The 56,106-nt window shown below is 72.0% G+C and carries 54 protein-coding genes (2 of these 54 only partly in view); 29 read left to right on the top strand and 25 right to left on the bottom strand.

What is annotated here, in order from left to right:
- On the bottom strand, positions 1-777 hold the 5' portion of the coding sequence (gene tal, locus DTL70_RS06490) for a transaldolase (RefSeq protein ID WP_114020881.1). The gene continues 342 nt to the left of window position 1, outside the view; only the first 777 of its 1,119 coding nucleotides appear in the window; it begins with the start codon at positions 775-777; the stop codon falls past the left edge of the window.
- 121 nt (positions 778-898) lie between these two features.
- The gene (gene tkt / locus DTL70_RS06485) at positions 899-2,974 is read right to left on the bottom strand and encodes a transketolase (RefSeq protein ID WP_114020880.1); all 2,076 of its coding nucleotides are present in this window, start codon (positions 2,972-2,974) and stop codon (positions 899-901) included.
- Positions 2,975-3,448: 474 nt separating this feature from the next.
- Between tkt and DTL70_RS06480 the strand changes: the two genes are divergently transcribed.
- Positions 3,449-4,408, top strand: coding sequence for a heme o synthase (locus tag DTL70_RS06480; RefSeq protein WP_114020879.1), 960 nt, complete (start codon positions 3,449-3,451; stop codon positions 4,406-4,408).
- Between the two features lie 248 nt (positions 4,409-4,656).
- On the opposite strand, the gene DTL70_RS06475 is transcribed toward DTL70_RS06480, so the two are convergent.
- The 4 genes from DTL70_RS06475 to DTL70_RS06460 all read right to left on the bottom strand — a co-directional run bounded on the left by DTL70_RS06475 (position 4,657) and on the right by DTL70_RS06460 (position 8,140).
- Positions 4,657-4,974, bottom strand: a complete 318-nt coding sequence (locus DTL70_RS06475) for a hypothetical protein (RefSeq protein ID WP_114020878.1) — start codon at positions 4,972-4,974, stop codon at positions 4,657-4,659.
- A gap of 105 nt (positions 4,975-5,079) precedes the next feature.
- A complete protein-coding gene (locus tag DTL70_RS06470) occupies positions 5,080-6,261 on the bottom strand; it encodes a COX15/CtaA family protein (protein WP_114020877.1) in 1,182 nt (393 codons plus the stop codon).
- A gap of 87 nt (positions 6,262-6,348) precedes the next feature.
- Positions 6,349-7,128 (bottom strand): ABC transporter permease, encoded by a 780-nt coding sequence (locus tag DTL70_RS06465; RefSeq protein WP_114020876.1) that lies wholly within the window; start codon positions 7,126-7,128, stop codon positions 6,349-6,351.
- A gap of 85 nt (positions 7,129-7,213) precedes the next feature.
- On the bottom strand, positions 7,214-8,140 hold the full coding sequence (locus DTL70_RS06460) for an ABC transporter ATP-binding protein (RefSeq protein WP_114020875.1): 927 nt from the start codon (positions 8,138-8,140) through the stop codon (positions 7,214-7,216).
- Between the two features lie 173 nt (positions 8,141-8,313).
- Between DTL70_RS06460 and DTL70_RS06455 the strand changes: the two genes are divergently transcribed.
- The 13 genes from DTL70_RS06455 to DTL70_RS06395 all read left to right on the top strand — a co-directional run bounded on the left by DTL70_RS06455 (position 8,314) and on the right by DTL70_RS06395 (position 18,706).
- Positions 8,314-9,270 carry a helix-turn-helix transcriptional regulator gene (locus tag DTL70_RS06455; RefSeq protein WP_114020874.1) on the top strand — a complete coding sequence of 319 codons (957 nt, stop codon included), beginning with the start codon at positions 8,314-8,316 and terminating at the stop codon, positions 9,268-9,270.
- The gene (gene sufB, locus DTL70_RS06450; RefSeq protein ID WP_114020873.1) at positions 9,267-10,688 is read left to right on the top strand and encodes a Fe-S cluster assembly protein SufB; all 1,422 of its coding nucleotides are present in this window, start codon (positions 9,267-9,269) and stop codon (positions 10,686-10,688) included. The genes DTL70_RS06455 and sufB overlap by 4 nt, the downstream gene beginning before the upstream one ends.
- A gap of 138 nt (positions 10,689-10,826) precedes the next feature.
- A complete protein-coding gene (gene sufD / locus DTL70_RS06445; RefSeq protein WP_114020872.1) occupies positions 10,827-12,008 on the top strand; it encodes a Fe-S cluster assembly protein SufD in 1,182 nt (393 codons plus the stop codon).
- Positions 12,005-12,343, top strand: a complete 339-nt coding sequence (locus DTL70_RS06440; RefSeq protein ID WP_114017016.1) for a non-heme iron oxygenase ferredoxin subunit — start codon at positions 12,005-12,007, stop codon at positions 12,341-12,343. Before sufD ends, DTL70_RS06440 begins: the two co-directional genes overlap by 4 nt.
- Before the next feature lie 7 nt (positions 12,344-12,350).
- Positions 12,351-13,124 (top strand): Fe-S cluster assembly ATPase SufC, encoded by a 774-nt coding sequence (gene sufC, locus DTL70_RS06435; RefSeq protein WP_114020871.1) that lies wholly within the window; start codon positions 12,351-12,353, stop codon positions 13,122-13,124.
- A complete protein-coding gene (locus tag DTL70_RS06430; protein WP_114020870.1) occupies positions 13,121-14,377 on the top strand; it encodes a cysteine desulfurase in 1,257 nt (418 codons plus the stop codon). Before sufC ends, DTL70_RS06430 begins: the two co-directional genes overlap by 4 nt.
- A 9-nt stretch (positions 14,378-14,386) precedes the next feature.
- Complete coding sequence (gene sufU / locus DTL70_RS06425; RefSeq protein WP_114020869.1) at positions 14,387-14,893, top strand: Fe-S cluster assembly sulfur transfer protein SufU; 507 nt, start codon at positions 14,387-14,389, stop codon at positions 14,891-14,893.
- Positions 14,890-15,219, top strand: coding sequence for a metal-sulfur cluster assembly factor (locus DTL70_RS06420; RefSeq protein ID WP_027736579.1), 330 nt, complete (start codon positions 14,890-14,892; stop codon positions 15,217-15,219). The genes sufU and DTL70_RS06420 overlap by 4 nt, the downstream gene beginning before the upstream one ends.
- A gap of 72 nt (positions 15,220-15,291) precedes the next feature.
- On the top strand, positions 15,292-15,666 hold the full coding sequence (locus DTL70_RS06415; RefSeq protein WP_114020868.1) for a VOC family protein: 375 nt from the start codon (positions 15,292-15,294) through the stop codon (positions 15,664-15,666).
- 70 nt (positions 15,667-15,736) lie between these two features.
- On the top strand, positions 15,737-16,057 hold the full coding sequence (locus tag DTL70_RS06410; protein WP_114020867.1) for a DMT family transporter: 321 nt from the start codon (positions 15,737-15,739) through the stop codon (positions 16,055-16,057).
- Entirely contained in the window at positions 16,057-16,614 is a 558-nt protein-coding gene (locus DTL70_RS06405; RefSeq protein ID WP_181860811.1) for a TetR/AcrR family transcriptional regulator, read from the top strand. Before DTL70_RS06410 ends, DTL70_RS06405 begins: the two co-directional genes overlap by 1 nt.
- Before the next feature lie 54 nt (positions 16,615-16,668).
- Complete coding sequence (gene dapD / locus DTL70_RS06400) at positions 16,669-17,658, top strand: 2,3,4,5-tetrahydropyridine-2,6-dicarboxylate N-succinyltransferase (protein WP_114020865.1); 990 nt, start codon at positions 16,669-16,671, stop codon at positions 17,656-17,658.
- A gap of 67 nt (positions 17,659-17,725) precedes the next feature.
- On the top strand, positions 17,726-18,706 hold the full coding sequence (locus DTL70_RS06395) for an EI24 domain-containing protein (protein WP_114020864.1): 981 nt from the start codon (positions 17,726-17,728) through the stop codon (positions 18,704-18,706).
- Positions 18,707-18,775: 69 nt separating this feature from the next.
- Here the strand turns inward: DTL70_RS06395 and DTL70_RS06390 are convergent, their stop codons facing one another.
- Positions 18,776-20,620 carry an endonuclease/exonuclease/phosphatase family protein gene (locus DTL70_RS06390; protein ID WP_114020934.1) on the bottom strand — a complete coding sequence of 615 codons (1,845 nt, stop codon included), beginning with the start codon at positions 20,618-20,620 and terminating at the stop codon, positions 18,776-18,778.
- A 384-nt stretch (positions 20,621-21,004) separates the two neighbouring features.
- Between DTL70_RS06390 and DTL70_RS06385 the strand changes: the two genes are divergently transcribed.
- The 3 genes from DTL70_RS06385 to DTL70_RS06375 all read left to right on the top strand — a co-directional run bounded on the left by DTL70_RS06385 (position 21,005) and on the right by DTL70_RS06375 (position 26,141).
- Positions 21,005-22,594: a hypothetical protein gene (locus tag DTL70_RS06385; protein ID WP_114020933.1), complete on the top strand. Its 1,590-nt coding sequence runs from the start codon at positions 21,005-21,007 to the stop codon at positions 22,592-22,594.
- Positions 22,595-23,130: 536 nt separating this feature from the next.
- Positions 23,131-24,405, top strand: coding sequence for a YeeE/YedE family protein (locus DTL70_RS06380; RefSeq protein WP_114020863.1), 1,275 nt, complete (start codon positions 23,131-23,133; stop codon positions 24,403-24,405).
- Between the two features lie 203 nt (positions 24,406-24,608).
- On the top strand, positions 24,609-26,141 hold the full coding sequence (locus DTL70_RS06375) for an MFS transporter (RefSeq protein ID WP_114020932.1): 1,533 nt from the start codon (positions 24,609-24,611) through the stop codon (positions 26,139-26,141).
- Here the strand turns inward: DTL70_RS06375 and DTL70_RS06370 are convergent.
- Complete coding sequence (locus DTL70_RS06370) at positions 26,125-26,715, bottom strand: DUF1648 domain-containing protein (RefSeq protein WP_114020862.1); 591 nt, start codon at positions 26,713-26,715, stop codon at positions 26,125-26,127. The genes DTL70_RS06375 and DTL70_RS06370 overlap by 17 nt on opposite strands.
- 55 nt (positions 26,716-26,770) lie before the next feature.
- Entirely contained in the window at positions 26,771-26,986 is a 216-nt protein-coding gene (locus DTL70_RS06365) for a hypothetical protein (protein ID WP_114020931.1), read from the bottom strand.
- A gap of 72 nt (positions 26,987-27,058) precedes the next feature.
- Here DTL70_RS06365 and DTL70_RS06360 point away from each other — a divergent pair, with 72 nt between their 5' ends.
- From DTL70_RS06360 to DTL70_RS06345, 4 genes are all read left to right on the top strand, one after another.
- Positions 27,059-27,718, top strand: coding sequence for a class I SAM-dependent methyltransferase (locus DTL70_RS06360; protein ID WP_114020861.1), 660 nt, complete (start codon positions 27,059-27,061; stop codon positions 27,716-27,718).
- Between the two features lie 256 nt (positions 27,719-27,974).
- On the top strand, positions 27,975-28,811 hold the full coding sequence (locus DTL70_RS06355; RefSeq protein WP_181860808.1) for an SCO4651 family lipoprotein: 837 nt from the start codon (positions 27,975-27,977) through the stop codon (positions 28,809-28,811).
- A gap of 172 nt (positions 28,812-28,983) precedes the next feature.
- Positions 28,984-29,352: a hypothetical protein gene (locus tag DTL70_RS06350; RefSeq protein WP_114020859.1), complete on the top strand. Its 369-nt coding sequence runs from the start codon at positions 28,984-28,986 to the stop codon at positions 29,350-29,352.
- A gap of 123 nt (positions 29,353-29,475) precedes the next feature.
- Entirely contained in the window at positions 29,476-29,880 is a 405-nt protein-coding gene (locus tag DTL70_RS06345) for a DUF2267 domain-containing protein (RefSeq protein ID WP_114020858.1), read from the top strand.
- 22 nt (positions 29,881-29,902) lie between these two features.
- Here the strand turns inward: DTL70_RS06345 and DTL70_RS06340 are convergent, their stop codons facing one another.
- Complete coding sequence (locus DTL70_RS06340; RefSeq protein WP_114020857.1) at positions 29,903-30,505, bottom strand: TetR/AcrR family transcriptional regulator; 603 nt, start codon at positions 30,503-30,505, stop codon at positions 29,903-29,905.
- 189 nt (positions 30,506-30,694) lie between these two features.
- Here DTL70_RS06340 and DTL70_RS06335 point away from each other — a divergent pair, with 189 nt between their 5' ends.
- A complete protein-coding gene (locus DTL70_RS06335; protein ID WP_147266737.1) occupies positions 30,695-31,933 on the top strand; it encodes a TerD family protein in 1,239 nt (412 codons plus the stop codon).
- Positions 31,934-32,059: 126 nt separating this feature from the next.
- Here the strand turns inward: DTL70_RS06335 and DTL70_RS06330 are convergent, their stop codons facing one another.
- The 5 genes from DTL70_RS06330 to DTL70_RS06315 all read right to left on the bottom strand — a co-directional run bounded on the left by DTL70_RS06330 (position 32,060) and on the right by DTL70_RS06315 (position 36,670).
- Positions 32,060-32,503 (bottom strand): SSI family serine proteinase inhibitor, encoded by a 444-nt coding sequence (locus DTL70_RS06330; RefSeq protein ID WP_245979057.1) that lies wholly within the window; start codon positions 32,501-32,503, stop codon positions 32,060-32,062.
- Between the two features lie 229 nt (positions 32,504-32,732).
- Positions 32,733-32,810 carry a hypothetical protein gene (locus DTL70_RS35225; RefSeq protein ID WP_469818005.1) on the bottom strand — a complete coding sequence of 26 codons (78 nt, stop codon included), beginning with the start codon at positions 32,808-32,810 and terminating at the stop codon, positions 32,733-32,735.
- Between the two features lie 135 nt (positions 32,811-32,945).
- Positions 32,946-33,224 (bottom strand): GlsB/YeaQ/YmgE family stress response membrane protein, encoded by a 279-nt coding sequence (locus DTL70_RS06325; protein WP_245979066.1) that lies wholly within the window; start codon positions 33,222-33,224, stop codon positions 32,946-32,948.
- A 267-nt stretch (positions 33,225-33,491) separates the two neighbouring features.
- On the bottom strand, positions 33,492-34,964 hold the full coding sequence (locus DTL70_RS06320) for a penicillin-binding transpeptidase domain-containing protein (protein WP_114020854.1): 1,473 nt from the start codon (positions 34,962-34,964) through the stop codon (positions 33,492-33,494).
- A gap of 281 nt (positions 34,965-35,245) precedes the next feature.
- Positions 35,246-36,670, bottom strand: a complete 1,425-nt coding sequence (locus tag DTL70_RS06315; RefSeq protein WP_181860807.1) for an MFS transporter — start codon at positions 36,668-36,670, stop codon at positions 35,246-35,248.
- Positions 36,671-36,881: 211 nt separating this feature from the next.
- Here DTL70_RS06315 and DTL70_RS06310 point away from each other — a divergent pair, with 211 nt between their 5' ends.
- Positions 36,882-37,715: a YihY/virulence factor BrkB family protein gene (locus tag DTL70_RS06310; protein WP_114020929.1), complete on the top strand. Its 834-nt coding sequence runs from the start codon at positions 36,882-36,884 to the stop codon at positions 37,713-37,715.
- 160 nt (positions 37,716-37,875) lie between these two features.
- Here the strand turns inward: DTL70_RS06310 and DTL70_RS06305 are convergent, their stop codons facing one another.
- From DTL70_RS06305 to DTL70_RS06290, 4 genes are all read right to left on the bottom strand, one after another.
- Positions 37,876-38,556, bottom strand: coding sequence for a response regulator transcription factor (locus tag DTL70_RS06305; protein WP_114020852.1), 681 nt, complete (start codon positions 38,554-38,556; stop codon positions 37,876-37,878).
- A complete protein-coding gene (locus DTL70_RS06300) occupies positions 38,553-39,881 on the bottom strand; it encodes a sensor histidine kinase (protein WP_114020928.1) in 1,329 nt (442 codons plus the stop codon). The genes DTL70_RS06305 and DTL70_RS06300 overlap by 4 nt, the downstream gene beginning before the upstream one ends.
- Before the next feature lie 140 nt (positions 39,882-40,021).
- Positions 40,022-40,978, bottom strand: a complete 957-nt coding sequence (locus DTL70_RS06295; protein WP_147266735.1) for a hypothetical protein — start codon at positions 40,976-40,978, stop codon at positions 40,022-40,024.
- A gap of 181 nt (positions 40,979-41,159) precedes the next feature.
- A complete protein-coding gene (locus DTL70_RS06290) occupies positions 41,160-41,930 on the bottom strand; it encodes an IclR family transcriptional regulator (protein ID WP_114020850.1) in 771 nt (256 codons plus the stop codon).
- A gap of 179 nt (positions 41,931-42,109) precedes the next feature.
- Here DTL70_RS06290 and DTL70_RS06285 point away from each other — a divergent pair, with 179 nt between their 5' ends.
- Together DTL70_RS06285 and DTL70_RS06280 are read left to right on the top strand one after the other, a co-directional pair.
- On the top strand, positions 42,110-43,648 hold the full coding sequence (locus DTL70_RS06285; RefSeq protein WP_114020849.1) for an aldehyde dehydrogenase (NADP(+)): 1,539 nt from the start codon (positions 42,110-42,112) through the stop codon (positions 43,646-43,648).
- A 73-nt stretch (positions 43,649-43,721) separates the two neighbouring features.
- Positions 43,722-44,786 (top strand): aminotransferase class V-fold PLP-dependent enzyme, encoded by a 1,065-nt coding sequence (locus DTL70_RS06280; RefSeq protein ID WP_114020848.1) that lies wholly within the window; start codon positions 43,722-43,724, stop codon positions 44,784-44,786.
- Between the two features lie 158 nt (positions 44,787-44,944).
- On the opposite strand, the gene thpD is transcribed toward DTL70_RS06280, so the two are convergent.
- From thpD to ectA, 4 genes are all read right to left on the bottom strand, one after another.
- A complete protein-coding gene (gene thpD / locus DTL70_RS06275) occupies positions 44,945-45,844 on the bottom strand; it encodes an ectoine hydroxylase (RefSeq protein WP_114020847.1) in 900 nt (299 codons plus the stop codon).
- A 138-nt stretch (positions 45,845-45,982) separates the two neighbouring features.
- Positions 45,983-46,387: an ectoine synthase gene (locus DTL70_RS06270; protein ID WP_114020846.1), complete on the bottom strand. Its 405-nt coding sequence runs from the start codon at positions 46,385-46,387 to the stop codon at positions 45,983-45,985.
- Positions 46,388-46,466: 79 nt separating this feature from the next.
- Positions 46,467-47,744, bottom strand: coding sequence for a diaminobutyrate--2-oxoglutarate transaminase (gene ectB / locus DTL70_RS06265; RefSeq protein ID WP_114020845.1), 1,278 nt, complete (start codon positions 47,742-47,744; stop codon positions 46,467-46,469).
- A 95-nt stretch (positions 47,745-47,839) separates the two neighbouring features.
- Positions 47,840-48,355: a diaminobutyrate acetyltransferase gene (ectA, locus tag DTL70_RS06260; protein WP_114016985.1), complete on the bottom strand. Its 516-nt coding sequence runs from the start codon at positions 48,353-48,355 to the stop codon at positions 47,840-47,842.
- 547 nt (positions 48,356-48,902) lie between these two features.
- Here ectA and DTL70_RS06255 point away from each other — a divergent pair.
- The 4 genes from DTL70_RS06255 to DTL70_RS06240 all read left to right on the top strand — a co-directional run bounded on the left by DTL70_RS06255 (position 48,903) and on the right by DTL70_RS06240 (position 53,023).
- Complete coding sequence (locus DTL70_RS06255) at positions 48,903-50,003, top strand: amidohydrolase family protein (RefSeq protein ID WP_114020844.1); 1,101 nt, start codon at positions 48,903-48,905, stop codon at positions 50,001-50,003.
- A gap of 61 nt (positions 50,004-50,064) precedes the next feature.
- Positions 50,065-51,753: a carboxyl transferase domain-containing protein gene (locus DTL70_RS06250; RefSeq protein WP_245979055.1), complete on the top strand. Its 1,689-nt coding sequence runs from the start codon at positions 50,065-50,067 to the stop codon at positions 51,751-51,753.
- A 203-nt stretch (positions 51,754-51,956) separates the two neighbouring features.
- Positions 51,957-52,487 carry a hypothetical protein gene (locus DTL70_RS06245; protein WP_245979053.1) on the top strand — a complete coding sequence of 177 codons (531 nt, stop codon included), beginning with the start codon at positions 51,957-51,959 and terminating at the stop codon, positions 52,485-52,487.
- A 128-nt stretch (positions 52,488-52,615) separates the two neighbouring features.
- Positions 52,616-53,023: a DnaJ family domain-containing protein gene (locus tag DTL70_RS06240; RefSeq protein ID WP_114020843.1), complete on the top strand. Its 408-nt coding sequence runs from the start codon at positions 52,616-52,618 to the stop codon at positions 53,021-53,023.
- Between the two features lie 10 nt (positions 53,024-53,033).
- Here the strand turns inward: DTL70_RS06240 and DTL70_RS06235 are convergent, their stop codons facing one another.
- Entirely contained in the window at positions 53,034-54,800 is a 1,767-nt protein-coding gene (locus DTL70_RS06235; RefSeq protein WP_181860806.1) for an MOSC domain-containing protein, read from the bottom strand.
- 169 nt (positions 54,801-54,969) lie between these two features.
- Positions 54,970-56,106, bottom strand: partial view of an alpha/beta fold hydrolase gene (locus DTL70_RS06230; protein WP_114020841.1) — the 3' portion only. The gene runs 177 nt beyond the window's last position; 1,137 of the gene's 1,314 nt are visible here — the last part of the coding sequence; its start codon lies off the right edge, out of view; its stop codon occupies positions 54,970-54,972.

Raw genomic sequence — 56,106 nt, 5'->3', positions numbered from 1 at the left:
GGCGCCGGCCTTCTCCAGGGCCTGCCAGCGATCGGAGGCGACGACCTGCTCGTACTCCCGGTAGGCCAGTCGGGCGTTGGCGATCGCCGACTTGCTCTTGAGGGCCTTGGCCTCGTCGGTGTCGAGCGCGGCGAGCCGCTTGTCGACCTCGGTGTCCACGCGGGAGACGAAGAAGGACGCCACGGAGTGGATGTCGGACAGGTCGAGGCCCAGGCTCTTGGCCTTCTCCAGGCCCGCCATGTAGGCGTCCATGACCGCCCGGTACCGCTCCAGCGAGAAGATCAGCGTGACGTTGACGCTGATGCCCTTGCCGATCGTCTCGGTGATGGCGGGGAGACCGGCCTCGGTGGCCGGAATCTTGATGAAGGTGTTGGGCCGGTCGACCAGCCAGGCCAGCTGGCGGGCCTCGGCGACCGTCGCCTTGGTGTTGTGGGCCAGACGAGGGTCGACCTCGATGGAGACCCGGCCGTCCTTGCCGCCGGTCGCGTCGTAGACCGGACGCATCACGTCGGCGCCGTCGCGGACGTCCGCCGTGGTGATCATGCGGACGGCCTCCTCGACGGAGACGCGGCGGGCGGCCAGGTCGGAGACCTGCTGCTCGTAGCCCTCGCCTGCCGAGATGGCCTTCTGGAAGATGGTCGGGTTGGTCGTCACGCCGACCACGTGGTGCTCGTCGATCAGCTCGCCGAGGTTGCCCGACGTGATGCGCTTGCGCGACAGGTCGTCCAGCCAGATCGCGACGCCTTCGTCAGTAAGGCGCTTCAGTGCGTCTGTCATGGGATTCGCATCTCCTGTGCTTGTTGGCTTTTCGTTGTGTCGGGGCCCGCCGGGTGGTCGCTCAGGTGAGCGACCACCCGGCCGGCACCTCCCGGACGGGTCCGGGGGAGTCCTCGGCGGTTCAGCGGGACGCTGCCTGCAGCGACTCCTTGGCCGCGAGCTCCACGGCGTCCGCGGTGAAGCCGAACTCCTTGAAGAGCACCTTGGCGTCGGCCGAGGCGCCGAAGTGCTCCAGCGACACGATGCGGCCCGCTTCGCCGACGTACCGGTGCCAGGTCAGCCCGACGCCCGCCTCGACGGCGACGCGCGCCTTGAGGTTGGGGGGCAGGACGCTGTCGCGGTAGGACTGCTCCTGCTCCTGGAACCACTCCAGGCACGGCATCGAGACGACCCGCGTCGGGATTCCCTGCTCCTGCAGCTGCTCGCGCGCCGTGACGGCGAGCTGCACCTCGGAGCCGGTCGCCATCAGGACGATCTGCGGGTGGCCGCCTTCCGCCTCGAACAGCACGTAGCCGCCCTTGGCGGCGGCCGGGTTCGCTTCGTAGGTCGGCACGCCCTGCCGGGTGAGTGCCAGCCCGTGCGGCGCCGGGTTGCTGCTGTGGCGGCGCATGATCTCCGCCCACGCCTCCGCGGTCTCGTTGGCGTCCGCGGGGCGGACGACGTTCAGTCCGGGGATGGCGCGCAGCGCGCTCAGGTGTTCGACCGGCTGGTGCGTGGGGCCGTCCTCGCCCAGGCCGATGGAGTCGTGCGTCCACACGTAGGTGACGGGCGCCTTCATCAGCGCGGCGAGCCGGACGGCGGGGCGCATGTAGTCGGAGAAGACCAGGAACGTACCGCCGTAGACGCGCGTGTTGCCGTGCAGCGCGATGCCGTTCATCGTCGAACCCATCGCGTGCTCGCGAATGCCCCAGTGCACCGTACGCCCGTACGGGTCGGCGCCCGGCAGCGGATTGCCCTCGGGCAGGAAGGACGTCTGCGCGAACGTCGTGTTGTTCGAGCCGGCCAGGTCGGCGGAGCCGCCCCACAGCTCGGGGATGACGGGGCCGAGCGCCTTGAGCACGCTGCCGGACGCCTTACGGGTGGCCACCGACTCGCCCGCGGGGAAGACGGGCAGCGCCTTCTCCCAGCCCTCGGGCAGCCGGCCCTCGCGGACGCGGTCGAACTCGGCGGCGCGCTGCGGGTTGGCCTCACGCCACGCGGCCATCCGCTTGTCCCACGCGGCCTGCATCTCGCGCCCGCGGTCGCTGGCCTTGCGGACGTGCGCGAAGACCTCGTCGGAGATGAAGAAGTCCTTCTCCGGGCTGAAGCCCAGCACGCGCTTGGTGGCGGCGACCTCGTCGTCGCCCAGTGCCGAGCCGTGGGCCGCCTCGGTGTTCTGTGCGTTGGGGGCCGGCCAGGCGATGATGGAGCGCATCGCGATGAAGGAGGGGCGCTCGGTCTCGGCCTGCGCCGCCTTGAGGGCCTTGTACAGCCCCTTCGGGTCGAGGTCGCCGTCCTCCTTCTGGTCGACGCGCTGCACGTGCCAGCCGTAGGCCTCGTACCGGCGCAGCGTGTCCTCGGAGAAAGCGGTCGCCGTGTCGCCCTCGATCGAGATGTGGTTGTCGTCCCACAGCACGATCAGGTTGCCCAGCCGCTGGTGGCCCGCGAGGGAGGAGGCCTCGGCGGAGACGCCCTCCTCCAGGTCGCCGTCGCTGGCGATGACCCAGATGTCGTGGTCGAACGGGGATTCGCCCGCGGCCGCCTCCGGGTCGAAGAGGCCGCGCTCGTAGCGGGCGGCCATCGCCATGCCGACCGCGTTGGAGACGCCCTGTCCCAGCGGGCCCGTCGTCGTCTCCACCCCCACGGTGTGGCCGTGCTCGGGGTGGCCGGGCGTGCGGCTGCCCCAGGTGCGGAACGACTTGAGATCGTCCATCTCCAGGCCGTAGCCGGCCAGGAAGATCTGGATGTACTGCGTGAGGCTGGAGTGCCCCGCGGAGAGGACGAAGCGGTCGCGGCCGGTCCAGTCCGGGTCGGTCGGATCGTGGCGCATCAGCTTCTGGTAGAGCAGGTACGCGACGGGTGCCAGGCTCATGGCCGTACCGGGATGGCCGTTACCGACCTTCTGCACGGCATCCATGGCCAGGACTCGAACCGTGTCCACGGCCTGCTGGTCCAGGTCGGTCCACTCAAAGTCTGTGGTGGTCGGCTTGGTGCTCACCCTGCGTCAGGGCTCCTCTCCACATGTTCGATGGCCGGTGTGTGCGCTCACCGGGCGGTGTCGAGCGTACCGTTGCCGGGACGTGCGACTTTGCGACAGGTCACTGTGTGGTCACCACCTCGTCCCCGGCCGACAATCACCAGAACGTGGGAGAGATATGTGCTATTCCCACCGATTGGCTGCCCGGGGCGCCGCGGCACCCACTCCCAGGCTGACGTCTGTTCCCCCGATTCGCCCGTCGAACACGGCTCATTCGCGCTCGGATCTGCCCGCCGCGCTGACCTCGAAAGACGCGCCGGGCCCGGGCAGCGGCGCCACAGCGGGGCCGACCGCCCACGACGAGGGCCAACACGGGCGACCCCCCATGACGGGCGAGGTATGGCAGGCGTCTAAAGTGGCGTGGTACGCGCGAGCTTGACCCGGGCCTGCACCTTTTCCTGCTGTGTGCCCGTGACGTCGGCTCGCTGGTTCCTAATGAGTCGATCAGGGGTGTCCGTGACGGCCGTCGAATCCCGTCCCGCGGGGACGCTGGAGCCCAGCGGCCACCGGCCGCTCGGCGCCCGCGTGAAGGCGTTCATCGAGCTGACCAAGCCGCGGATCATCGAGCTGCTCCTCATGACCACCATCCCGGTCATGTTCCTGGCGGCTCAGGGCGTGCCCGACCTCCAGCTCGTGGTGATCACCTGCCTCGGCGGCTATCTGTCGGCCGGCGGCGCCAACGCGCTCAACATGTACATCGACCGCGACATCGACGCGCTCATGCACCGCACCGAGCGCCGACCGCTGGTCACCGGCGTGGTCAAGCCGTGGGAGTGCCTGGTCTTCGGCATCAGCCTCGCGCTGGTCTCCACCCTGATGTTCGGCCTGCTGGTCAACTGGCTCTCGGCCGCCCTCTCGTTGGGCGCTCTCCTCTTCTACGTCGTCGTCTACACGATGCTCCTGAAGCGGCGTACGTCGCAGAACATCGTCTGGGGCGGCATCGCAGGATGCCTGCCCGTCTTCATCGGCTGGTCCGCCGTCACGAACGAGGTCAGCTGGGCCGCCGTCATCCTCTTCCTGGTGATGTTCTTCTGGACGCCGCCGCACTACTGGCCGCTGTCCATGAAGGTCAAGGAGGACTACCAGCGGGTCGGCGTGCCGATGCTGCCCGCCATCGCCAGCAACGTCACCGTCGCCACCCAGATCGTCGTCTACAGCTGGATCATGGTGCTGGTCTCCCTGCTGCTGTGGCCGCTGGGGTACGTCGGCTGGTTCTACCCCCTGGTGGCGGTACTGGCCGGCGGACTGTGGCTCTGGGAGGCGCACGCCCTGCGCGCCCGCGCCCGCGCGGGTCTGACCGGCGCCAAGCTCAAGGAGATGCGCCTCTTCCACTGGTCGATCACCTACGTGTCGCTCGTCTTCGCCGCCGTGGCCATCGACCCGTTCCTGCGCTGAGGCGTGCTCGTCCGCGCGGGGGCGCTCATCAGCTGTCCCCGCGCCCCTCCCGCCGACGCCCCACGCACGAGCGCCCGCACGCTCCACGTAACGCGAATGGCTCCCTCCCCGTCAGTCGGGAGGGAGCCATTCGCGTTAGGGCGTTCCGCGGTGGTGCGGTGGCGTGGTGGTGAGGGTCCGGGGTCCGGGCCCGACGGCACCCTGTGGACCACGGGCGGACGCGAGGGGTGCGTCCCGGAACGCCGCTCCTACCGGTTGGCGGGGCCGCCCACCTGGATACCGGCCATGCGCTCCCACTCGTAGGGGCCCGTGCGCATATGCTCGGCCATCTCGCCGTCGAAGCTCTCCTTGAGCGTGGCACCGGCCGCCTGCACGGCCTCCTCGGCCGTCTCCTTCGAGGGCGCCATCAGATCGCCCCAGGTGCCGTCCGAGCTCACCAGCGAGATGCGGAAACCCCGCTGGCCCACGTAGGCGATCTGGGCTTCTGCGCTGCCGCCGTGCCGCTTCGCGAACCCGCTGATCTGCTGGGCGAGCCGGCCCGCCCGCTTGCTGCTGTCTGCTGCCATGAGGCAGATGCTACCGGCGGGTAGCTGCGGAGGCGAGGGGGCGGGGACGACGGCCTCGGCGTGGAGCCTGGCCGCCCCCGGATGCGCCGGGGGCGGCGGGCGTCGTCAGCGGCCCGCGGACGACGCCGGCGCGCCCGCGGACGACGCCGGCGCGCCCGCGGACGACGCCGGCGCGCCCGCGGACGACGCCGGCGCGCCCGCGGGCCGCGGGGCCGCCTCGGCAGCGGGTGCAGGCTCGGCAGCGGGTGCAGGCTCGGCGGCGGATGCGGCGGATGCGGCGGATGCGGCGGATGCGGCGGATGCGGCGTTGGCGGCGGTGTCCTGGCCCGGCTCGGGCTCCGGCGCGGTGGCCGCGAGGGGTGCCCGCTCGCGCGTCGACAGCACCACCCGCAGGACGCCGATCCACACCAGCGTCGAGCCCAGCAGGTGCACGCCGACGAGCACCTCGGGGAGGTCGGTGACGTACTGCACGTATCCGATGACGCCCTGGGCGAGCAGGACGATGATCAGATTGCGTGCGGTGCTCCGCGGACCCCGGGGGGCGTCCATGACGCGGAGGCCCACGTACAGCAGCACCGCCAGCGCCACCACGATCCAGGCCAGCGCGGCGTGGCTCTGCGTCGCCAGCTCCACGGAGACCGGCATGCGCTTCACGTCGCTGCTGTCGCCCGCGTGCGGCCCGGCGCCCGTCACGACCGTGCCGGCGATCAGGAGGCAGGCGGAGAAGAAGGTCAGGACGTAGGTGAGCTTCCTGACGGGGCTGCCCACCAGCGGGCGGGGCGGTGCCTCACCCTCGCGGGTGCGCAGCCAGGTGAGTGTCGTGACCGTCAGGAGGGCCATCGCCGCCAGGAAGTGGCCGGCCACCACGAACGGGTTCAGCTTCACCCATACGGTGATGCCGCCGACGACGCCGTTGCTCATCACGACCCAGAACTGCGACCACGCGAGCCGGCTCAGCCCCTTGCGGGCGGGCTTCATCGACCGTACGGCGATGATGGTCCAGCCGACGGCGGCCGAGACCACCCACGTCATCATGCGGTTGCCGAACTCGATGGCGCCGTGAATGCCCATCGCCGAGGTGGCGGTGAGGCTGTCGTCGCTGCACTTGGGCCACGTGTCGCACCCGAGCCCCGAACCGGTGAGCCGCACGGCCCCGCCGGTCACCACGATGAGAACGCTCATCAGCAGCGCGGTGAGGGCGGCCCGCTGCACGGTACGGGGGGAGGGGGTCCAGCGTGCGGCGATGTACGCGATGGGGTTACGTACGACTTCGAGCAGATTCGGCACGCAGCCATCGTAGAGCGCCGCTTGTGCGCGCTTTCACGAGGGGGTGCCGGGCGCCGTCGTACGCCCCCGACCGGCGCGGCCGGCCGGTCACTCCCACTTGAAGAAACGCGCCGCCGCGCCCAGCCCCACCACGGCCCACACCACCAAAACCGCCAGATCGCCCCAGGGCATCCCGGCCCCCTGCCGGAGCACGTCGCGCAGCCCGTCGGAGAGAGCGGAGATCGGCAGCAGCCGAAGAGCGCTCTGCGCCGCGTCCGGGAACGTGTCCAGCGGGACGATCACGCCCCCGCCGACCAGCAGCAGGATGAAGACCAGGTTCGCCCCCGCCAGTGTCGCCTCCGCCTTGAGCGTGCCCGCCATCAACAGGCCGAGCCCGGAGAAGGCGGCCGTGCCCAGCAGGAGCAGGAGCAGCACGGTGGCCGGGTTGCCGTGCGGCGACCAGCCCAGGGCGAGCGCCACCACGCTCAGCAGCAGCACCTGGAGGGCCTCGATGACCAGGACGGAGCACGTCTTGGCCGCCATCAGCCCCCAGCGGGGCAGCGGGGAGGCGCCGAGCCTCTTCAGCACGCCGTAGCGGCGCTCGAAGCCGGTGGAGATGGCCTGCCCGGTGAAGGCGGTCGACAGGACGGCCAGGCCGAGGATGCCCGGGGCGAGGAAGTCCACCCGCGAGCCCTCGCCGGTGTCGACGATGTCGACGGCGCTGAAGAGCACCAGCAGCAGGGTCGGGATGATGACGGTCAGCAGCAGTTGCTCCCCGTTGCGCAGTTGTGTCCGCGTCTCCAGCCACGCCTGCGCGCGCACCATGCGCGGCAGCGGCGCGGCGCCCGGCTCCGGCGCGTACGTACCGGCGGCAGCCCGCCCGCTCATGAGCGCAGCTCCTTCCCCGTGAGCTCCACGCTGCGATGCCCCGGGGGACGACCCCCGGACCCCCGGCCGGTCAAAGCGTGCCGTTTCACGAGCGCAGCTCCTTCCCCGTGAGTTCCAAGAAGACGTCTTCCAGGGTTCTGCGCTCCACAGAGATGCGGTCAGGCAGCACGCCGTTCTGGGCGCACCAGGAGGTGACGGTGGCGAGCAGCTGGGGGTCGACCGTTCCGGTCAGGCGGTAGCTGCCCGGGTGCAGCTCGGCCGCTTCGGTTCCGGTGGGGAGGGCCTTGAGGAGGGAGGGGAGGTCGAGTCCCGGGCGCCCGGCGAAGCGGAGGGTGTTCTCGGCGCCGCCCTTGCACAGGACGTCGGGCGGGCCCTGGGCGATGACCTTGCCGCCGTCGACGATGGCGACCTCGTCCGAGAGCTCCTCGGCCTCTTCCATGTGGTGCGTGGTCAGCAGCACGGTGACCCCGTCGGCGCGCAGGTCGCGCACGAGGTCCCAGGTGGCGTGGCGGGCCTGCGGATCGAGTCCGGCGGTGGGCTCGTCCAGGAAGACCAGTTCGGGGCGTCCGACCAGGGCGAGGGCCAGCGCCAGGCGCTGCTGCTGGCCGCCGGACAGCCGGCGGTAGGGCGTACGGCCGCAGCTGCCCAGGCCGAGGCGTTCCATGAGCGCCGGCACGTCCAGCGGGTGGGCGTGCAGTGTCGCCATGTGGCGCAGCGTCTCCTCGGCGCGCGCGGTGGGGTAGATGCCGCCGCTCTGCAGCATGACGCCGATCCGGGGCCGCAGCTCGCTCCCCTGGGTGACGGGGTCGAGGCCGAGCACCCGGACGGTGCCGCCGTCCGGACGGCGGTAGCCCTCGCAGGTTTCGACGGTGGTGGTCTTGCCCGCGCCGTTGGGGCCCAGGAAGGCGGTGACGGTGCCGCGCTCGACGGTCAGGTCGAGTCCGTCGACGGCGGTCTTGTCGCCGTACCGCTTCACCAGCCCCGCGACCTCGAGCGCCGCTGCACTTTGCATGGACGCAGTCTAAGGAGCGGCCACGGGCGCTCTGTCCGGGGGTTTGCGGGTTAGGTACGCCTTACGTGACGCACCCCATTGTGACTGGTCACAGGCGGCGCTTGCCGGGTTCCGGCGAATTAAGCAACAATGGCGTTGTGAAAAAGAGGGACGAGGCTCGGGAGGACCGACCGATGGCCGCAGCGGCCACCGGCGAGGCCGCCGTGTCCGGCTCCTCCGCATCGCGGACGACGCCCGCGGTACGGGCGGCCGAGGCGGGCGTGCCCCCGCCGTCGGCCCGGGTCCCGCAGGACGAGCGGCCCGCCCCCGCGCCCCAGGCGGCGCAGGACGAGCAGCCCGGCACGCGGAACAAGGTCGCCCGCTCCCTTCTCGACCACGGCCCGTCCACCGCGGCGGAGGTGGCGTTGCGCCTGGAGCTGACGCAGGCGGCCGTCCGCCGGCATCTCGACGCGCTCACCGGTGAGGGCGTCGTGGAGGCCCGCGCGAAGCGGGTCTACGGCTCGCGGGGCAGGGGGCGGCCCGCCAAGGTGTTCGCCCTCACCGACTGCGGCCGGGACGCCTTCGACCAGGCGTACGACGAGCTCGCCGCCGACGCGCTGCGGTGGATCGCCCAGCAGGCGGGCGGCGGAGAGGTCGGCGAGGCGGCGATCGCCGCCTTCGCGCGGGCCCGCGTCGAGGCGCAGGCCGAGAAGTACCACGCGGCGCTCGCCGGAGTGCCCCCCGAGGACCGCGCGCGGGCGCTGGCACGCGCCCTGTCCGAGGACGGGTACGCTGCCACGGCGCGGGAGGCCCCCGCGCAGGCGGGCGAGCAGCTGTGCCAGCACCACTGCCCGGTGGCTCATACGGCCGAGCAGTTCCCCCAGCTGTGCGAGGCGGAGACGGAGGTCTTCTCCCGCCTGCTCGGCACGCACGTCCAGCGTCTGGCGACCATCGCGCACGGCGACGGGGTGTGTACGACCTTCGTCCCGGGGGCACAGCCGAAGACCGCGGCGCAGAAACCCCCGCCGCGGCCGCAGGCCCCAGCACCACCGCAGACCTCAGCACCACCCACCACCGCGATATCGCCGAAGACCCGCAAGACCAGCAGCACCGCCACCCATGCGAACGAGGCCGGGAGGAACCCCGCATGACTGCTCCTACAGAGACTGCTCACCCCGAGCTCGAGGGGCTGGGCAAGTACGAGTACGGCTGGGCCGACTCCGACGCCGCGGGCGCCACCGCCAAGCGCGGCCTCTCCGAGCATGTCGTCCGCGACATCTCGGAGAAGAAGAACGAGCCCGACTGGATGCTCAAGCTCCGCCTCAAGGGCCACAAGCTCTTCGAGAAGAAGCCGATGCCGAACTGGGGCTCGGACCTGTCGGGCATCGACTTCGACAACATCAAGTACTTCGTCCGGTCCACCGAGAAGCAGGCCCAGTCCTGGGAGGACCTGCCCGAGGACATCAAGAACACCTACGACAAGCTCGGCATCCCCGAGGCGGAGAAGCAGCGCCTGGTCGCCGGCGTCGCCGCGCAGTACGAGTCGGAGGTCGTCTACCACCAGATCCGCGAGGACCTGGAGAAGCAGGGCGTCCTCTTCCTGGACACGGACACGGCGCTGCGCGAGCACCCCGAGCTGTTCCAGGAGCACTTCGGCACCGTCATCCCGGCCGGCGACAACAAGTTCGCCGCGCTGAACACGGCGGTGTGGTCCGGCGGCTCCTTCATCTACGTCCCGCCGGGCGTCCACGTCGACATCCCGCTCCAGGCCTACTTCCGGATCAACACGGAGAACATGGGCCAGTTCGAGCGGACGCTGATCATCGTCGACGAGGACGCCTACGTGCACTACGTCGAGGGCTGCACCGCGCCGATCTACGACTCGGACTCGCTGCACTCGGCCGTCGTGGAGATCATCGTCAAGAAGGGCGGCCGCTGCCGCTACACGACGATCCAGAACTGGTCGAACAACGTCTACAACCTGGTCACCAAGCGCGCCGTGGCCTACGAGGGCGCGACCATGGAGTGGGTCGACGGCAACCTCGGCTCCAAGGTGACGATGAAGTACCCGGCGGTCTACCTCATGGGTGAGCACGCCAAGGGCGAGACGCTGTCCGTCGCCTTCGCCGGCGAGGGCCAGCACCAGGACGCGGGCGCCAAGATGGTCCACATGGCCCCGCGTACCTCCTCCAACATCGTCTCCAAGTCGGTGGCGCGCAGCGGCGGCCGCACCTCCTACCGCGGTCTCATCGAGATCGGCGAGGGCGCCGAGGGCTCCAAGTCCAACGTGCTGTGCGACGCGCTGCTGGTCGACACCATCTCGCGCTCGGACACCTACCCCTACGTCGACGTCCGCGAGGACGACGTGACGATGGGCCACGAGGCGACGGTCTCCAAGGTCAGCGACGACCAGCTCTTCTACCTGATGAGCCGCGGTCTGGCCGAGGACGAGGCCATGGCGATGATCGTGCGCGGCTTCGTCGAGCCGATCGCCAAGGAGCTGCCGATGGAGTACGCGCTGGAGCTGAACCGGCTGATCGAGCTGCAGATGGAAGGCGCGGTGGGCTAGTGCCGCCCCGGCACAGAGCCGCACGTTCCTCTCCGGCCCCTCGCGTAGCGGGCCGGACCCTCGCCGCCGCGGCCGAGCGCCGCGGCGCCCGGGGGGACTTCCTGGACTTGACCCAAGAAAGCGAGCAACACGACAGCCATGGCTGAGGCCCAGACAATCCCCGGTGGGTCCAACACCTCCGGAGCCATCGCGGTGGCCGCAGAGTCCACCACCGCCACGAGGATGAGCGCCCCGCCGTCCTTCGACGTGGCGGACTTCCCGGTGCCGCACGGCCGCGAGGAGGAGTGGCGCTTCACTCCGCTGGACCGGCTCAAGGGCCTGCACGACGGCACGGCGCAGGCGTCGGGCGGCATCAAGACGGACGTGTCCGCGCCCGACGGCGTCACCGTCGAGGCCGTCGGGCGTGACGACGAGCGCGTCGGCCGGGCCGGCAAGCCGGTGGACCGGGTGGCGGCCCAGGCGTTCTCCTCCTTCGAGAAGGCCTCCGTCATCTCGGTGCCCAAGGACGCGGTGCTGACCGAGCCTGTGCGGGTGAGCCTGCACGGCGAGGGCGGCGTGTCGTACGGGCACACGGTCTTCGACGTCGGCGCCTTCGCCGAGGCCGTCATCGTCATCGACCACACGGGTGACGCGGTGCGCTCGGCCAACGTCGAGTTCGTCCTCGGCGACGGCGCGAAGGTGACCGTGGTCTCGGTGCAGGACTGGGACGACACCGCTGTGCACTGCTCGCAGCACAACGCGCTGGTCGGCCGCGACGCGACGTTCAAGTCCGTCGTGGTCACCTTCGGCGGCGACGTGGTGCGGCTCAACCCGCGCGTGACCTACGCGGGCCCCGGCGGTGAGGCCGAGCTGTACGGGCTGTACTTCACCGACGCGGGCCAGCACCAGGAGCACCGCCTGCTGGTCGACCACGACACGCCGAACTGCCGCAGCAACGTCGCCTACAAGGGCGCGCTCCAGGGCGACGACGCGCACGCGGTGTGGATCGGTGACGTACTCATCCAGGCGGACGCCACCGGCACCGACACCTACGAGCTCAACCGGAACCTGGTGCTGACCGACGGCTCGCGCGTCGACTCGGTGCCGAACCTGGAGATCGAGACCGGCGAGATCGTGGGTGCCGGGCACGCCTCGGCGACCGGCCGCTTCGAGGACGAGCAGCTGTTCTACCTGATGGCGCGGGGCATCTCCGAGCAGGAGGCCCGCCGCCTGGTGGTGCGCGGCTTCTTCGCCGAGCTCGTCCAGCAGGTCGGCCTGCCGGACGTGGAGGAGCGGCTCCTCGCCAAGATCGAGGCCGAGCTGGAGGCGTCCGTCTCATGAGCGAGGAAGGCTTCGCACGCGTCGCCTCGCTCGGCGAGCTGGAGGAGGACACCCCGCTGCGGGTGGAGCTGGGCGGCGTCCCGGTCTCCGTCGTCCGTACCGACGGCGAGGTCTTCGCCATCAACGACATCTGCTCGCACGCGAACGTGTCGCTGTCCGAGGGTGACGTGGAGGACTGCATGATCGAGTGCTGGCTGCACGGCTCGCGCTTCGACCTGCGGACCGGCAAGCCCTCCGGTCTGCCCGCCACCCGTCCCGTGCCCGTGTACCCCGTAAAGATCGAAGGAGACGGCCCCGATGCGGCAGTGCTCGTCTCCGTCACACAGGAGTCCTGAAGCCCCCATGGCAACGCTTGAGATCAACGACCTGCACGTCTCCGTCGAGGCTGAAGACTCGACAGGTGGCCCCACCGAGATCCTGCGCGGCGTCGACCTGACAGTGAAGCAGGGTGAGACGCACGCGATCATGGGCCCCAACGGCTCCGGCAAGTCCACCCTGGCCTACTCGCTGGCCGGCCACCCCAAGTACACGATCACCGGCGGCTCGGTGAAGCTCGACGGCGAGGACGTCCTGGAGATGTCCGTCGACGAGCGCGCCCGCGCCGGTGTCTTCCTCGCCATGCAGTACCCGGTCGAGGTCCCCGGTGTCTCCGTCTCCAACTTCCTGCGCACCTCCGCCACCGCCATCCGCGGTGAGGCCCCCAAGCTGCGGACGTGGGTCAAGGAGGTCAAGGAGGCCATGGAGCGGCTCTCCATCGACCCGAAGTTCGCCGAGCGCAACGTGAACGAGGGCTTCTCCGGCGGCGAGAAGAAGCGCCACGAGATCCTCCAGCTGGAGCTGCTGAAGCCGAAGATCGCGATTCTGGACGAGACCGACTCCGGGCTCGACGTGGACGCGCTGCGCATCGTCTCCGAGGGCGTCAACCGCGTCCGCGAGTCCGGCGAGGTCGGCACCCTGCTGATCACGCACTACACCCGCATCCTCCGCTACATCAAGCCGGACCACGTGCACGTGTTCGCCAAGGGCCGGATCGCCGAGTCCGGCGGTCCCGAGCTGGCCGACAAGCTGGAGGAAGAGGGCTACGAGCAGTACGTGAAGGGTGGTGCCACTGCGTGACACAGCTCCCTGGCCTGCTGGACACCGAGGCCATCCGTAAGGACTTCCCCATCCTGGAGCGCCAGGTGCACGACGGGCACAGGCTCGTCTACCTGGACAACGCCGCGACCTCGCAGAAGCCGACCCAGGTGCTGGACGCGCTGGCCGACTACTACGAGAAGCACAACGCCAACGTCCACCGCGGCGTGCACGTGCTCGCGGAGGAGGCGACGGCGCTGTACGAGGGCGCGCGCGACAAGGTCGCCGCGTTCATCAACGCGCCCAGCCGCGACGAGGTGATCTTCACCAAGAACGCCTCGGAGTCGCTGAACCTGGTGGCGAACATGCTCGGCTGGGCCGACGAGCCCTACCGCGTGGAGCGGGACACCGAGATCGTCATCACGGAGATGGAGCACCACTCCAACATCGTCCCGTGGCAGCTGCTGTCGCAGCGTACGGGCGCGAAGCTGAAGTGGTTCGGGCTCACCGACGAGGGCCGTCTCGACCTGGCCGGGATCGAGGAGCTGATCACGGAGCAGACCAAGGTGGTCGCGCTCACGCTCGTCTCCAACATCATGGGCACCTTCAACCCCGTCGAGGACATCGTGCGGCGGGCGCAGGAGGTGGGCGCTCTGGTGGTGGTGGACGCCTCCCAGGCGGCGCCGCACATGGTGCTGGACGTGCAGGCGCTCCAGGCCGACTTCGTGGCCTTCACCGGGCACAAGATGTGCGGCCCGACCGGCATCGGTGTGCTGTGGGGCCGCCAGGAGCTGCTCAACGACCTGCCGCCCTTCCTGGGCGGCGGGGAGATGATCGAGACCGTCACGATGCACTCGTCGACGTACGCTCCGGCGCCGCACAAGTTCGAGGCGGGTACCCCGCCGGTCGCCCAGGCCGTCGGGCTGGGCGCGGCGGTGGACTACCTGTCGGCGATCGGGATGGACCGCATCCACCAGCACGAGCAGGCGCTGACCCAGTACGCGGTACGCCGGCTCGGGGAGATCCCGGACCTGCGGATCATCGGCCCCGCCACGGCCGAGGACCGCGGTGCGACGATCTCCTTCACGCTCGGTGACATCCACCCGCACGACGTGGGCCAGGTGCTGGACGAGCAGGGCATCGCCGTCCGGGTCGGGCACCACTGCGCCCGCCCGGTCTGCCTGCGCTACGGAATTCCCGCGACGACGCGAGCGTCGTTCTATCTGTACTCCACGCCCGCCGAGGTGGACGCCCTGGCGGACGGCCTGGAGCACGTACGGAACTTCTTCGCTTAGGGGCTGTCGGTGAAGCTGGACTCGATGTACCAGGAAGTGATCCTGGACCACTACAAGAACCCGCACGGGCGTGGGCTGCGCGACGGCGACGCCGAGGTGCACCACGTCAACCCGACGTGCGGCGACGAGATCACCTTGCGGGTGCGGTACGACGGCGACAGGATCGAGGACGTGTCGTACGACGGGCAGGGCTGTTCCATCAGTCAGGCCAGCGCCTCGGTGCTCAACGAGCTGCTGGTCGGCAAGGAGCTGTCCGAGGCCCGCAGCATTCAGGAGAAGTTCCTGGAGCTGATGCAGTCCAGGGGCCAGCTGGAGCCGGATGAGCACATGGAGGACCTGCTGGAGGACGCCGTGGCGTTCGCCGGGGTCTCGAAGTACCCGGCGCGGGTGAAGTGCGCGCTGTTGAGCTGGATGGCCTGGAAGGACGCGACGGCGAAGGCGTTCAGCGGGGAGGAAGCGACGGCGCAGGCACTGGGTACGACGGAAGCCGACTCGGCCAAGGAGAAGACGGCATGACCGAGATGACCACCAAGCCCGCGAGCGAGGAAGAGGTTCGCGAGGCGCTCATGGACGTCGTCGACCCCGAGCTGGGCATCGACGTCGTCAACCTCGGCCTGATCTACGGAATCCACGTCGATGACGCGAACAGCGCGACCATCGACATGACGCTCACCTCGGCGGCCTGTCCGCTGACCGACGTCATCGAGGATCAGGCGCAGTCCGCTACCGAGGGCATCGTCAACGAGCTCAAGATCAACTGGGTCTGGATGCCCCCGTGGGGCCCGGACAAGATCACTGACGACGGCCGCGAGCAGCTGCGGGCGCTGGGCTTCAACGTCTGAGCGCGCGCCGCGCGAAAACCGTTCGCGGAAAACCGTTCGAAAGGGCCATGCCTGCCGGGGGAACCTGGGGGCATGGCCCTTTCGCTGCATCATCTCGTCATCGACGCTCACGATCTCCCCGCGCTCGCCCGGTTCTGGTGCCGGGTGCTGGAGTGGCAGGTGCTCTCCGAGAAGGAGCGGGAGGTGATCATCGGCCCTTCCGCCGAGGCCGGTACCGGTATCTGCTTCATGCCCGGCACGGACGCGAAGAGCGTAAAGAACCGGCTCCACTTCGACCTCGCGCCCGACGACCAGGAGGCGGAGGTCGCCCGGCTGCTGGCGCTGGGTGCCCGGCGGCTGGACATCGGCCAGGGCGAGGGCCGCAGCTGGGTCGTGCTCCAGGATCCCGAGGGCAACGAGTTCTGCGTCCTGAAGCCGCGCCGGAACCTCATCGCGTTCGCGGACTGAGCCACGTCGCCCCCGCCCTTCACGACCCTCTTGCGTACAGCCGTACGCATCGTTGTGTACGCTCGTACGCATGGTCTATGTGACGCTCGCGGGAGCGATCCTCGCCGAGGTGCTGGGAACGACGGCGATGAAGTACAGCGACGGCTTCAGCAAGCTGGTGCCGTCGCTGATCACCGCCGCCGGATACGTGGTGGCGTTCGTGCTGCTCGCGCACACCCTCAAGACGATGTCCGTCGGCACGGCGTACGCCATCTGGTCGGGCGCCGGCACCGCGGTCATCGCCATGATCGGCATGGTCTTCATCGGCGAGTCCGTCACCGCCGCGAAGACCCTCGGCCTGCTGCTGGTGATCTGCGGGGTGGTCGTCCTGAACCTGGGAGGGACGCATTGATGGCGCGGCGGTTCGACCCCGAGCGCAGGCAGCGCATCATCGACGCGGCCATCCGCATCGTGGAACTGAAGGGGATGGCCGCGCTGAGCCATCGCACGGTCGCCGCGGAGGCGGACGTGCCGCTCGGCTCGACCACCTACCACTTCGCCAGCCTGGACGACCTGCTGCTCGCAGCGCTGGAGCAGGTCAACTGCGAGCCGCAGACCGCCATCGAGAGCTGGGGCGACGACCTGGCCGAGGACGTCCCCCTGGCGGACGGGCTGACTCGGGTGCTGGAGGAGTACGCCTCCGGCGGGCGCGGCCGCATCCGGCTGGAGTACGAGCTGTACCTGGCGGCGCTGCGCCGCCCGCTGCTCCAGCCGGTGGCCGCCGCCTGGCTGGACGACATGGTGCGGGTGCTCTCCCGGCACACCGCCGACCTGGCGACGGCCCGCGCCCTGGTCGCGCTCATCGACGGGCTGCTGCTCCAGTTCCTGCTCACCGACCGGCCCTTCGACCGGGACGAGGTGCGCGGAGCGCTCGCCAGGGTGCTCAGCGATCCGGGCAGCGGCCTGTGACCGTCACACGGACCGGTTCGTCATCCCGCGCGCACTCCGGATAGCGTTCCTGACATGACCGAAGCACCCAATCCCCGCACCACAGGGGCCGTCGCCGCCGGCCTCGCCACGGTCGCCGCCGACGGCACCGTACTGGACACCTGGTTCCCCCGCCCCGAGCTCGTCGCCGAGCCCGGACCCGCGGGCAGTGAGCGGCTGAGCGCCGAGCGCGCCGCCGAACTCCTCGGCGAGAGCGCGCCCCAGGCACTCGGCGAGGACCCCCGCCGCGGCGTCGAGATCGTGGCCGTCCGTACGGTCATCTCCTCGCTGGAGGCGAAGCCGCTGGACGCCCACGACGTCTACCTGCGGCTGCACCTGCTCAGCCACCGCCTGGTCCGGCCGCACGGACTGAGCCTGGAGGGACAGTTCGCGCACCTGGCCAACGTCGCCTGGACGAACATCGGCCCCGTCCCCGTGGAGCGGGTCGAGCAGGTGCGGCTCGCCGCCCGCGCCTCCGGCACCCACCTGGCCGTCACCAGCGTCGACAAGTTCCCGCGCATGACCGACTACGTCGTCCCCAAGGGCGTACGCATCGGCGACGCCGACCGCGTCCGCCTCGGCGCGCACCTGGCCGAGGGCACCACCGTCATGCACGAGGGCTTCTGCAACTTCAACGCGGGCACCCTGGGCACCTCCATGGTGGAGGGCCGCATCAGCGCGGGCGTCGTTCTCGGCGACGGCACCGACCTGGGCGGCGGCGCCTCGATCATGGGCACCCTCTCCGGCGGCGGCAAGCAGATCGTCTCCGTCGGTGAGCGCTGTCTGATCGGTGCCGAGGCCGGGCTCGGCATCGCGCTGGGCGACGACTGCGTCATCGAGGCGGGCCTCTACGTCACCGCGGGCACCCGGGTCACGCTGCCGGACGGCGACGTCGTCAAGGCACTGGAGCTGTCCGGTGCCGACAACCTGCTCTTCCGCCGCAACTCCGTCACCGGCACCGTCGAGGCGCTCCAGCGCAGCGGCTCGTGGGGCGGTCTCAACGAGGCGCTCCACAGTCACAACTGAGCAGCGATCGCGAAGGCCGGGTAACAGCCTTCTGGTGCGCATGCCCGTAGGCCGTAGGCTTGCGGGCATGCGCGATCTTGGGGCCGGTCTGCGGTATCTGGGGCAGGGACAGCGGTGGGTGCTCAGCCGCGGGCGGTGGTTCGGGTTCGGGCTGCTGCCCGCGCTCATCACGCTCGTGCTGTACGCGGCCGTGCTCACCGCGCTCGGCTTCTACGCCGACGACATCGCCGCCTGGGCCACGCCCTTCGCCGACGACTGGGGCTCGGTGGGGCGGATGCTGACGCGCGGCGCCTTCGCCGTCATGCTGTGGCTCGCGGTGCTCATGCTGGCCGTGGTGACGTTCGCCGCCGTCGCCCTGCTGATCGGTGACCCCTTCTACGAGAAGCTGTCGGAGAAGGTCGAGGAGAGCGAGGGCGGGCTGCCGGAGGGCGCCGTCGAGCAGCCTCTGTGGCGCGAGCTGTGGACCTCGCTCACCGACAGTCTCTTCGTGCTCTCCCGCACTCTCGTGTTCACCGTCCCGCTCTTCGCGCTCGGCTTCGTCCCGGTGCTCGGCCAGACCGTCATCCCGGTGCTCGGCTTCTGCGTCTCGGGGTTCTTCCTCGCCCTGGAGCTCACCTCGGTGGCGATGCAGCGCCGGGGCATCCCCGTGCGGGAGCGGCTGCGCATGCTGCGGGGCCGCAAGGCGCTCGCCCTCGGTTTCGGCGTCCCCCTCGCCCTCGCCTTCCTGGTGCCGCTGCTGGCCGTCCCCCTGATGCCGGGCGCCGTCGCCGGCGCGACGCTGCTGGTACGGGACCTGACGGGTACGGGCAGGGGCCCGGACGCAGGGGCGGGCGCGCCGGGGAACCGTGACGGGGCCCAGAGCCCCCAGGGACCGCCCCGACCCGCGGCACCGCACCTCCAGCAGCCGCCACAGGCCCAGCCGGGCCCCTCCGCTCAGCCGGGCCCCTCCGCTCAGGCGGGTCCCTATGCTCAGCCGGGTCCGTACGCCCAGCCGCCCGGCAACCCGTATGCCCAGCCCGGCCCGTACCCCCAGCAGCCGCCGCGCTGAGGCGGCGGCCGCACGGGAGCAGCGGCCTTACGGGTTCAGGCGCCGTACGGGTTCAGCGGACGTACGGGTTCAGCCGCGCCGGATGCGGACCACCGACGGGTCGTGGTCGCTGATCTGGTCGGCGAACTCGGCGTTGAGGTGGACGATGTCGTACTCGGGGCGGCCTGCGCCGGGACTGGTGAGCAGGTGGTCCAGCGTCTGGGAGTTGCCGTTGAAGACGTAGCCGTAGCGCTCGTCCTCGGGCAACCGGTTCATGGGGCTGGTGAGGGCGTGGCCTGAGCGCAGGGCGTCCAGCGTGGGCGAGAAGGGGAAGTCGTTGAAGTCGCCGCCCGCGACGACGACGGCGTCGCGGTCGCGTGCTCGGACGTCCCGCACGAACGCGTTCAGCAGCCTGCCCTGTTCGACCCGCTGCGGCTCAGAGTGCCGGGCGGGCGGCTGGAACCTTCCCTCCATCGGCTGGTCGCCCTCCAGGTCGCCGCCGCCCTTGGAGCTGAAGTGGTTGGCGACCACGAACACCGTGCGGCCCCGGAAGCGGAACTCGCCCGCCAGCGGCTTGCGGCTGGCCTTCCACGCCGGGTCCTGCGGTGCGATGCGTCCCGGCGAGGCGGACAGCGCGGGCTCGCCGCCCTTGCCGACCACCCGCACGGGCGTCGTCGCGTCCCCGCCGGGGCGGTCGGTGAAGGAGACCCGCTCGGGGTTGTAGAGGAAGGCGACGCGTATGTTGCCGCCGGGCTGGCCGCCGTCCGCCTGGTCGACCGGGTCTATCTGACGCCACTCGTAGGAGGGGCCGCCCGCCTTCTCGATGGCCTCGGTGAGCATCGCCAGGGTGCGGTCCGCGCCGACCGTGCCGTCGTCCTTCGGGCCCGTGTCGTCCTGCACCTCCTCGACGGTGACGATGTCGGGCGAGGAGAGGTTGGTGACCAGCCCGTCGGCGAGGCGCCGGAACTTGGCGGGCTCCGACGCGGGGGAGAGGTTCTCCACGTTGTAGGTGGCCACCGCCAGCTCGTCGGGCCGCTGCGCGCGCGTGCGCTCGCGCTCCAGATGGTGGTCGCGGTGGGAGCCGAGTGTGGTGGCGCGCAGGGTGTAGCCGCCGAACTGGTCGTAGTCGAGCGGGCCTTCGGTGGTGCCGCGCAGCTCGTCGCCGACGTTCGCCTGGGGGAAGGGGTGTTCCCGAAGCGGCAGAAGGGAGGAGACCTTCACGCGGGCGCCGTTCTGGTCGTCGTACGAGCCGTAGAGGGTGCCGCCCCGCGGTGTCGGATTCTGGCGCCGGTCGATGGTCACCCACAGGTCGTGGTAGGGGGAGGTGGGGCCGGTGACCCGGGCGTCGCGGACGGCGACGCGCATGCCCTCCAGTGCCTCGTAGCGGTCCAGCGCGTACCGGTCGGGCCGCAGGCGCAGATTCTCGATACTGTTCCCGCCGGCGTCGGGGGCGTAGGCCGCGGGCACCGAGCGCGGGGTGAGCCGGAAGGCGGCCGGCAGCTTCCCGCGGCCCGGGCGCCCCCGCTCGTGAGCCGCCTCCCAGGTGGCGTCCGTCAGTTCGGTGACCGACTGGCCGCCCGCCTCCTCGCCGCCCGGGTAGTACTCGCCGACCCGGCCCGCCACGCGCAGGCTGTCGCCGGCCGAGACGCCGGGGCTCTTCTCACCGGTGTGGACGAAGAGGCCCTCGCTGGTTGCCGGGTTCCGGTCCGGGTGCGGGTCCTGCATCCAGAAGCCGCGTGCGGACCCGAAGTCGCGCACGCCCGTGACGATTCCGGGTACCTCGGCGACCTGCCGCCCTGCCAGTGGGGAGACTCTGGTGGTGCCCTGGATGTCGTGGATACGCGGTGCAGGGGCCGCGTCGTCGCCCGGTACGGCCGCCGAGGCCGGAAGCGCGGGGAGCGTGAGCAGCGTGGCGCAGACGGCCGCGACGGTCAGCGTCGCGGCCCTGGCCGACCGCGAGGAGGCGCTGAGGGGCCCCGACGTTCGGCCCGCGGTGGCGGGGGTGCGGGACGTGGATCCGGGGGTGGTACGGAACGGCACGGAGGGCCTCCGGGTGCGTGGGGGACGTACGGGACAGGACATACGGGCCGTGGTGGGGGGGAGCGACGGCGGATCGGACTTCTCGCGTGGCATTGTCAACGCGCGTAAAGCATGGCGGGAGAACGGCGGTTGTCAAGGTCGTGACAGGTCGGCGAGCGGCCGCGCCACCCCTTCGTTGCGTGCCCGGTGCACGATTCGGGCACGGGTGGACAGAACCCGTTTACGCTGGGTCCTCGCACCGTCCGGCAACCGTAGGACTCGTAGGAGATGAACCCGCACATGACCGGTGACGACCGTCCCACCCTGCCGCCTGTACGGCTGCCCTCCGATGCCGAACTGGCACGGGACGCACTGGCCGCACCGCTGCTCGCCCGTGCCGTGGAACTCACCCGCTGGGCGCGCCGCGGCGGGCCCGAGGGGGCGGGGGTCCCGGTGGGAGCCGGCGGCGAACTCCTCTCCGAGCAACTGAAGGAGGCCGCCGCGTACCTGGGGCTCGGCGGCGAGGAGGAGGCACCGGCACTGGCGGCCGACGCCTGGAACTTCGCCGTCGACACCGGACTGCTCGTCATCGAGGAGGACCAGGAGGACCAGGAGGGCGGGGCGGACCCGGCGGCCGACGACGGGAAACCGAGCAGCGACGAACCCGTGGGCCTGGCCACGCCCGAGGCCGAACTCGGCGGCCTGACCGGCGACCCCGACGAGGCCACGCCGGCGCCCGCCGACATCCTGGAGCTGTGGCTGGGCGGATTGGAGACCGTGCTCGCCGACGCCGCGACGCCCAGCTTCGAGGAGCTGCTCGGCGGCATCGAGGGAGCGGTGGGCGAAGACGGCGAGATCAACACCGACGCCCTCGACCTCGACGCCATGGACTGGGACCCGGAGGAGGAGGGCGAAGCCCTCGACAGCGCCCTCGGCAACCTCTACCTGCTCACGGCGACCGAACCCGCCGTCGCCGCGGGCTCGATGGTGCCGCTCCCCGTGTTGGCCGCCTCCATGATCGTGCCCGAGGACATGGACGAGCCCACCGACGAGGTGCTCGAAGAGGTCTCCACGGCGATGATGCGGCTCGACGAGCAGTTCCGCATGCTGGAGCCGACAGGTCTGGTCGAGTACCGCCCGGTCGACGAGGCGCTCACCCAGGAGGCAGCCGAGGGCGAAGAGGCCGCGGCCGCCGAGGAGTTGGGCGGCGAGCTCGACGAGGAGGACGTCTCCCGCTACGGGATGGTGCGGCTGACCCCGCTGGGGCTGCACGGCGTACGGGCCCGCATGCGGGAGGCCGGTATGGAGGTGCCCGCCGTCGGCGACCTCGCAGCCGCCGGGGCCGACCGGCTGCTGGCCACCCTGCCCGTCTACACCGAGGACAACGCGCGCAGCGAGATCGAGGGGTGGTTCGCGGCGCGGGACGAGGAGGGGACGCTGGGCGCGGCCCGCGAACTCCTCGCCGCGGCCCGCGGCACCGACGAGGCCGCGCCCGTACGCAGGCTCACCTGCCAGCAGGCGCTCTCCCTGGCCGGACCGGAGGCCGAGCCCGCCCTCCGCGAGGTGCTGGAGGACCGGGAGCTGGGCGGCCTGGCCAGGGTTTGGCTCGCCGAGCGGGGGGCGGCGGACGTGCCGCAGCCCGACGAGGACATGGTCTTCTGGCTGACCGTCGACACCATCGCGGCGCAGGTCGCCACCGCGGGCGAGCCGGAGGAGCTCCGCGACCTCGTCCGCGACCTGGTGGACCAGCACGCCGGCTTCTTCGACAAGGCGTGGCGGGTCGAGCACCCGGCGACCGGGGACGTGCTGGAGACGATGGGCAGGGTGCACCCCGACAAGCACGCGGCCAAGGCGGCCAGGAAGGCCGCCTTCAAGGCCCGCTCCCGCTGAGGTTCCCTCACGGGGTGGGGGCCTGCTTGTGCTGGTGGCGCGCCTGCGCTGTGGCGTGCCTGCCCTGTGCCGCGCCGCGTTGCGGGACGCCGCGCCAGGGGATCGGCGCGGCGTCCCGCCGTGGTTGGTTGCGGCTTGCGTGCCGGGTGCGCGTGCGTGGTGGCTGGCCGCGCAGTTCCCCGCGCCCCTTCGGGCGCCACACGTCGGGCTCGTCTCATCGCGTGTCTCGGTTGGCGAGACGGGGAGCTGCGTGAGCGGCGGCTTCCTTTACTGTTGCACTCATGTTCGGACCAGCGTGCCTGTTGGCGCTCGCGCTCGCGCTCTTCGCGGCCACCGCGTGGAGCGTGGACGACGCGCTCTGTCGCCGCACCCGTCGCTGACGGCGCACGCGCAGCCCTCCGTACCCGCGCGGGTCCAGGTCGCGTCTCATACCGCGAGACGCGCGAGGTGGACGCACGGGAACGAGACGGCGTCGGCGCAGCCGTCCCTCCCGTCCCGCCCTCGCTCCCTCTCCCCGTACGCGCACGGAGACCCTTGTGACAACCGCTCCCCCCTCCGCTCGGACGGCGGCGCTGCCGGCGCCCGCGCCGACCCGGCTGCCCGCGCCTGACGCTCCCGCCGCGCCGGCCGTGCGATGGCTGCCGCTCGCCATCGCACTGCTGCTCGGCCTGGGGCTGACCGGCTACGTGTGGGCCGCGCACGGCACCAAGCCGGTCGTCCTGCTGCTCCTCGGCCTCGGCCTCGGCGTCGGCCTCTTCCACTCCCGCTTCGGCTTCACCTCGGCCTGGCGGCAGCTGATCGCCGTCGGCAACGGCACGGGCCTGCGGGCCCACGCCCTCCTGCTCGGAACGACCGCCACCCTGTTCGCCCTGCTCATCGGCACCGGAACGGGTCTGTTCGGAACGGCCCCCGCCCCCAGCGCGGGGCCGATCGGCGTGGGTCTGCTGCTGGGTGCCTTCCTCTTCGCCGTCGGCATGCAGCTCGGCGGCGCGTGCGCCTCCGGCACTCTCTTCGCCGTCGGGTCGGGGCAGAGCACCATCGTGCTGACGTTGGGCGGCTTCGTCCTCGGCTCGACGCTCGCCGCCTGGCAGTACGGACTGTGGAGCGACCTGCCCGCCGTCGACCCGGTGCTCTTCTCCGACCACCTCGGCTGGACGGGCTCCCTCGCGGTGACGCTGGTGCTGCTGGCGCTCGTGGTGCTGGTCTCGCGCCGGGTGCAGGCCCGCCGCAACCCGCCGCCCGTGGGCGTGCCGCCGTCCGCGCGCGGTGGCCTGCTCCGCGTCGTGCGCGGCTCCTGGCCGCTGGCTGCCGGAGCGCTGGTTCTCGCAGTGCTGGGCGCGGCCGTGCTGCTGGTCTCCGGTGGCGCGTGGGGTGTGACCAGCGCGTTCGCCCTGTGGGGATCCAAGATCGTGGGGGCGCTCGGCGGCTCGCCCGAGAGCTGGGCGTACTGGCGGCAGCCCGGCAACGCCGAGGCCCTGGCAGGGCCGGTGCTCGCCGACAAGACCAGCCTCACCGACATCGGCATCATGATCGGCGCCGCCGTGGCCGCAGCCGCGGGCGGCGTGTGGACCTGGCACAGGGGCGTCGCCTGGCGCACGGCCGCAGCCGCGGTGCTCGGCGGCGTCCTGATGGGCGTCGGCGCACGCATGGCGGGCGGCTGCAACATCGGCGCGTACCTCGCCGGGATCGCCTCGGGTAGCCTGCACGGTTGGCTCTGGGGTGCCGCCGCGCTGGTCGGCACCTGGGTGGGGCTGCGGTTGCGCCCGTACGTCGCACTCGCCAATCCGAAGCCCGGCGACGGCGTGTGCTGAGCGGCTCCCCGCCGTCCGCTGCGGCCCCCTTGTGACGGGGGCCCGCGCGCACACGTGTCCGCACGCCCCCGCCGAAGTGCGGGGGCGCGTGTGTGTATGCGGCGAGTCCGGCAACCCGGTTCCGTGATCCGCTACGGCCTTTCCGTACGATCGAGCAGATCCCGCCTATTCGGCCATACGGAACAAAGGGTGTGAATGCCGACGTGACAGAGAGCCCCAAGCGACAACCGGGGGGCAAAGCGGCGACGGCTCGGCAGGTACCGCACGCGGTCGCCGAGCTGCCCCGCCAGGTGCGCGACGAGCTGGTGCGCAGACTGCGCCGTAAGGGCCGACCCTTCACCAAGGACGACGTGCAGGTCGTCGAGGAACCGATGCTCAAACGGGCGGTGACGGCCTCCGCGCTCGGCAACTGCATGGAGTGGTTCGACTTCGGCGTCTACAGCTACCTGGCCGCCACGATCGGCAAGGTCTTCTACCCGGGGGCCTCCGACTCGGCGCAGCTGCTCGCCTCGTTCGCCACCTTCGCCGCAGCCTTCGTCGTCCGCCCGCTCGGCGGGCTCTTCTTCGGGCCGCTCGGCGACAAGCTGGGCCGCCAGAAGGTGCTGGCCGCGACCATGATCCTCATGGCGTTCGGCACCTTCCTGATCGGATTCATCCCCAGCTACGCCACCATCGGGATCGCCGCGCCGATCCTGCTGCTGGCCGCCCGCATGCTGCAGGGCTTCTCGACGGGCGGCGAGTACGGCGGCGCGACGACCTTCATCGCCGAGTTCTCCCCCGACCGACGACGCGGCTTCCTCGGCAGCTTCCTCGACTTCGGGACGTTCATCGGCTACGCGCTCGGCTCGGTCCTGGTCACCGGGCTCAACTTCGCGCTCAGCGACACGCAGATGCTCTCCTGGGGCTGGCGCATCCCGTTCCTGATCGCGGGGCCGCTGGGCCTGATCGGTCTCTACATGCGGCTCAAGCTGGAGGAGTCCCCGGCCTTCCAGCAGCAGCTGGACGAGCACGACCAGAAGGTCGCCGCCCAGGAGACCAACCGGCACGAGTTTCGCACCATCCTGCGCAAGCACTGGGAGCCGCTGCTGATCTGCGTCGGTCTGGTGCTGCTCTACAACGTGACCAACTACATGGTCACCGGCTACCTGCCGACATACCAGACAGAAGTGCTGGGGCGCTCGGGGACCACCTCCGACGTGCTCGTGCTGGTCGGCATGGTGTGGGTGGTGGTGCTGATCACCTTCGTCGGACGGCTGAGCGACCGCGTCGGCCGCCGCCCGGTCTACCGGTGGGCGGCGATCGGCCAGATCGTGCTGGCCGTCCCCGCGTTCCTGCTGATCCGCTCGGGCGGCTGGCTGCTGCCCGCCCTCGGCGTGCTCATCCTGGCGACACTGCTCGCCGGGTTCGCGGCCCCCTCGGCCGCCACGCTGCCCGCGCTCTTCCCCACGAGCGTGCGCTACGCCGCCATGGGCATCGGGTTCAACTTCTCCGTCGCCGCCTTCGGCGGAACGACACCGCTGTTCACCGAGAGTCTGGTCAGCGCCACGGACAACAATCTGATCCCCGGCCTCTATCTGATCGTGAGCGGACTCATCGGACTGCTCGCCGTCCGCTTCATGCCGGAGAGCGCCGGTGTGCCGCTGCACGGCTCGCAGCCCATGGTCAGCAACGAGGAGGAGGCCGCAGAGCTGATCTCCACCAGCCAGCAGTTGCAGACGCTCAGTCGGCGGCGCTAGACCGCCCACCGCCGCTGCTCCGCGCCCCACGCCCCCGGTCCCGCAGCGCCGTCACCAGCACCGCCAGGGTGCCGAGGGCGATGGGCAGCAGCGTGAGGACGAGCGTCGAGGTGGCGGAGTCCCGGGCCTCCTGCTGCGGTGTGGTGCTCCACATCACCCGGCACGTCGCCAACATCCCCAGCCCCACGCAGAAGGCGAGGAAGAGCTGAGCCCTGGCGACCTGCCGGGCGCCCTCGGCCGTGCTCGGCCGGTTGACGAGGCCGGCGGTGCGCCTGTGCGGCGGCAACGCGGACTCCGGCGTGATGCGCACGGTCAGCAGCGTCGTCGCGGACATCACCACGAGCACGCCGAGCTGGACGAACACGGGGACGAAAGCGCTGCCGACCGACTTGTCCGCGTACGCGTCGACGCCGTCGCTGCCGAAGTGCTGCGGCACCCTCGCGGGCAGATCCGGGTAGACCAGCACACCCCACACCGCGAGCACCGCCAGCACCAGCACGCCCGGCACCAGCCACAGCCACGGGAACCGTGCTTCCGCGACTTCCGCGTCAGAATTGTCCCCCTGCTGCACCATGCCGCCCCTCCCCACACACCGCCCTCGCGGGCCCCATGCCCCGCCCGCGCGGTGCTCACTCCGGCTCGCGGCCCCAGACCAGGTGGTTGCCGCCCTGCCACTCGATGATCGCATCGTCGTACAGATCGACAGTAGCGACATCGAGCCCGGTACGGCGCAGATATTCGATCAGGTCGGTCAGCCCGTAGGCGGTGCCCAGCGTCTCGCCGCGCGCACTCACCTGGCGGCCGCCGGCGGGGGAAGGCGGATGGACGACGATGACCGCACTCATACCCTCCAGGTTGCGCCCGCGCCTCCGGTCGCGCACCTCGGCCCGGCGGGACCTGGACGGTACCTTGCGCCCATGGCTGGTGTTCGCCCCGTGGTGCACGGGGTCTGGGAAGCCGACGGCGCGAAGAAGACGTTCACGCACGCCCTCGACCCCGGCCTGCTGGCCGCCCACATCCCCCGCGAAGGGCGCGTGATCGACTACGGCTGCGGCTACGGGCGGCTGACGGCGCACCTGACCGAGCTGGGATATCCGCACGTGACGGGAGTCGACCCCTCCGGCGCCATGATCGAGCGCGGACTGCGGGAGCGCCCGGGCCTGGCACTGCGCCACCAGCCCGGACTGCCGCTGCCGGAGGCGGACGGCTCCTTCGACGCCGCACTGCTGTTCGCCGTCCTCAACTGCGTGCCGGACGACCGGTCCCAGCGCGCGGTCGTGGCCGAGCTGGCCCGCGTGGTGCGCCCCGGCGGCACGATGTACGTGAGCGAGGTGCCCCTCCAGCGCGACGCGCGCAACGTCGCCCGCTACGAGCAGCACAGCCAATCATCCCCGCACGCCCCCTACGGCACCTTCACCACACCCGAGGGAGGCCTCTTCCGCCACCACACCCCCGCACACCTGCGCGCCCTGCTGACCGGCAGCGGCTTCACACCCGTCGAGGAGCGCACCGGCACGGCCCCGACCCTGGGCGGCCACCAGGCCACGCGACTGCAACTGGTCGCACGGCGGAGCTAGCCGGGGGAGCGTTCCGCCCGTTCTGCGTTCCCCCTGTCTCACGGTGGCGGGCCGCCGTCCGGCGGTCAAGGAACGAGGCAGGGGACGGCGCCGGTGGCTCGCCGGTCCTTCTCCCGCGGCTTGGTACCGCACGTGTCCCGTCCGTGAACGGATGTGGCATGCCCGTCCCGGAGCGGGGAAGTCGTGGCAGGTCGATAATCCGACATAGCGGAGGGTGTGGAGAAGTATGGAGTGCGCAGGCGGTGTGATTCAGCGCATGATCGCCGGCGGTGCAGGCCTTGTGACGGGTGTTCTCCTGGTGACCGGATGCGGGGGCGACGGAGGGGGCGAGGAGAGCCAGAAGGAGGGGAAGTCCGAGGCCTCCCGGCAGAGCCCCGCCAAGGCCGTACAGGCCACGAACAAGAGGACCGCTGAGGCGAAGACCGCGAAGATCGACCTCACGGTCACGGCCTCGGGAAGCGAGAGCAAGACCGTACGCGGTGACGGCGTCATGAATCTGCGCGACGGCACGAGCCGGTTGGACATGGGAATCGGAGGGGAACACCTGCAACAGCGTGTCGTCGGTAGCACCCTGTACCAGAAGCTGCCCAAGAAGGCTGCCGCCCAACTTCCCGACGGCAAGACATGGTCGAAGATCGACCTGAAGAAGTTGCAGGCGCGTACTGGCGGGGAGCAGACGGGCGTGCAGAATCCAGCGGATTCCCTCGCTTACTCCAAGTCCCTTTCCGAAAAGGACGTCAAAAAGCTCGGCACCGAGAACGTGAACGGCACGAAGACCACCCACTACCGGGTGCGGCTCGACCTGTCGAAGCTCGCCAAGGGCGATGCGGCGCAGGAGAAGAAGCTTCGTCAGCAGCTCGGTGACGACGTACCGATCGAGCTCTGGATCGACGACAAGGGACGAACCCGCCGCCAGCAGGTCGAGGTGACCGTGCAACCGTCCAACGCCGCGGGGTCTGCCACCTCGTCGAAGGTCAAGACCGTCGTCAACCTGTCGGACTTCGGCACCGAGGTCGATGTCGAGGCACCGCCGTCCGGCAAGACCGCTGACATGACCGACCAGCTTTCCCAGGGCAGCGGCCGGTCCGCGTGAGCGCTCCCTTTTCGTCCGCGACGTGAGCGCACCACCGGTCCGTGGAAGCGATCCGGTGCCCGTCCGGCCGGAGCGCCCTTCCGCAGGAGGGGCCGCCTGCCGTCTGGCCTCGCTTCGCACCGCTCCTCCGCACACCGATCACGCCGACAGCATTCAGGGAGCACGGGGCCACATGACTCTTCAGCACCCCTCGGACCGAGGCGGGGAGCGGCGCGACCGCTTCGCACGCCTCGCGGAGACCGCGTCGAACCTGACCAGCTCTCCGTTGTTCTTCCTGCTGTGCCTGTTCCTGATCGTCGGTATGGTCATCGTCCACCTGGTGCATCTGCCGGTGCCCTGGCTGATCTTCGCCGGCGACGTACTGACCTCCGTCAACCTCCTCATGCTGGCCCTGCTCAAGAACTCGGAACGACGTGCCGAGGCCGCTCTCCAGCGGAAGCTGGACGCCATCGCGGCGGCGCTGCTGGAGTCGCAGGAGGGCGAGTCGCACCAGGCACGGGATTCCCTGCGCCAGGCGATCCGGCTTGAGGAGGAGCTGTGAGGGTGTGCTGCCCTCTCCTCCTGTCCCCGGCGCCCGCAGTGGGCCGGGACGCTGGTGAATAGGGCGGGCGCACGAGGGAAACCGGAGCCTCCAGCAAGAGATGCCGAACGATGGGGATGCCTCATGCGCGACGACGAGTTCTTGGCACTGGTGCGCGACCAGGGCGGCTACCCGGACCAGGACGAGACCAGGAAGGTCACGGAGGCTGTCCTGGGCGTGCTGGCCTCACGCATCACCGCCGACGAAGCCCAGGATCTGGCCGACCAGATGCCCACACCGCTGGATCGACCGTTGCGAGGCAGCGGAGTCGACGCGGAGGCCGGGGGCGAGGCCTTCGGTGTCGACGAGTTCTACCGGCGCGTCGCGGAGCGGACCTCGTCGAGGACGGAGGACGCGGGGAAGCACACAGCGGCGGTCCTCTCCGCTCTCCCGCAGGCGGTGTCAGCGGGGCAGGTGCGGCACGTCGTCACGCAACTGCCCGAGGACCTTGCCGCCCTTTTCACCCTTCAGAACCAGGCCGTTTCTTGATCGTGTCTCGCGCCGCGCCTCACTACCGCGTCGCGCCCGCGCGGTCGAGGGTCTGCTCGGCCAGGGCGCGGGCGCGGGCCACCGGGTCGTCGACCAACGCGAGACCGCGCAGCACCGTCGCGCCCTCGTGCAGCAGCGTGAGCTCGTCGGCCAGCCTGCCGGGGTCGGCCGCGCCCGCCTCGACGGCCAGCTCGTACAGGCAGCCGCGCAGCCACAGCTTCTGGTCGGTGATGATCCGGCGGCCCGGGTGCGCCGGATCGGGCAGCTCCGCCGCGGCGTTGACGAAGCCGCAGCCGCGCGGATTGTGGCGCCGCGTCCACTCCGCGAGCGCGTCGAAGGTCGCCAGCAGCCTGGCCCGCGGCCCCGCGGCCGCCGCGTGCTCCTCCAGCCACCCCGTGAGCCAGGACCGCCAGCGCCGGTCGCGCTCGCGCAGATACGCGGCGATCAGCGCGTCCTTGCCGCCGAACCGGTCGTAGAGCGTCTTCTTGGTGGTCCCCGCCTCTTTCGCGATCAGATCGACGCCGACAGCGGTGATGCCCCGCTCGTAGAAGAGCGTGCTCGCCGCTTCCAGCACCTTGCGCGCCCCCGGGGTCAGCTCCCCCGCCTCGGCCGTTCCCGTCCCCACTGCCCCTCGGCTCCCTTCCCGGATCGCACCGGTCCCGCCCGCTGTGCCGTCCCGTCCTGAGGTAGACCGTCCGGTCTACCGTTACCCCACTGTACGCCCGCGCCGCCTCGCACCCGCGCCCGGACCGGAACGGACCCTCGGCAAAGGAACCGCAAAGCGGGGCCGGTCGTTACTTTCGGCATGACCGCAATGACTCCCGGCGCCAACCTTCCGCTGACCGCGCAGCGCGTGGCGGTGGACGTGACCGCACCCACGAAGCTCGACGTCTCGGCGCTGCTGCTGAGCCGGCAGGGCAAGGTGCGTTCGGACGAGGATTTCGTCTTCTACAACCAGCCGACCGCGCCCGGCGTGACCCACAGCAGCGGCGCCGCCGACACCATCACGGTGGAGACCGGTGCCGTCCCCGCCGAGATCGACAAGGTCGTCGTCACCGCGAGCCTCGACGCGGGCGCCACCTTCGCGGGCACGGAGCCCACCGCCACGGTCCGCGACGCCGCGAGCGGTGCCGTGCTCGCCACCTTCACCCCGCCGCAGCTCGGCTCCGAGACGGCGCTGCTGGTGGTCGAGCTCTACCGCAGAAACGAGGTCTGGAAGGTCCGCGCGGTCGGGCAGGGGTACGCGAACGGGCTGGGCGGCATCGCCACCGACTTCGGGGTGAACGTGGAGGAGCCCGCCGCCCCGGCCGCTCCCACCGCCCCGCCCGCGCCGACGGCCCCGCCTGCCGCGCCCGCCCCGTCCGCACCGCCTGTTCCGCCGGCGCCCACGGCCCCGTCCGCGCCGGCGGCTCCCTCAGGTCCCTCGGCTCCCCCTGCCGCCCCGGCAGGCGCGCCGGCGGGAGCGGGGAAGATCAATCTGGACAAGGGCCGGGTCAGCCTGCAGAAGAACCAGACGGTTTCCCTGGTCAAGGGGGGAGAGCCGCTGCGCACGTCGGTGCGCATGGGCCTCGGCTGGGAGCCCGTCTTCCGCGCGGGCAGGCGGGCCAAGGACATCGATCTGGACGCCTCGGTCATCGCCTACGACGCCAACCGAAAGAAGATCGACGCCTGCTACTTCGGCAAGCTCGCCATCCTCGGCGGTGTCATCCAGCACTCCGGCGACAACCTCACGGGCGAGGGCGCGGGTGACGACGAGGTGATCACCGTCCACCTCGGCGATCTGCCGCCCGAGGTGACCGGCCTGGTCTTCACCGTGAACTCCTTCTCCGGGCAGAAGTTCACCGAGGTCGCGAAGGCCTACTGCCGCCTTCTCGACGGCGCGGGCGGTGAGCTGGTCCGCTTCGACCTGACGCACTCCGAGCCCCGCACCGGGGTGCTGATGGCCAAGTTCGTCCGCCAGTTCTCGGGGGAGTGGGACATGACGGCGCTGGGCGAGTTCGTCGACTCGCGCACGGTGCGGGGCATGGTCAAACCGGGCGGCGCCGCGCTGTAGACGCTGCGGCGGGGCGTGGGGCGGTCTCCGGCGACGCGGATCCGCCCCGCCCCTCCCCGTCCCGGGTTCTCGGCGGCTCCGGTCCGGTGCGGCCGGAGGGGTCCGCGGGGGGCCTGCGCGGGGGAGTCAGAAGTCGAAGACGGGGCCCGTCGCGCTGCGCATGACGCAGGTGTTGGGGAACGTCTTCTTCCAGGCGACGCGCTCGCCGCGGTGCCTGCCCTCGGCGGAGACCGTCACCGGGTCGTATTCCATCGTGCACGGACCCGTGGCGTCCGGGAGCGCGTCGAGGTCGCCCCCGGCCCGGTCGAGCGCGGTGCACGCTTCGGCGGCCTTGGGGTGGCGGCCGTGCGGAGTGGGCTCGCAGAGGAGTCGGACTCCGCGGATCCAGGTGTCCTCGCTCCCCGAGACGGTCAGGAAGAGCCCCGGGCGGACGGTGGAGGCGGAGCCGGAGGGGTGGGCCGCGGTCTGCGCGGTCGCGGTCTGCGTGCCGATCAGGGGGAGGGCGGCGGCGGTGAGGGCAACGGCGGCTACGGCGGCAAAGGGGTGCCGGGCAAGGATTCGAGTGCTCACACCCCCACAACGAGACGGGGCCACGCGAGGGTACGGGTCAACTCCGCTCCGTTCGCGCCCAGTTGAACGCTACCGGGGGGTGCGTCTGGAAGCGCGGGCCCGCACGTGAAGGGTCTGCGAATGACGGACCTGGCAGCGTGGGGATGACGGACTTGGCAGCGCGGGCGGGAAAGCGAGGGCTCCCCGCGCGCGGGCCCCGCGGACGGGGACGGCACGCGGGGAGCCGCGCTCAGGACTGGGGCCGACGGCCGTGGTTGGCCGCGTTGTTACGGCGGGCCTTCTTCTTGCGCCGACGCTTGGACGACATGGCGCCTCCTTTCCGCGGAACGGTTGGTTTCCTCCGCGTTTCTACCACTTCCTCCGCCTCCTGTCAGAGGCCGGTCCCTGGCACCCGGACACCGGCGGGACGTCGGCGTCCGGGTGGGCCGGGCCGCCCGTGGAGTCAACGGCGTTCGCGGGAGTGGCCGAAGAGGAGACGGTAGACGATCAGCAGGACGAGGGAGCCGGCGATGGCGGCCACCCACAGGCTCGGGTCCACCACGTTGTTGGCCACGGGCCGGTCGAGGAACGTCGCGGAGAGCCAGCCGCCGATGAAGGCGCCCGCGATGCCGATCAGCACCGTCCCCACGACCCCGCCGGGATCGCGGCCCGGCAGCAGGATCTTGGCGATCGTCCCGGCGGCGAGCCCCAGGACGATCCAGCTCACCACGCCCGAGTGCAGCAGATCGGACAGCGCGTCCGAGAGGGCGTTCGATTCCGAGTCGCCCCCGTCGGCGAGCAGTGTCCAGGAGCTGAGCGGCGTGGCGGGCATGGAAGGGCCTCCCCGAGGTTGATCGTTGCGGCCCCATCATGCCCTGTCCCCGCTGAAGGAGAGCCCGCCCCCTCGGTGCCGTTGCCGCAGGAGTGGCGTCTTCGCCTGTCGCACGAGTGCCGCCTGCGCGCGGGCGCCGCTGTCGCTCAGGCCCCGCGTCAGGCGCCGGCCCGCCGCTCACCGCAGTGCGGCCTTCATCATCTTCTTCGCGATCGGGGCCGCCAGGCCGTTGCCGCTGACCTCGGCGCGAGCGGCGTCCGAGTCCTCGACCACGACCGCCACCGCGACCTTCTTGCCGCTGTCGGTCGTGGCGTAGGAGGTGAACCAGGCATACGGGGTGCCGCTGTTGTCGACGCCGTGCTGCGCCGTACCCGTCTTGCCGCCGACCGTCGCGCCGTCGATCTGGGCGTTGCTGCCCGTGCCCTTGTCGACCACCGTCTGCATCGCCGACCGGAGCTGGGCGGCGGAGTCCTGGCTCATCACCCGGTGCGAGCCCGGGTCCTCGTACGACTGGAGCGTGTGGCCCGAGGCGTCCTGCACCTGGGAGACCATGTGCGGGTCGACCAGCTCACCGCCGTGCGCGATGGCCTGCGAGACCATCGCCATCTGGAGCGGCGTCGCGGTGACCTCGAACTGGCCGATGCCCGTCAGACCCGTCTGCGCGTCGTCCATCTTCCCGGGGTAGTGGGAGGTGGCCGCGCGGACGGGCACGTCCTGCTTCTCGTCGTTGAAGCCGAACTTCTCGGCCTGCGCGCGGACCTTCTTCTCCCCGAGGTCGGTCGCCAGTTTCGCGAAGACGTTGTTGCACGAGTAGCGCAGCGCCGTCCGCAAGGTGGCGTCCTCGCAGGGCGCCGCCCTGTTCTCGTTGTGCAGGACCGTCGAGGTGCCCTTGAGGGTGTACGGGTCGGGGCTGTCGGTGGGCTGGTCGACGGAGGAGTACAGCCCGTCCTCCAAAGCCGCGGCCGCCACCACCAGCTTGAACGTGGACCCGGGCGGCACGGCCTGGCGCAGCGCCCGGTTCAGCGTGGGCTTGTCGTCGTGCTTGTCGTTGCCGCTGCGCGCGGTCAGCTTCTGCCACGCCGCGTCGTCGTCCTCGCCGCTGCCGCTGAAGCTCGACGGGTCGTAGGAGGGCGTGCTGACGACGCCGAGGAGCTTGCCGCTGTCGGGGTCGACGGCGACGGCGGCGCCCTTCTTGTCGCCCAGCGCCTCGAAGCCGGCGCGCTGCACCTCGGGGTCGATGGTGGTGAGCACGTTGCCCGGCTTCGCCTGCTCGCCGGTCAGCATGTCGAGGGGGCCCTTGAGGCGGTCGTCCGTGCCGTTGAGCACGTCCTGGTAGATGCCCTCCAGCTGGGTGGCCCCGCGCACCTGCGAGGAGAAGCCGGTGACGGGCGCGTATGCGGGGCCGTCGGTGTAGGTGCGCTTGTAGTGCAGGTCACCGCCGCCCTCCGCGCGCTGGGAGCCGGTCACGGGCTTGCCGCCCACGATGATGTCCCCGAACGGCTGTGCGTACTCCTCGATGGTGTTCCGCCGGTTCTGGTCGTCGTCCGCGAGCGCTTCCCCGTTCACCATCTGCACCCAGGTCACCCGCAGCAGCAGGGCCATCACCAGGAGCAGTGTGACGGTGGCCGCACGCCTGATTGTCCTGTTCATCCCGTGCGAGAACGCGTGTGCCGGGGCTCCGGGTTCCCGCGAACAGGTCTTCTCAGGACATTCTCATCTCGTCTACGTCTCGTCGGGGCCCGCGAGGGCACAGCCGCACGGGACGTGCCGACAGCGGGGCCCCGCCCCGTGCCAAGCCGACGCACGCTCGACCACCTGGCGGCCCCGGGTCCGGGACGCGGCGGTCAGTGACGGCGACGGCGTCGAGTCCTTCTGCCCTCAGCGGGCGTCGAGTCCTTCTGCCCTCAGCGGTAGGACGCGTCCTGCCTCTTTCAGGCGGGCCGGCCGCTCGTGCGCAGGTTGGCCGCGGAGGCGGCGGCGGTGGCGACGTCGCGGGGGTAGGTGCGCAGGGAGAGGGCTCCGATGAGGGCGGCGGCCAGCAGGGGAACCAGCGAGAGGAAGAGGGTGTACTCCAGGGCGTGCCCGCCCGTGAAGACGTGGTCGGCGAGGTAGCCGAGCAGGGTGGGGGCCATGGCCTCGCTCAGCGTACGCAGCACGGTGCGTGCGCCCTCGGCCGTGCCCCACAGCATGTGCGGCATGATGTCCAGCCGCGCGGCGTCCAGCGGCGGGTTCACCGCGCCGAGGAACGCCGTGCCGCACAGCAGCAGCGGCAGCGCCACCGCGAGCGACGTGGTGTGCAGGGCGGGCGCCACCAGCAGCGGCACGGCCAGCAGGCACACGGTGGGCACCAGGACGCGCGCCTCGACCCGTCCCCGCTCCAGCAGCCGGTCGGCGGCCCGCCCGCCGAGCAGCACCCCGCACACGCCGCCCGCGCCGACCACCAGGACGAGGGAGCTGGCCACCGACGTGCTCACCCCGTACTGGTCGGTGGTGAAGACGGTCGCGAAGGCGCGGAGCCCGGAGAAGAAGAAGTAGCCGAGCGCCGAGGCGACGATCAGCACGAAGTTGGTGGGGATCCGCAGCACGTATACCAGGGCCCGCCACGGCGGCAGGGAGCGCGGGTCGGTGTGGAGGACGAACCGTGCGTCGGGCTCCGCGCCGACCCGCGCCCGCGTCCGCCCTTCCCGCCCGCCCTGCTCGCTCCCTCCGCCCTGTCCCTCGGCTTCCGCGCCGGCACCGGAGCCGGAGCCCGTGCCGGCGCGCGCGTCCTCGTCCGCGCCCCCGCGCTCGGACGGGTCCGCCTCCGGGGACCTGAGGTCCTTCTGCTCCCCGCGCGGCGGCTCGGGGAGCCGGACCAGGGCCCACACGAGGGCCGCCGTGGGCAGCGTGAGCCACCAGAAGGCGTACCGCCATCCCAGCGCGCTGCCGACCACTCCGGAGACGGTGAAGCCCAGCGCGGTGCCCAGGAGTTCCCCGCCGACCACGAACCCGAGCATCCTGGCGCGCTGCCGGGCCGGGAAGTAGTCGCCGACCAGCGAGTTGACGGCGGGCCCCGAGCTGGCGGTGACCGCGCCGAGGACCGCGCGGGAGACCAGCAGCCACAGGTAGGACATGGCCGCGCCCGCCATGATCATCGCCAGCCCCCACAGCGTCGCGGTGAGGGCCAGCAGCCGGGTGCGGCTCACCCGGTCGGTCAGCAGGCCGAAGGGCACCGTGAACGCGGCGCCGACGAAGGCGACCACGGACACCAGCAGTCCGATCGCTGCGTAGCCGATGCCGAAGGCGTCACCCAGCGGGCCCGCCATCGCCGAGACCGTGCCCTTGTCCGCGCCGTCCAGCGCGAGCACCGACCCCATCGTCAGCACGGTACGCGCCGCGGCTCGGCCGCCGAAAAGGCGTTCCGTCCGCCGGCGAAGACCGCGGGGCGTGAAAGGCACGTTCCTTCCTATGCCACCGGAAGGGGCCTTACCGAAACGGCGCGCCGTCGCGTGCCGGCGGGCGGCGTGGCTGGCGGTTGGCCCGGCCTTTTCGTTGGGATAATGACGGGCCGTTGATGGAGGTGCGGGCGTGTTCGGGCGGTGGCCGACCTGGAAACAGCGTGTCGAGCAGTCCCTTGGCGGACGTCTGTGGCAGCACGGCACCGATTTCGAGCTCATGCGCAGGGCGATGGCGTTCGGCATGCTCGGCTTCGTCTCGATGGTGCCGCTGCTGATCGTGGTGGCGGCACTGGACCCCGTCCACCACGCCGGGTTCGAGCAGTGGATCGTCAACGGAATGGGCCTGGACAATCCGACGGCGGCCCACGCCGTGCACCGCCTCTTCTCCGCCCCGCAACAGGTCATCAGCACCACCAGCGTCCTCAGTGCGGTATTGCTGGGCGTTTTCGGCTTGAGTTTCGCGGCCAGCGTGCAGAGCAGTTACGAATTGATCTGGGCGCTGCCGCCGGGACGCTGGCACAAATTGTGGCGGCAGGTCGTGTGGCTCGCGGCGATCACCGCTTTTCTCTTCGCCGAGGTGGAAAGCGAAGCGGTGCTGCGGCAGGGCACGGCCCAGGTCGCCGTACGGGTTTTCCTGACCGTTCTTTTCGGGGTGCTGTTCTTCTGGTGGGGGCAGTATCTGCTGCTGGGCAGCCGGATCCGGTGGGCCGCGCTCTTTCCCGGCGCGGTGGCCACCATGGTGGGGCTGGGGGGACTGCGGGTGTTCTCCTCCCTCGTCTTCTCGCCGCTCATCGTCAGCAGCACGAAGACGAACGGTCCGGCCGGCACCCTGCTCATCGTGCAGTCCTGGCTCATCGGCGTGGGGTTCGTGGTCCTCGGCGGGCCGCTCGCCGGCCACAACTTCCACGTGTGGCGCGTCCACCGCCGCAGGCGCGTGGCCGCGGCGCGGGAGGAGGGCGGGTGACGCCTGCCGGGCGAACAGCGCGCCGCCGCGCTATCACCCCACAGCGCCGCCGCGCCGACCGGATGCCGCCGCGTCCAGCCGCCCTCAGCCGCCCTCAGCGGCCGGCCCTCAGTGGCCTTCGAAGCCGGGCTCAGCGGACCTCAGCCGCCCTCAGCCGCCGTCAGCCGGGCTCGTCCGACAGGCTCTCGTGCGGGGTGACGACCCCGTGTTCGTACGCCAGGATCACCGCCTGAGTGCGGTCACGGGCGCCCAGCTTCGCCAGGACGGCGGCGACGTGCGTCTTGACCGTCGCCGGGCCGACGGTGAAGCGCTCCGCGATCTCCCCGTTCGTCAGCCCTGCGGCCATCAGCCGCAGTACCGCCGTCTCCCGGTCGGTCAGCCGGGCGGTGAGCGCCTCCGCGCGGCGGCCTCGCGCGTGGTGGGCCGCCAGGGCGCGCACCGCGGCGGGGAACAGCAGCGAGTCGCCTCTGGCCACCGTGCGCACGCCCCTCACCAGTTCCTCTGCCGTCGCGCGCTTGAGCAGGAAGCCGTGGGCGCCCGCGCGCAGCGCGTCGTAGACGTACGCGTCGTGCTCGAAGGTCGTCAGCACCAGGACGCGCGGTGCCCCCTCGCCGCCGCCCGTCAGACGTTCGGTGGCGCGGATGCCGTCGACGCGCGGCATCCGCACGTCCATCAGCACGACGTCGGGGCGCAGCGCGCGGACGGTGCCGATCGCCTCGTCGCCGTCCGCCGCCTCGCCCACCACCTCGATCCCCGGCTCGCTCGCCAGGATGGCGCGCAGCGCCGTGCGGACGAGACGCTCGTCGTCCACGAGGACCACCCGCAGGGGCGGGCCCGTCATGAGGTGACCTCCTGCGTCCGGGGAGTCAGCGGCAGCCGGGCCGTCAGCCGCCACGTTCCTGCCTCGTCGCACGCGTCCGCCGTACCGCCCAGCGCTGCCGCGCGCTCGGCGATCCCGGTGAGTCCGCGCCCGCCGCCACGGCGCGACGGGCGCGCTGGGCGCTCGGCGTGCACCGCGTTCGTCAGGGTGAGCGCCAACACGTCACCCCGAGGGGCGCGTTGCGTGGCCACGCGGACGTGTACGGCGGTGCCGGGCGCGTGCCGCAGCGCGTTGTGCAGCCCCTCCTGCACCACACGGAACGCCTCGGCCGAGACGCGCGAGTCCAGCAGGGCGAGAGGACCCACGGCCGCGTCGACCGACAGGTCGACCACCGTGCCGGTGGCGCGGGTGCGGGCCAGCAGCCCGTCCAAGGAGGAGGCGAGCGTGGGACCGTCCGCCTCGGCGTGCTGCTCGCCGAGACGGCCGTCCCGCAGGACACCCAGCACGGTGTCAAGATCCGCGACAGCCCCCCGGCTGGTCTCCTCGATCGCGGCCAGCGCCTCCTGTACGAACGCCGGGTCCGCCTCCAGTACCCGGCGTGCGGCGCCCGCCTGGAGCGCCACGGTGCTCAACGCGTGGCCGACGGAGTCGTGCAGGTCGCGTGCCAGCCGGTTGCGGGCCGCGAGAGCGGCGGCGCGGGCCTCGGCGGCGGCCAGCCGGTCGGCCGGGGCCGGCCCCAGCAGCACAGGCGCGCAGCGTGCCAGCAGCGCGCCCGCGCCGTACACCACGGCCACAAGACCTGCCAGCAGTGCCGCGCCGGCGGCCGGGGCCGTCCACAGCGCGTCGCCCGCGTGGTGCCACGGCCACAGCCACCGCTTGCCACGCAGCGCGGGCACGAGCGGGAAGGCCAGCAGAACGGCGGCCATGGGCGGCACGGCCAGCGAAGCGCCGCTCACCAGCGCGCCGACGCCCGCGTGCAGGGTGAACCACACGGCCGAGCGGCGCCGCGCCGCCCACGAGCCGGCCGGGCCCTGGGCCAGCGCGGCGGCGGGCACGCCGCACAGGGCGCGGGCCGCGGCCGACTCCAGCGTGCGTACGAGGGGAAGCAGTCCGGCGAGCGCGACCAGCGGCAGCGACAGCGCGTACGCCAGGAACTGCGGGGCGAGCTGCGCCCCCAGCACCCTGCCTGCGGACGGCCTGACGACGCCCATCCCGACCACCGTCAGCAGGAAGAAGGGCATCAGCAGCGCGCCGCCCTGCAGCAGGTGCACCCAGCGCAGCCCCAGCCTCCGCACCGCACCCGGGACCCGCGGCCCCGCGCCCGTTGCGGGCCTCGTCACTCCCATGTACCGCGCCACCTCCGCTCCCGCACCCCGATCCCCGCCCCGACCCCCTCGTCGGACGCTTGCCCGCGCGTCGGTCGTCCCGTGCGCCTGTCGTCTCTCCGCACCCGTGCACGCCTGTCGCCCGCTTGCCCGTCGCACCGTCACACGCGGACCGGTGAGGGCGACGACACGCGGGTCCGGTGGCGGAGCACCCGTGCCATCACGGCCGCCAGGGCCAGCCCCGCCAGTGTCTGGCAAGCGTAGGACAGCTCCACCACGCCGTCCGCCCGCTGGCCCACGTGACGCCCCGCACCGGAGAGGGCGCCGACGAGCAGCCAGCCGCCCCAGCACGCCAGCACGGCGGAGCCGATCCAGGCCGCGGTCAGCGTCGGCCACAGCCGGGCCCGCGCACCACGCGCTCCGCTGCCCGAGCGGAGCAGCACCCCCACCGCCGCGACGGCGACCACGGCGTACAGTGCGAAGGTGGCGTCGGTGATCCGGTTCCCGCCGTCGCCCCCGACCGCGTCGCGCGCGTGCACCACCGTGGCCGGGACCGCCAGCAGCACGGCGGCGGTGAAGGCGTGACGGGACGCCCGGTCCGCCGGGTGCGGGCGCGGCCGGTCGGGCCGGAGCGGGGAGCGCAGCAGCGCGCCCCAGCGCTCGCGCACGTACAGCGCGAACAGGGTGCCCAGGCCGAGGGCCTGCACGGTGAAGCCGGTGTAGACCAGCGTCCACACCCAGCCGGCCAGGACCTCCTGGGGGCCCGTGCCGCCGTGTCCGTCCGTTCCTCCCGTCAGCGCGCTGTGGAGGGCCTGGAGGGGGAAGGCCACCGCGATCGGTCCCAGGAGCCCGCCCGCGCACCACAGGGGGAGGGCGAGCAGTCCGCCGGGGAGCCGGCGGCCCCAGGGGCGGGTGAGGGCGAGGGCCAGCAGGACGACTGTGCAGTCCATGGCGACGGTCAGCGCGTTGAGTACCCACAGCGTGGCGCCGCCGTCGAGCAGGAGGCTGCCGCGGGGGATGCCGGTGCGCCCGCCGGACAGCCAGATCACCTTGAGTGTCAGGTACGGCAGGCACGCGGCGACGGTCAGCGTGGCGAGGACGGTTCTGGCTCGTTTCATGCCTTCACCGTCCCTGGCCCGGGCCCGGGGAACGTCCTGCTGGACGACGAACCGGCTCCGCCGCACGGCGGAGCCGCCCGTCCTCCCAGCGGGCCGCCGGTGTGCGGGGAGGAGCCGTGCACAGCGCGCGGACGGAGCCATCAGAGCGAGCGGAGCCGTCACAGCGTGCCGACGGCGGCTTTCAGAGCGTGCGGGCGGCGCGCATCAGTTGGTCCCGCGCGTCGAACAGCGCGTTCTTTATCGTCTGTTCGTGCGCCGGTGTCAGCCGGGCCACCGGAACGGAGCAGCTGATCGCGTCGCGGGCGGGGGAGCGGTAGGGGACGGCGATGCCGAAGCAGCGCAGGCCCAGAGTGTTCTCCTCCCGGTCGATCGCGTAGCCCTGCTCGCGCACCAGCCCCAGCTCCTCCAGCAGCTCTTCCGGGTCGGTGAGGGTGTTGTCGGTGACGCGCGCCAGGCGTGCGGGCAGCAGTGTGCGCACCTCCGCGTCCGTGTGGGTGGCCAGCAGCGCCTTGCCGAGCGAGGTGGAGTGCGCGGGGAGCCGCCGTCCGGCCCGGGAGAAGGGGCGCAGATGGTGCTGTGAGGCCCTGGTGGCGAGGTAGACGACGTCGGTGCCGTCCAGCCGTGCCAGGTGGATGGTCTCGGTGGTCTGCGCGGCGAGCCTGTCGAGGGTGGGTTTCGCGGCCGCCACCACCTCGTCGCCGTCCAGGTAGGAGGTGCCCACGAGAAGGGCGCGAACGCCGATCCCGTAGCGGGTGCCCGTCGTGTCGGCCTCCACCCAGCCGAGGTCGACGAGCGTGCGCAGCAGCATGTAGAGGCTCGACTTCGGGTAGCCGAGTGCTTCCTGGAGGCCGGCGAGCGTGTGCATGCCCGGCCGGCCCGCGAAGAACTCCAGCAGTCGCACCGTCCGCACGGCTGACTTGACCTGTGAGCTCCCTGCCTCGGTGGCGGACATCGACCTTGACCCCTTAGTTCAGGCGGACCTACAGTCCCGAAGGGAATTCACCTACAGGGACGTTGTTCAGAATACCGAACAAGGTGGCCTGTCAGAGCGCGGATCCGCGGGACCGGTCCGGCGGAGCGGGCGACAGCACGGACGCATGTGCGGAACGCGAAGGGACACAGGTGGCCGCAGTGGCAGGAGCAGTACCGGTCTGGAGCGTCGACCCCCGCACCGGGGACCAGCGGGAGCGCGTCGCGGACGAGGCCACGGCGGCCGACGTCGACGCCGCCGTGCGGGCGGCACGCGACGCGCTGCCCTCGCTCGCCGACCGCAGCGCGCGGGCGGCCTTCCTGCGGACCGCGGCCGCGCACTTGGAGGCCGACGGCGAGCGCATCGTGGCGACCGCAGACGCCGAGAGCGCGCTCGGCGTGCCTCGGCTCACCGGCGAACTCGCCCGCACCACCGGTCAGCTGCGCGCCTTCGCCGACGAGGTCGAGGACGGCGACCATCTCGGCGTCATCATCGACCACGCCGACCCCTCGCGCACCCCGCCGCAGCCCGATCTGCGCCGCTACAAGCTGCCGTTGGGCGTCGTCGCCGTCTACGCCGCCTCCAACTTCCCGCTGGCCTTCTCCGTCCCCGGAGGCGACACCGCCAGCGCTCTCGCGGCCGGCTGCCCCGTCGTCGTCAAGGCGCACCCCGACCACCCCGCGACCTCTCAGCTGTGCGCCGCCGCGCTGCGTGCGGCCGCGGCCGAGGCCGGGCTCGCGCGCGACGTCGTCTCCGTGGTGCACGGATTCGACGCCGGCGTCGAACTGGTGCGCCACCCGTTGGTCTCCGCCGCCGGGTTCACCGGATCGGTACGCGGAGGACGCGCCCTCTTCGACGCCGCGTCCTCCCGGCCCGAGCCCATCCCCTTCCACGGCGAACTCGGCTCCCTCAACCCCGTCGTCCTCACGCCCGCCGCCGTCGCCGAACGCGCCGAACAGCTCGGCCAGGGTCTCGGCGGCTCCGTCACGCTGGGCACCGGACAGTTCTGCGTCAAGCCCGGACTCGTCCTCGTCCCCGAAGGACCCGACGGCGACCGGACGCTCGCAGCGCTCGCCGCGACGCTGCGCGACACCGCGCCCGGACACCTGCTCGACGCACGGATGCGGGACGCCTTCCTCGACGGCGTCCGCGCACGGGCGGCGCTCGCCAAGGTGCAGGCCCCGGTCGAGGCCGGAGCGGGCGAGGAGGAGACGGGACGCACCGTGCGGCCCGGCGTGCTCACCCTCGCCGCACGCGACCTGGACGAGGAACACGCACTGCTGTGGGAGGAGTGCTTCGGGCCCGTGACCGTCGCCGTGCGCTACGGCGACGAGGCGGACATCGAGGCCGTGCTCGCCCGGGTGACCGGGTCGCTGACCGCCACCGTCCACCTCGGCACCGAGGAGGCCGCGCGGGAGCAGGGCACCGCCGCCGCCCTGCTCGCCCGGCTCACCGCCCTCGCGGGACGGGTCGTCGTGAACGGGTGGCCCACCGGGGTGGCCGTCGCGCCCGCCCAGCACCACGGAGGGCCCTACCCGGCCACGACCTCGACCTCCACCTCCGTGGGGGCCACCGCCATCGAACGCTGGCTGCGGCCCGTCGCCTACCAGGACACCCCCGAAGCGCTGCTGCCCCCGGAACTGCGGGACGGGAACCCGCTGGGACTTCCGCGCCGGGTGGACGGCATCCGCGAGGTGTGAGGCAGCGGGCGGGCCGGGAAGCCGGGGAGGCGACCCGGTGGACCCGGCATCCGCGCCCGGCGAGACTGGGCGGATGGATGAAGCCCTGCTTGCCGCCGAGTTCGCGCCCGAGGTCTGCTACCTCAACACCACCTCCCACGGTCTGCTCCCCGCCCGCACGGTGACGGCGATCGCGCACGCCGCCACGCGGATGGCGGCGGGCCACATCGACCAGCCCGCGTACTACGCCGAGGCGGACGCGGCGCGCGCGGCGTTCGCGCGCCTCGTGGGCACGACGCCAGAGCGCGTGGCGGCGGGCAGCGCGGTCTCCACGCACGTCGGGCTGATAGCGGCCTCGCTCCCTCCCGGCGCGCGGGTCCTCGCGCCCCAGAACGAGTTCTCCTCGGTGGTGAACCCCTTCACCGTCCGCGAGGACGTCCACCTGCGCACCGTTCCGCTCGAGGCACTGGCCGACGCGGTGGACGACACGACGACGCTGGTGGCGTTGAGCGCGGTGCAGTCGGTGGACGGAAGGATCGCCGATCTGCCGGCGGTCAGGGAGGCCGCGCGCGCCGCCGGTGCCCGCGTGATGCTGGACGTGACGCAGGCGGCGGGCTGGCTGCCGCTGTCGGCCGACGACTACGACTACGTGGTGTGCGGCGCCTACAAGTGGCTGCTCTGCCCGCGGGGCACCTCGTTCCTGGTCGTCGCACGTCAGGCGCAGGAGGCGGGGGCGCTGCGACCGCTGCACGCCGGGTGGGTCGCGGGGGCCTCACCGTGGGACGACTGCTACGGGCCCATCGACCGGCTCGCGCCGCACGCACGGGCGTACGAACAGCCGGTGCCGTTCCTGAGTTACGTGGGGGCCGCGCGGTCGCTGGAGCTCATCGAGGAGTTGGGCGGGCCCGAGGCCATCGGCGCGCACGACCGGGCGCTCGCGGCGCGGTTCCGCGAGGGCGTCGCGGAGTTGGACGGCGGGTACGCGCCGGTGCCGGGGGACTCGGCGGTCGTCGCCGTGCCCGGGCTCGGTCACGCCGCCGAGCGGCTGGCGGCCGAGGGGGTGTCACTCTCGGTCCGCGAGGGCAATCTGCGCGCGGGTTTCCACCTGTACAACACCGAGGAGGATGTGGACCGGCTGCTGCGGCTGCTGAAGGGCTGAGCGCGGCCCCGGTCGCGACGGCCGAGGAGGCTTCCGTGCGGCTGAACGCGGCCCCGACGCACCGGTCAAGGGCCGGGGTGCGGTCCGTGCGGGGGCTCGTGGCGAGGGGGCGGGACCGTGCACTGCCCCGCCCCGACGTCAGCGGGCCGCCTGCCGGGTCACTTCACGGGCGTGAAGTCCCGGGCCCCGATGAACTCGGGGCGGCGGACGGGCGCGGCGAAGGGCTCCGCCGCCTCGTTCTCGACGCTGTTGAAGACGATGAACACGTTGCTCCGCGGGTACGGAGTGATGTTGTCACCGCTTCCGTGCATGCAGTTGCAGTCGAACCAGGTCGCCGAGCCGGCCTTGCCGGTGAACAGTTTGATGCCGTGTGCGTCGGCGAACTTGGTCAGGGACTCGTCGGACGGTGTGCCCGCGTCCTGCATCTGCAGCGACTTCTTGTAGTTGTCCTTCGGCGTTTCGCCCGCGCAGCCGAGGAAGGTCTTGTGCGACCCCGGCATGATCATCAGGCCGCCGTTCGTGTCGTAGTTCTCCGTCAGCGCGATCGAGACCGATACGGTCCGCATGTTGGGCAAACCGTCCTCCGCGTGCCAGGTCTCGAAGTCGGAGTGCCAGTAGAAGCCCGTGGCCCCGAAGCCCGGCTTGACGTTGATCCGGGACTGGTGGACGTAGACGTCCGAGCCCAGGATCTGCCGTGCCCTGCCCACGATGCGCGGGTCCCGCACGAGCTGTGCGAAGACCTCGCTGATCTTGTGCACCTCGAACACGGTCCGGATCTCCGAGGACTGCGGCTCGACGATCGAGCGTTCGTCCGCGCGGATCTCCGAATCCGAGGTGAGCCGTTCCAGTTCCGCGCGCAGTGTCTCCACCTCGTCGGAGGTGATGAGCTGATCGATGGCGAGGAACCCGTCCCGCTCGAAGCCCGCCAGGTCCGTGGCCTCGATCGGCCCCGGAGTACCCGGTTCGGACCACACGACGGGGTCCATCCGCGGAGTGGCCACCTCGGTGGCTCCACGGGTCGGGTACAGGTCGGCGGTGCGCTCGGGTGCGGTGGTCATGGTTGTGCCTTCCTCTCCTCTCGTACGGCCCTGTTCACATGGCGAAACGGTCCGGACGGCCTCCCCGTGGTGCAGGGAGGCCGTCCGGCCGACGTGGACCGGTGAAAACGGTCCCCTTTCGCGGCGAAAGCCAGTCGCTCAGCTCTCGTCCGGCTCGGTGAGCAGCGGGTAGACGCCGTTCTCGTCGTGGTCCTCACGGCCGGTGACCGGCGGGTTGAAGACGCACACGCAGCGGAAGTCGGTCTTCGGGCGCATCGTGTGCTTCTCGTGCCCGTTGAGCAGGTACATCGTGCCGGGAGAGATCCAGTGCTTCTCGCCGGTCTCCTCGTTGGTCAGTTCCGCCTCGCCCTCGACGCAGAGCACGGCCTCGATGTGGTTGGCGTACCACATCGTCGTCTCCGTCCCCGCGTAGAGGATCGTCTCGTGCAGGGAGAAGCCCACCTTTTCCTTCGCCAGGACGATGCGCTTGCTCTCCCATGTGCCCGACTGTGACTTGATGTGACGGTCGGTGTTCTCGATGTCCTTGAATGAACGGACTATCACGTCTGATGGTGCCTTTCTCTGTGTGTATCACGGAAGAGGCCCGTCCCGGTTGTGCCGGGACGGGCCGCGTCCAGGGGGGTCAGGCCGTTTCGCGTACGGCTCGCGCGAGGATGCGCAGCCCCTCGTCCAGTTCCTCGGGGGTGATGGTCAGTGAGGGCAGCAGCTTGACGACCTCGCTCTGCGGGCCTGAGGTCTCGATGAGCAGCCCCAGCTCGAAGGCGCGCTTGGCCACGGCGTTCGCCCGGCTCTTGTTGTGGAACTCCAGACCCCACACCAGGCCGCGGCCGCGGTGGTCGGCTACGCCGGAGACGGGGTCGGTGTGTTCCTCGGCGATGGCCTTGAGCGCCGCCTCGACCTGCTCACCGCGCGAGAGCGTCTGCTTCTCCATCTGGCCGTCGGCCCAGTAGGTCTGCAGCGCGGCGGTCGCGGTGACGAAGGCCGGGTTGTTGCCGCGGAAGGTGCCGTTGTGCTCGCCCGGCTCCCAGACGTCCAGCTCCGGCTTGAAGAGGGTGAGCGCCAGCGGCATCCCGTAGCCGCCGATGGACTTCGACAGCGTGATGATGTCCGGCTTGATGCCCGCCTCCTCGAACGAGAAGAAGGCGCCGGTGCGGCCGCAGCCCATCTGGATGTCGTCGACGATCAGCAGCATGTCGTGGCGCTCGCACAGCTCGGAGAGCGCCTTGAGCCACTCGGCGCGGGCGACGTTGATGCCGCCTTCGCCCTGCACGGTCTCCACGATCACGGCGGCCGGCTTGTTCAGCCCCGAGCCCTGGTCCTCCAGCAGCCGCTCGAACCAGACGAAGTCCTCGGTGGTGCCGTTGAGGTAGTCGTCGAACGGCATCGGCGTGCCGTGCACCAGCGGGATACCGGCGCCCGCGCGCTTGAACGCGTTGCCGGTCACGGCCAGCGAGCCGAGCGACATGCCGTGGAAGGCGTTGGTGAACGAGACGATCGACTCGCGGCCCTTGACCTTGCGGGCCAGCTTCAGCGCCGCTTCCACGGCGTTGGTGCCGGTCGGTCCGGGGAACATCACCTTGTGGTCGAGGCCGCGCGGCTGGAGGATCACCTCCTGGAACGTCTCCAGGAAGGAGCGCTTGGCCGAGGTGGACATGTCCAGCCCGTGCACGACGCCGTCGCGCTCCAGGTAGTCCAGGAGGGCCCGTTTGAGGACCGGGTTGTTGTGGCCGTAGTTGAGGGTGCCCGCTCCGGCGAAGAAGTCGAGGTAGGTGTGGCCGTCCTCGTCGTACATGTGCGCGCCCTGCGCCCGGTCGAAGATGGTCGGCCAGCCACGGCAGTAGCTGCGCACCTCCGACTCCACGGTTTCGAAGACGCTGAGGTCCGGCTGGGTGATGGTCACAGCTTGCTCCTGGGGAGTGAGTCGCGGGGGAAAGAAAGTCTGTCGGTGAGGGCGGACCGGCGACGGGCCTACCCGCCCTGGCCTGGCCGTATACGTCAGCGCTTCGATGCGCCGGGAAACGCGACCGGACCGATCCGGTAGCCCACCTCGGGCTCGTGACCGTCCTCGGGGAAGAGGGCGGCGTCGAACAGCACGTCCTTGGCGACCGCTGCCGAGTGGCGCTGCGCGTAGGAGGTGAACAGCCGGTTGGAGGGGGTGTTGTCGGGGGTGACCGTGGTCTCGATGCTGTCGATGCCGCACTCCTCGGCGGCACGGAGTGTCAGTCCGTCCAGCATCGCGGCCGCGAGCCCGCGGCCGCGGGCTGCCTCGTCGACGGCCACCTGCCAGATCAGCAGGGTGCGCGGCGCCTCGGGCCGGACGTACCCGGTGATGAAGCCGACCGGTTCACCCGCTCCGTCGCGGGCGACAACCGAGGTGGCGGCGAAGTCGCGGCACCACAGCAGATAGCTGTAGGAGGAGTTGAGATCGAGGGTCTTCGAGTCGCGGGCGATGCGCCAGATCGCGGCTCCGTCGTCCACACGCGGTGTGTCGAGCTTCAGTCCCTCCGGCATTTCCAGAAAGTCTCTGTGGGCACGTGCATGGTCTGCTTGTGCGGCGGTCATGCGAATTCAATTTACCGAGCAGAATCCGAAAGTGCACGGGGGTCAGGGGTTACACGACGGAGGCGGTCCGTGTTATCGCGCGCGGGCGGGCGGGCGCGCTGCCGCACCGCTCGCCACCCCCTTTTGCCCCGTCATGTCGGGATATAGTAGCCGACCTGTGGAGTACGTCACAGTGCGATAACAGTAGGGAGAGTGGCCCGGAATACGCGCTTCGGCGCTAGCGAAATCTTTGCGTTTGAGACCGGGGAAAGCGGGCAGAAGAAGACGGGAACCTGTACGCGAAAACGCGCCGGTATTGCATCGTAAACCGGGGAGCAGGCACCTGTCTCCGTTTTCCGCGATGATGCTCCGTGTTCCCTTCCCGGCTTCTCCCCGCCGCCTTCCGTCCCCTTCCGTTCCCGATGCGCCGCGCCGGCCCCGCGGGGGGAATCCGCACCGGACGAGCCGCCCTGGGCACCCTGGACACCGGCGTACCGGCCACTCGTACAGTGCCGCCATGAGCGAGCGCGCGAGTCTGCACATCAAGGGGCGGGTACTGGTCGGGCCCGAGGACGTACGGGAACAGATGTGGGTGGTGGACGGGCGCCTCACCTACGAACGGCCCCCGGTGGCCCCCGGTGCCATCGAGCCGACCACCCTGAACGGCTGGGTACTGCCCGGGCTCGTGGACGCCCACTGCCACGTCGGGCTCGACGCGCACGGCCCCGTCGACGACTCCACCAGCGAGAAGCAGGCGCTCACCGACCGCGAGGCCGGCGCGCTGCTGCTCCGCGACGCCGGCTCGCCCTCCGACACCCGCTGGATCGACCACCGCGAGGACCTACCCCGCATCATCCGCGCCGGGCGCCACATCGCCCGCACCCGCCGCTACATCCGCAACTACGCGCACGAGATCGAACCCGGCGACCTGGCCGCCTACGTACGCCGCGAGGCCCGGCGCGGGGACGGCTGGGTCAAGATCGTCGGCGACTGGATCGACAGGGAAGAGGGCGACCTCACCGCCTGCTGGCCGCGCTGGGCCATCGAGGAGGCCATCGAAGCGGCCCACCAGGAAGGCGCCCGCGTCACCGCACACTGCTTCGCCGAGGACTCGCTGCGCGACCTGGTGGAGGCGGGCATCGACTGCGTCGAGCACGCCACCGGGCTCACCGAGGAGACCGTCCCGCTCTTCGCCGAGCGCGGCGTCGCCATCGTGCCCACCCTTGTCAACATCGCCACCTTCCCCGCTCTCGCCGACGGCGGCGAGGGCAAGTTCCCCCGCTGGTCGGCGCACATGCGGCAGCTGCACGCCCGCCGCTACGAGACCGTGCGTGCCGCCTGGGACGCCGGCATCCCCGTCTTCACCGGCACCGACGCGGGCGGCTCCCTCGCCCACGGGCTCGTCGGCCAGGAGGTCGCCGAACTCGTCAGGGCCGGTATCCCCGCCCGCGACGCGCTGGCAGCCGCCACCTGGACGGCCCGCGACTGGCTGGGCCGGCCCGGGCTGACCGAGGGCGCCCCCGCCGACTTCGTCGTCTACGACACCGACCCGCGCGCGGACGTCCGCGTACTGGACACGCCGCGCCATGTGGTGCTCAGGGGCCGGGTGGTGCGCTGAGGCACGCCGTCGGCGAGGGTGCCGTGCTGACAAGCGGCACCCGGTGCCGCACGCTGGACGCATGAGCCCGATGGCACCCGGTGACAGCGCACCCGACGAGGGCGACGACGCCCGCCCGCCGCACGGAGCGCACGCCCCCGAGCGCCGTAACCCCTCGCGCGCCGGCGCGCGAGCGCTGCTCGACCGGTTGACGGACGGCTTCCGCGAGTTCGGCCCCGCGCCGATGACCGCCTGCGCGGAGGCGACCGCCTACGTGGACGCGGCTCCTTGCGCGGGCGCGGGGGCGGGAGCGGGCGGGGCCACCGCGCGGCGGGCGGCCGCGGATCCTGTGGGCGAAGGGTCCGTGGGCGCAGAGCCGACGGCCGGGGTGCCGACGGCCGGCGAGTCGGCTGCCGGCGAGTCGGCTGCCGGCGAGCCGGTGGCCCGGGAGCAGGTCGACGGGCCGTTGGGGTGGCCCGGGTACGACCAGGCGAGGGCACGGGCGCGCACACGCACCGGGGAGGACGAATCCGTGGTGTGCGGCACGGGGTGGATCGGCGGCAGGGAAACCGTCCTCCTCTGCTTCGAGTTCGGCTACCTCGGCGGCTCGCTCGGCGAGCGCACCGGCGACCGTATCGAGGCCGCCCACCGGCGGGCCCGGCAGCTGAGGCTGCCCGTCGTCACCCTCGTCGCCACCGGCGGCAGCCGCATGCAGGAGGGCATGCGCGCCCTCGCCCAGCTCCAGCGCGTGGCCCGGCAGACCGCGCTGACCCGCGCCGCCGGGCTGCCGCAACTGGCCGTCGTCCGCGATCCGACGACCGGCGGAGGGTGGGCGACACTCGCCGCAGGCGCCGACGTGGTCCTCGGCCTGCCCGGTGCACAGGCGGCCTTCGCCGGATCACGCGTGCGCCCCCGTGACGCCGACCCCGCCGCGTACACCGTGGAGGGCCAGCACGCGGCCGGGCACCTCGACCTCGTCGTCCCCGAACCCCAGCTCGCCCCCGTCCTCGCACACTGGCTCACCCTGCTGACCGGCGGCGACCCGGACGCGGTCCGCGACGGCGCCGCCTTGGACCCCGCTCCCGTACCGGCCGTGCCGGCCACCGCGCCGGCGCCCGAGGGCGGCCACGCGGGCGGGCCCGCGCCCCTGCCCCGTACCGGCGTGGAGGCCGTCGCCCGCGCCCGGGGCCGACAGCGCCCCAGGGCCGGCGCGTACCTGGACGCGTACTTCGGCAGCCGTGCCGAGCTCAGCGGGGACCGGTGCGGCGGAGTGGACCCCGGGGTGCGGTGCGGCTTCGGGCTGCACGAGGGCCGGGCCCTCGCCTACGCGGCGCAGTGCGGCACCCCGACCCGACCCGCCGGGTACCGTACGGTCGCCCGGCTCATCCGTCTGGCCTCCCGCCTGGGCGTCCCCGTGCTCACCCTCATCGACACCCCCGGGGCCGCCAACGGCCCCGACGACGAGCGGGCGGGGGCCGGGCCGGCGCTCGCGGAAGTGTTCGATGCGGTCGCGGCGGCCACGGTGCCGGTCACCTCCCTCCTGATCGGCGAGGGCGGCTCCGGCGGTGCCCTCGCCCTTGCCGCGCCCGGCAGGCTGTGGGTGACCGCCGACAGCTACTTCTCCGTCATCGCCCCCGAACCGGCCGCCGCCATCCTCAAGCGCACCCCCGACCGGGTACCGGAGACGGCCGACGCCCTCCGGCTGCGCCCCCAGGACGCCGTGGACCTGGGAGTGGCGCGCGGCATCGTCCAGGTGCCCTACGGACGGTGAGCGCCCGGCACGGACGCCCGTCACGGTGTTCCCCGTCGCACCCGGCCCGGTCCCGGCCCTGCCCGTCTCCCGCCGTAGCGGAGCCGCGCACGGGCCGCGCAGGGGGCGCCGAGTCCGCGGTGAGCGGGCATACTTCATCCCGGGCGTCGGCAGCGGAGAAAGCGCTGGTTGCGAGCTGACGTGTCAGCAGGAGGGGGCGGGGCGTGGACGAGGAGCGCGAAGCGCACGACAGCGGGCGGGAGGCCCGCTTGCGGCGCGCGCGGCTGTCCGGCGCCGCGGCGACGGCAGCGCTGGCGGTGGTGGCTGTCCTGGGCTTCGGTATCGAGTCCGGCTTGCCGTGGTGGTCCGTCGCGGCCGCGGCCCTGCTGACAGCGGGGCTCGCCGGCTGGGCGGGGGCACAGGCCGGCCGGCGCCGGGGTGTCAGGGCGGAGGCCCTGGAGCCCGGAGAGAAGGTGATCGCCACCTGGACCGTACGGCCCCCGTACACCGAACACACCCCGCCCGCCGCGCACGAAGGCCCCCGCTACCAACTGCGTGTCACCACACGGGGACTCCAGATGTGGGAACGCTCCGCCCTGCTGTGGCGGCACCCGTGGCCGGAGCTGCGCGTGGTTCCCGACGGCCCCCGGATGCGCGTCCACCCTCGGGGACAAGAGGCTGCCACGCTGCTGCTGGAGCAGCCGGGCGCCGTGCAGGAGATCTGCCTCGCCGCCCGACGGCACGGGGCCGTCTGACGGACACCCCGCTGGGCGCTGTGGTCCCACCGTCCGGGCCGTACCGGTTCGGCCTCTGGGACCATGGAGGGTGACACCCGCTCCACGGCGACCGCCGGCAGGCAACCGGAAGCGAAGGACGACGCGTCATGACGGAACGCAAGCCCCCAGGAGTCAGCTTCGAGACGTGGGCCGACCGGCAGATCCGGGAGGCGGAGGAACGCGGCGAGTTCGCGGACCTGCCCGGTGCGGGGAAGCCGCTGGCCGGCATCGACGCGCCCTACACCGAGCAGTGGTGGGTCGAGCGCAAGATGCGCGACGAGAACCTGTCCTACCTGCCGCCGTCCCTCGCGCTGCGCAAGGACGCGCAGGATGCCCGAGAACGCGCCGCCGAGGCCCGTTCCGAGGCGGAGGTCCGCGCGATCCTCACTCAGATCAACGCCAGGATCGACGAAGCCGTCCGCACGCCCCTGGAGGGCCCGCCGCACCGTCTGGTGCCCTTCGACGTGGAGAGCGCGGTGCGGCAGTGGCGCTCTGCGCGCGGACGGACACCGTAGAGGCGGCCTCTCACAGGTCGATGACCGTGTCGCTCGCCGGCACGGCGCTGCACAGCAGGGCCGTGCCCCGATCGGGCGGCAGGGTGGGCGGCAAGGGGTAGACCACGCGCCCGTCGCACAGCGGCTTGCTGCAACTGCGGCAGGCGCCTGCCCGGCAGCCGGAGGGGACGGTCAGCCCCTCGGACTCGGCCAGCTCGGCAAGCGTGCCGCTCTCCGGCCGCCACTTGGCCGTACGCCCTGACGCGGCGAACCGGACGGTGAAGGGCCCCTCGGGAGTCTCCTCGGGCGCCGTGCCCGAGGCCCCGGGGGAGGCGAACACCTCCTCGTGGACGCGTGCGTCCGCCAGCCCGGCGGCCCGCAGCGCCTTCCGCGCGGTGGCGAGGAAGGACGCGGGGCCGCACAGGAAGGCCGTGCTCGCGGGGTCCGCGTCGTCCAGCACGGGCCTGCCCCGTACGGCGTCGAGACGCTCGGCGTCCCGCGCGGTGGCACGGGTCAGGTGCAGCCGGGCGCGCGCGTGGGGCAGCCGTGTGGCGAGGTCGAGGATCTCGGGCCACAGGGCGAGGTCTTCGGGGCCGCGCGCCGTGTGCACGACCTCGACGCGGCGGTCGGGCTGTTCGGCCGCGCAGCCGTGCAGCAGCGCCGCGGTCTGGGTGACGCCGATGCCGGCGGAGGCCAGCAGCAGCGGCCTGGCGGCGTCGTCGTCCAGGACGGTGCGGCCGTGCGGCCCGGAGACCGTCAGCAGGGTGCCGGGGTGGGCGTGCCGGTGCAGGTGGGGCGACATGCGCCCCTCCGGCTCGTGTTTGACGGTGATGCGCAGCCGCCCGGCGTCGTGCGCCGAGACGGTGTAGGCACGCCACAGCGGCCCTGCCGCGGTGTGTGCGGTGACGAGGACGTGCTGCCCGTGCCGTGGCGCGGGGCGCTCCTCGGCCAGCGGGTCGGCCAGCCACAGGCTGACCGCGCCGTCCCCGTGCCGCACCCGCTCCTCGACGCGGGCCCGCCGCGGCCACGCCGCGGGCTGCGGGCCGCCGTGCAGCGGGACGGGACGCCCGGGGGCGAGCAGCACCACGGGGTCGTCCTCGCGTACGGTGCCGGGCTCGACCACGCGGGCGCGCAGCCCGCAGTACAGGTGGCCGAAGCGGGTGGCCAGCTCCGCGGGGACGTTGAGGTCCCTACGGGCGCGGCCGGGGTCGACGGAGGTCGCCGCGCAGCGGTTGACGGGGTGCAGCACCTCCAGCCGGGCGCCGCCGACGGCGATGCGGGCCCCGGGCAGGTCGAGCTCCGCCCAGGCGGGGAGGTGTGCCAGCCACAGGTTGGCGCGGAACCTGCGCGGGTCCACGGCGTGTCCGCAGGCGTCGGAGAGCGCTTCGACGGAGGCCAGGTTGAGCAGCGAGACGGTGGCCTTGTCGTCCCAGTAGCCGTGCTCGGCGCGGTGCAGTTCCGCGCCGCCGAACCAGTCGGTGCGGGCGACGAGTCCGGGGGCGTGCGGGTCGAGAGGCACGGTGACGCTCTCGTACGTGGGGTGGGTGAGGGTCGCGGTGCCCGCCTCCTCGTCGATCCGCACGCGCCCGTCGGCGGGTCCCGGTGCGGCGACGAGGGCGTGGAAGTGCCGGGTGGAGGCCCAGGTACCGCCCGCGGGAACGGGACGCCGTGCGAACGCGAACAGCCGGTCGCGCGGCACGCCCCCCAGGGCGGTGAGCCGGGCCAGGGGGATGCCGTGGCCGGGGAGTCCCTTGACGGGGTGCCGGACGATGCGGGCGATACGGGCGAGTTGCGACAACGGGCTGCACTCCCTGGGAGCAGATCGTGGAGGGACCGGGTGCCCAGCTTCACCAGTCCGTGCACCCAGGATCCGCCCTCGGGCTTCCCGCACCTCGCCCCGCCACCGGGCGTGTCGCCTCTCGCCCGCGCGCCGCCCCTCGCTGCAACGCCGTCACGCCGTCACGCCGTCACACCTCGCCGCGCGCCATCCCGATCAGCCGTTCGAGGACCGCGCCCCGGCTGACGCGCAGGGCGTCGTGCTCCCACGCGCTGGTCACCCAGGTGCGGACGTGGGGGACGGAGCGGGCGGTGGCCAGTGAGTGGTCGCGGTCGACGTACATGTCGTCGTGGTAGACGGCCGCGTACACGGGCACCTCGTTGGCCGCCAGCCGCTGCGTGTCGTACAGGTCCGGCCAGTCGCCGCGCTCGGCCAGCAGGTGCGCCGCCTCGGCCAGCGGCTCCAGCGCCGGGTCGAGGCCGAACATCCACGGGTAGATCATCTCCCCGGAGAACAGCACGGGTTCGCCGCTCTCCAGCGCGCGCTCCGCGTCGAAGGCGGGGAACTCGGCGCGCAGGCGCTGCGCCGCCCACCCCGTGCCCTGCGGGCTGACGGAGCGCTGGGCGTAGGCGGCCTCGTGCAACACGGCGAACAGCGGGTTCGCCGCGAGGGACACCTGCGTGTACACCCCGGCCAGGAACGCGTCCGACAACTCGGGCCCGCTCGCGCCGCGGATCCACGCGCCCTCCAGCAGGTAGTGCAGGACGTGCGAGCCGGAGCCCTGGCCCAGCAGCATGCCCAGGTACTGGAACCGTTCCACCGTCAGCGGGCTCCCGTCCGCAAGCCGCACCTCGTGCTCCGCCAGGTGCGCGGCGATCCGCCTGACCGCCTCGACGTCCTGCGGGTAGCGGGCGTAGTGGGCGGCGTTCTTGGCCGCCACGCGCGGGTAGGCGGCCCGGTAGACGTCGTCAGCGCTGACGCGCAGCCCCGGCAGCCCGCCCGTCACGAACGCCTCGCGCAGGGCGTGCGGGGCGCGTGAGAGGTAGGCCAGGGTGCAGAACCCGCCGAAGCTCTGGCCGAGTGTGGACCAGCGCCCGTCCCTGCCCAGCAGCCGCTCGCGCACCACTTCGGCGTCCCGGACGATGGCGTCGGCCCGGAAGTGCGCCAGGTATTCGGCCTGCCGTGGGGGCGTGCCTCGTGCCGCCAGCGACTGCCGGTTGGCGGGCGTGGAGCGTCCTGTGCCGCGCTGGTCGAGCAGCAGCACCCGGTAGTGGCGCAGCGCCGCAGCCAGCCAGTCGGCCTGCCCGACAGGGCGCGGCGAGCCCGA

The organism is Streptomyces diacarni (assembly GCF_003323715.1).
GTDB classification, from domain to species: Bacteria; Actinomycetota; Actinomycetes; order Streptomycetales; family Streptomycetaceae; genus Streptomyces; species Streptomyces diacarni.
Note: the sequence above shows the minus strand (reverse complement) of the source record. Positions and strands in the feature narration are given on the sequence as shown.

Excerpts from the sequence above, each read along its gene's own strand:
- DTL70_RS06480 (WP_114020879.1), top strand. The coding sequence starts at position 3,449 with ATGAGTCGATCAGGGGTGTCCGTGACGGCCGTCGAATCCCGTCCCGCG.
- DTL70_RS06475 (WP_114020878.1), bottom strand. The coding sequence starts at position 4,974 with ATGGCAGCAGACAGCAGCAAGCGGGCGGGCCGGCTCGCCCAGCAGATC.
- DTL70_RS06465 (WP_114020876.1), bottom strand. The coding sequence starts at position 7,128 with ATGAGCGGGCGGGCTGCCGCCGGTACGTACGCGCCGGAGCCGGGCGCC.
- DTL70_RS06460 (WP_114020875.1), bottom strand. The coding sequence starts at position 8,140 with ATGCAAAGTGCAGCGGCGCTCGAGGTCGCGGGGCTGGTGAAGCGGTAC.
- DTL70_RS06455 (WP_114020874.1), top strand. The coding sequence starts at position 8,314 with ATGGCCGCAGCGGCCACCGGCGAGGCCGCCGTGTCCGGCTCCTCCGCA.
- sufB (WP_114020873.1), top strand. The coding sequence starts at position 9,267 with ATGACTGCTCCTACAGAGACTGCTCACCCCGAGCTCGAGGGGCTGGGC.
- sufD (WP_114020872.1), top strand. The coding sequence starts at position 10,827 with ATGGCTGAGGCCCAGACAATCCCCGGTGGGTCCAACACCTCCGGAGCC.
- DTL70_RS06440 (WP_114017016.1), top strand. The coding sequence starts at position 12,005 with ATGAGCGAGGAAGGCTTCGCACGCGTCGCCTCGCTCGGCGAGCTGGAG.
- sufC (WP_114020871.1), top strand. The coding sequence starts at position 12,351 with ATGGCAACGCTTGAGATCAACGACCTGCACGTCTCCGTCGAGGCTGAA.
- DTL70_RS06420 (WP_027736579.1), top strand. The coding sequence starts at position 14,890 with ATGACCGAGATGACCACCAAGCCCGCGAGCGAGGAAGAGGTTCGCGAG.
- DTL70_RS06415 (WP_114020868.1), top strand. The coding sequence starts at position 15,292 with ATGGCCCTTTCGCTGCATCATCTCGTCATCGACGCTCACGATCTCCCC.
- DTL70_RS06410 (WP_114020867.1), top strand. The coding sequence starts at position 15,737 with ATGGTCTATGTGACGCTCGCGGGAGCGATCCTCGCCGAGGTGCTGGGA.
- DTL70_RS06405 (WP_181860811.1), top strand. The coding sequence starts at position 16,057 with ATGGCGCGGCGGTTCGACCCCGAGCGCAGGCAGCGCATCATCGACGCG.
- dapD (WP_114020865.1), top strand. The coding sequence starts at position 16,669 with ATGACCGAAGCACCCAATCCCCGCACCACAGGGGCCGTCGCCGCCGGC.
- DTL70_RS06395 (WP_114020864.1), top strand. The coding sequence starts at position 17,726 with ATGCGCGATCTTGGGGCCGGTCTGCGGTATCTGGGGCAGGGACAGCGG.
- DTL70_RS06385 (WP_114020933.1), top strand. The coding sequence starts at position 21,005 with ATGACCGGTGACGACCGTCCCACCCTGCCGCCTGTACGGCTGCCCTCC.
- DTL70_RS06370 (WP_114020862.1), bottom strand. The coding sequence starts at position 26,715 with ATGGTGCAGCAGGGGGACAATTCTGACGCGGAAGTCGCGGAAGCACGG.
- DTL70_RS06365 (WP_114020931.1), bottom strand. The coding sequence starts at position 26,986 with ATGAGTGCGGTCATCGTCGTCCATCCGCCTTCCCCCGCCGGCGGCCGC.
- DTL70_RS06360 (WP_114020861.1), top strand. The coding sequence starts at position 27,059 with ATGGCTGGTGTTCGCCCCGTGGTGCACGGGGTCTGGGAAGCCGACGGC.
- DTL70_RS06355 (WP_181860808.1), top strand. The coding sequence starts at position 27,975 with ATGATCGCCGGCGGTGCAGGCCTTGTGACGGGTGTTCTCCTGGTGACC.
- DTL70_RS06350 (WP_114020859.1), top strand. The coding sequence starts at position 28,984 with ATGACTCTTCAGCACCCCTCGGACCGAGGCGGGGAGCGGCGCGACCGC.
- DTL70_RS06345 (WP_114020858.1), top strand. The coding sequence starts at position 29,476 with ATGCGCGACGACGAGTTCTTGGCACTGGTGCGCGACCAGGGCGGCTAC.
- DTL70_RS06335 (WP_147266737.1), top strand. The coding sequence starts at position 30,695 with ATGACTCCCGGCGCCAACCTTCCGCTGACCGCGCAGCGCGTGGCGGTG.
- DTL70_RS35225 (WP_469818005.1), bottom strand. The coding sequence starts at position 32,810 with ATGTCGTCCAAGCGTCGGCGCAAGAAGAAGGCCCGCCGTAACAACGCG.
- DTL70_RS06320 (WP_114020854.1), bottom strand. The coding sequence starts at position 34,964 with ATGAACAGGACAATCAGGCGTGCGGCCACCGTCACACTGCTCCTGGTG.
- DTL70_RS06315 (WP_181860807.1), bottom strand. The coding sequence starts at position 36,670 with ATGGGGTCGGTGCTCGCGCTGGACGGCGCGGACAAGGGCACGGTCTCG.
- DTL70_RS06305 (WP_114020852.1), bottom strand. The coding sequence starts at position 38,556 with ATGACGGGCCCGCCCCTGCGGGTGGTCCTCGTGGACGACGAGCGTCTC.
- DTL70_RS06300 (WP_114020928.1), bottom strand. The coding sequence starts at position 39,881 with ATGGGAGTGACGAGGCCCGCAACGGGCGCGGGGCCGCGGGTCCCGGGT.
- DTL70_RS06295 (WP_147266735.1), bottom strand. The coding sequence starts at position 40,978 with ATGAAACGAGCCAGAACCGTCCTCGCCACGCTGACCGTCGCCGCGTGC.
- DTL70_RS06290 (WP_114020850.1), bottom strand. The coding sequence starts at position 41,930 with ATGTCCGCCACCGAGGCAGGGAGCTCACAGGTCAAGTCAGCCGTGCGG.
- DTL70_RS06280 (WP_114020848.1), top strand. The coding sequence starts at position 43,722 with ATGGATGAAGCCCTGCTTGCCGCCGAGTTCGCGCCCGAGGTCTGCTAC.
- thpD (WP_114020847.1), bottom strand. The coding sequence starts at position 45,844 with ATGACCACCGCACCCGAGCGCACCGCCGACCTGTACCCGACCCGTGGA.
- ectA (WP_114016985.1), bottom strand. The coding sequence starts at position 48,355 with ATGCCGGAGGGACTGAAGCTCGACACACCGCGTGTGGACGACGGAGCC.
- DTL70_RS06255 (WP_114020844.1), top strand. The coding sequence starts at position 48,903 with ATGAGCGAGCGCGCGAGTCTGCACATCAAGGGGCGGGTACTGGTCGGG.
- DTL70_RS06250 (WP_245979055.1), top strand. The coding sequence starts at position 50,065 with ATGAGCCCGATGGCACCCGGTGACAGCGCACCCGACGAGGGCGACGAC.
- DTL70_RS06240 (WP_114020843.1), top strand. The coding sequence starts at position 52,616 with ATGACGGAACGCAAGCCCCCAGGAGTCAGCTTCGAGACGTGGGCCGAC.